This is a genomic window from Oceanobacillus limi, from assembly GCF_900111445.1.
Taxonomy (GTDB): Bacteria; Bacillota; Bacilli; order Bacillales; family Amphibacillaceae; genus Ornithinibacillus; species Ornithinibacillus limi.
This window is the reverse complement of record NZ_FOHE01000002.1, coordinates 230,685-288,355: the sequence shown is the minus strand read 5'-3', so window position 1 is coordinate 288,355 and position 57,671 is coordinate 230,685. Positions and strand designations below refer to the sequence as shown.

Sequence of the window (57,671 nt, the reverse complement as noted above, 5' to 3'; positions counted from 1 at the left end):
CCTGCAAGTATGACAAAAATAATGACTCTTTTATTAATTATGGAAGAAATAGAAAAAGGGAATTTGAAAAAAGATGAAATGGTACGTATAAGTGAAAATGCTGCATCCATGGGTGGCTCTCAAATATTTTTAGAAGCTGGAGAGGAGATGTCAGTAAATGACCTTCTTAAAGGAATTGCCATTGCATCTGGTAATGATGCTAGCGTTGCATTAGCAGAGCGAATTGCTGGTAGTGAAGAAGCGTTTGTTGATCGTATGAATGACAAGGTCAAAGAATTGCAGTTAAAAGATACACAGTTTAGAAATGTATCTGGATTACCTGCAGATGATCATTATAGCACAGCGCACGATATGGCAGTTATAGCTAAAGAGTTACTAAAATTTGAGTCCATTACACAATATACTTCTATTTATGAAGATTATTTGCGCAAAGGGAAAGAAAACGAATTTTGGCTAGTAAATACGAATAAGTTAGTTCGTTTCTATCCTGGAGTAGATGGATTGAAAACTGGTTTTACAAATGAGGCAAAATATTGCCTAACTGCAACTGCAAAGAAAAACGATATGCGTGTCATTGCTGTTGCTATGGGTGTAGACTCACCTAAAAAACGCAATGCTACCATCTCAAATATGTTGGATTATGCATTTAACCATTATGAGACGAAAAAACTATTTGAAAAAGGGGAAGTAATATCCACAAAGGATTTGTTAAAATCGGAACAAAAGACCATTGATATTGTTGCTTCTCAATCCATTAGTACAATCTTTCAAAAGGGAGAATCGGTAGATAATATAACCACCTCTGTTGATTTACAAGACGAAATAGAAGCACCTTTACAAAAAGGGGAGCAGGTAGGAAAGCTTATCGTCAAAAACGATGGAAAAACATTATCTGAAACCCCTCTAATCGTAGGTGATGATGTTGACAAAGCATCTTTCATGACCTTATTTAAGCGGTCTTTGCAGCATTTGTCGAAATTTGAGTAAGTTTAACTATTGCGATCGAATTCCTTCTACTTTTGTCTAGAGGCAGGAATTTGCCCAGTCAATCAAGAAACTTTACTTACAGTGAATTGTAAGGAGGAAATGATATGGGCTTAAATTATACGTTTAGCGTTAAAGAAGATGTGCTAATTGTACGTTTAGCTGGTGAAATAGATCACCATGAATCAGAAAACTTACGAGATGTTTGGAAAGAAACGATGTATGCGAATTCCGTTAAGCATGTCATATTAAATATGGAATCTGTATCCTTTATGGATAGCTCTGGATTAGGGGTTGTTCTTGGAAGATATAAGGAAGTATTACAGCTAGGGGGCGAAATGGTCGTATGTTCGGTTTCTCCTTCCATTAAACGATTGTTTGAAATGTCCGGATTATTTAAAATCGTCCGATTAGAGGAGAGCGAGGAGTATGCTTTAGAAACGTTGGGGGTGGCTTCATGAAAAATGAAATGTTTATCGAGTTCTCAAGTGTAAGTGAAAATGAATCTTTTGCTAGGGTTACAGTTGCAGCGTTTGTCGCACAATTGGATCCAACAATGGATGAACTAACGGAGATTAAAACGGTAGTATCTGAAGCAGTTACAAATGCAATTATTCACGGGTACAATAACGAGCCCAACCATAAGATTGAGATATCTTGTGTTCTAAACGATGGTGAAATTGATTTAGTTATTAAGGATTTTGGGATAGGAATTGAAGATGTAAATGAAGCTAGACAGCCATTATACACATCCAAACCAGATTTAGAAAGATCTGGGATGGGTTTTACGATCATCGAAAATTTTATGGATTCCGTCGAGGTAATCTCAAAGCCAGAAGTTGGTACAACAGTCCATATGAAGAAGCAGCTAACCAACAGTAAAACGGTTTATAATTAGGAGCTGCTGCCTATGGATGTTAATGTAAAGCAAGAAAAACAAAAAGAGTCCTTAACCGATGATCAGGTGAAAGAATATATTGCTAGAAGCCAACAAGGAGACAAGCATGCAAGAGACATTCTAGTAGAAAAAAACATTCGTTTAGTATGGTCTGTTGTTCAACGCTTTATGAATAGAGGATATGATCCAGATGATCTGTTTCAAATTGGTAGCATTGGCTTGATAAAATCGATTGATAAGTTTGATTTATCCTATGATGTACGGTTTTCTACGTATGCTGTACCGATGATCATTGGAGAGATTCAACGATTTTTACGGGACGATGGTAGTGTGAAAGTTAGTCGATCCTTAAAAGAAGTCGGTAATAAGATTCGCAAAAAGAAAGATGAGTTAACCAAGCAATACGGTCGCTCACCAACGGTTAATGAAATAGCAGAAGCATTAGAAATTTCACCTGAAGAAGTAGTACATGCCCAAGAGGCATCCAAAGCACCGCACTCAATTCATGAAACTGTTTTTGAAAATGATGGAGATCCGATCACATTGTTAGATCAAATTGCGGATCAGGACTCTAGTTGGTTTGATAAATTATCACTTCAAGAAGCGATAAGAGGCTTGAATGAACGTGAGCGTTTAATTTTATTTCTGAGGTATTATAAGGATAAAACTCAGTCAGAAGTTGCGGAAAGGTTAGGCATATCACAAGTACAAGTCTCGCGATTAGAAAAGAAAATATTATTTGATATGAAAGATAAAATGGATCTTTAAAAAATCATCACTTCGGTGATGATTTTTTTATTATAATAATAAGCTTTTCTACTCATACTAAATAGTATCGAATAGATAAAGGTGGAATAAGCTGTGGCTGAAATTGTTTACTTAAGAATGAAAAAAAATCTTGAATTAGATCGTATGCAAGAGCTTCAGTTAAAGGATATCGCCTTCTTAACAACACAATATAACGCAAAAAAAAATCTAGAAAGTATGAGGATTTATCGGATTACTGAAAAAGATCAAGACCTAGTCGTAATTGACAGTTTTTTAATCATTGAACATTTAAACAAAGTGTATCCAAATTTAGAAATACAAGTTATCGGACCGACACATACAATTGTTCGAATACACAAACGAAGAAAATTGCCTTCGACGATTATGAGTAGCTTCGTATGGATTCTTTTGTTCATCGGAACTGCGATGACTATTATGAACTTCCACTATGATGTAAGCATGCAGGAGGTTCAGCAGAAGCTACATTACTTACTAACTGGTGAAGAAAATGACTATCCACTCTGGATTCAAATACCGTATTCAATTGGTTTAGGATTAGGAATGTTACTCTTTTTTAACCATTGGTTTAATAAACGATTTAATGAGGAGCCAAGTCCACTAGAAGTTGAGATTTTCAACTATCAGCAAGCCCTTGATAATTATATTAGCCATCATGAGAATAAATTAAATGATACAGACCATTCTGGTTAATGCTTTGCAAGTTTTGATAGGTTTTTCTGGAGGACTTGCTGTAGGTGGAGGATTTGTTGCCTTTTTAACTGTTTTAGGTATTATTCCTAGGTTAATTCAGCTCACAAAAGGAAATGGCTTAATAAAGGTATTAATTGGTTGTGTGATTGTTGGTTCCATTTTTGGGACATATTTATCCTTTACAGGCGTTGCCTGGGATCAGCCTCTATTTATGTTGCTGATTTGGGGGCTGTTACATGGAGTGTTTAATGGCATGCTTGCCGCAGCATTAACAGAAGTATTAAATGTATTTCCTATTATTACAAAACGAATTCGATTAGAACGGCAATTGTTATGGTTACTTATGGCGGTTGTATTCGGGAAGATTGTTGGTTCACTTTTCCAATGGCTCGTCTTAGTCAGATAGAACGGGATTAGGAACAGGTGTTGAGGAAAGTGTAATTACTGTACCATTGATTGGAGTGTTAACTATGGCTAAGAGTCCCATATCTGCAAAGATAAATGATAATTTAGCATATATGAAGGAACGTGTAGGAGTAGGTACATCCTATGATGTTGGCTTTCGTGAAGTTACCCTTTTAAGGACTAAAATTCAATTGTATTATTTGACAGGGTTAGTGGATAGCCTTATTGTTCAAGAAGTTATAAAGGAATTAGTAAATTTAAATGATCATGAATCAAATAAGCGAAAGGTACCAGAGATTGTAGAGAATCGGCTAATTCATCAACAAGTAGAAAAAGTAAAAACGATGGATGAAGCGGTTGATCAAATTTTATCTGGGCTTATTGTGGTTTTTATTGATGGTGAACGGTATGCACATGTAGTTGATACGAGAAGCTATCCAGGAAGATCGCCGGAGGAACCGGACACTGAGAGGGTTATCAGAGGATCACGAGATGGATTTACGGAAAATATTGTTGAAAATACAGCTTTAACAAGAAGAAGAATTCGTGATACCAGGTTACGGCATGAAATGTTGAAAGTAGGAGAGCGATCCAAAACTGATATTTGCGTTAGTTATGTAAAAGACATCGCTGATCCAGGACTCGTGCAATATATCAAGGATAAGATAAATGAAATAGAAGTTGATGGGATTTCAATGGCTGAGAAAACCGTAGAGGAATTTATTATTAAGCGAAATTGGAATCCCTATCCACTCGTAAGATATACAGAACGACCAGATGTTGCTGCGAGTCATTTGTTAGAGGGTCATGTGCTTATTATGGTGGATACATCACCAAGTGTGATCATTCTTCCTACTACATTTTTTCATCACATCCAGCATGCAGAGGAACATAGACAAGTACCAATGGTAGGAACCTTTATTCGATGGACAAGATTTCTAGCCATTCTTGCTTCGTTATTTTTGTTACCAGTATGGTTATTATTTGTCATGGAACCGTCTTTATTGCCAAAAGCATTATCTTTTATTGGCCCAAATGATGAAGGGAATATACCTATTGTAATCCAAATCATATTAGGTGTAGTCGGTATTGAATTTTTGCGAATGGCTGCGATTCATACACCAACTGCTCTTTCAACTGCAATGGGCTTAATTGCAGCCGTATTAATCGGGCAAATAGCAATTGATGTAGGGATGTTAAGTCCGGAAGTAATACTATATATTTCCATTAGTGCAATAGGCTCATATGTTACGCCGAGTTATGAATTAAGTGTGGCAAATAAAATAGGTAACCTATATATGATACTTGCAACAGCGTTTTTTGGACTGATTGGCTTTTTAATAAGCTTTACGTCATTTATTGTATTTCTTGCAAGTCTTCGCTCGATTCGCACACCGTATCTTTGGCCGTTTATTCCTTTTAATTTGACGGCGATGTTTCATATCTTATTACGGATTCCCGTTCCGTTTACAAAAAGTAGGCCAAGTATTGTCCATCCTAAAAATAACTATCGGCAGCCCATTAACAAGTCTAAATCATAACTATCAAATAACCTCGTTCAACACTGTCTGCGGGGTTATTTCTTTCGTTTTTTAGTACCTTATGATACAGTATGTATGATTTGGACAACACTTGAATAGCAAGATGGAGGAAATAGTAATGAGTGTAAATAATCTACCTTTTCCAGTGAATGGAAAAGGACATTTAGAAATAGGTGGGATGGATACCATCGAACTAGCTGAAAAATATGGAACACCATTATACGTTTATGATGTTTCCATCGTTCGAGAAAACTGTCGGGCATTTATAGATACATTTAAGCAACTTGGGGTAGAGGCACAGGTGGCATACGCTAGTAAGGCGTTTTCTTCAATCGCCATCCTACAAGTGATCAAACAAGAAGGGTTATCTATTGATGTTGTTTCAGAAGGAGAATTGTATACAGCTCTTAAAGCAGGGTTCCCACCGGAGAAGATTCACTTACACGGGAACAATAAGAGCATGGAAGAATTAACCTTGGCTATTGAAAATAATATTGGTTGTATTGTAATTGATAATTTTTATGAAATTGAATTATTAAGCCAATTATTAGAAGAGCAAAAGAAACAAATAGATGTCTTAATCCGAGTAACTCCTGGTATCCAGTCTAAGACGCACCAATATATCATGACAGGAAATGAAGATTCGAAATTTGGATTTAATCTGGCAAATGGACAAGCTGAAAAGGCTTTTGCCCAGTTGCGAAATCATGAATGGATTCGTTTTAAAGGATTGCATTGTCATATTGGATCACAAATTTTTGAAACCGATCGTTTTACAACGGCTGTCGAAATATTATTTAGTGAACTTACAAAATGGCATCAAAAATTTGATTATACTCCAGAAGTATTAAATTTTGGGGGTGGCTTTGGCATTAGATATACGGAAGATGATCGCCCTTTACCATTGAATATATATGTAGAAGAATTAGTTCGATCTATTCGCAGTCATATCAATGAATTGGATTTTCCAATGCCAGAAATATGGATCGAGCCGGGGCGTTCCATTGTCGGTAACGCAGGAATTACGCTGTATACAGTCGGATCGACAAAAGAAATTCCAGGTGTTCGGAATTATATTGCGGTTGACGGTGGGATGACAGATAATTTAAGGCCTGCTCTATACCAAGCGAAATATCATGGTATTATTGCAAACAAAGCAGATAAACCCAATGATACAGAAGTTTCTGTTGCGGGTAAATGTTGTGAATCGGGTGATATGCTGATCTGGGACTTAGCTACCCCAAAAGTAGATAACGGCGATATACTTGCTGTATTTTCAACTGGTGCTTATGGCTATTCGATGGCAAATAATTATAATCGTTTTTCAAGAGCTGCAGTTGTTTTCGTTGAGAACGGACAAGATAAATTGGTCATTAAACGGGAAACGTACGAGGATATTGTGCGAAATGATATATCTTATGAATAACGGAATCGTGTAATGGAGTACAATCTTTTAAATAAGATTTAAACATGATAACATGAATAATGAAGATTAAAGATGATAGGAGATATAAAACAATGACAAAACACGGCTATATTATAATGGAAGATGGAAACAAGATTGAGTTTGAATTATACCCAAACGAAGCACCAAACACGGTTGCAAATTTTGAAAAATTAGCGAATGATCAATTTTATGATGGATTAACTTTTCATCGCGTGATCGATGGATTTGTAAGTCAGGGGGGATGTCCAGTTGGGAATGGAACAGGTTCTGCTGGATATACGATTAAATGTGAAACAGAAGGGAATCCACATAAACATGTAGAAGGTACATTATCCATGGCGCATGCTGGAAAAGATACTGGAAGTTGTCAGTTCTTTATTGTTCACGAACCACAACCACATTTGAACGGTGTACACACTGTATTTGGTCAGGTTACTTCAGGAATGGATCATGTAAAGGCAATGAAAAATGGAGATGTAATGAAGGAAATTAAAGTTCTTTCTGAGTAATAACTACAAGTCTAATGAGGTATACAAATGGATATTTTTATGCTTTTATACCTATTTTTAATAGTAGCTCCGCTTTGCACATTTATACATGAAGTAGGTCATTTGATCGGCGCTAGAATGTTAAAGGCCGATCAAATTTCCATGTCAATAGGTTCTGGTAAAAGCTTGTATACCTTTAAAACCAAAAGAATTCGTATTTCTGTTCAACCTAGTTTATTACTTAGTGGTGCAACAAGTAGTGAGAGGCTACGACCTTATAGTTCATTAGAGATTGCATTTATTACATTGTGTGGTCCATTATGTAATATTCTCTTCTGTATTTTGTTTATGATCTTACATACTTTTTATATGAACGATTATTTGTTTTTGTTCATGTTTTTAAATGGATGGATTGCTATCTTTAATATTATTCCATTTAAAGTCAAAGACAAGCAATCAGACGGTTATATTATAATAAAACAAATTTTCGAAAAATAATCAAAAATGTATGAGAAGCTTCCGTTTGGTTTATACTTGATAAGGATGATTAAAGTGAAACAGCGAAAAAAGAATTTGTTGTTATTTACCATTTTACTCTTAATAAGCATTATATGGGGATTTGTATATTGGTTTGTTATTGTTATGTAAACATTGATTTGACAAATATAGCATAATAAGGCATAAATATATAATATACAATCTCTTACAATTAAGTTGTATCGTAATGAGCTAGTACTACATATTCTATGATAGATAAGTTTATTAATGAGGGATATTTATGCTAACACGCTACAAAAAAAATTTAGAAAAGATTGCAATGGGTTTACTATCTTTTATGCCGGAAGAAAAAGATGTAAAAAAATTGCAGCAAACAATAAAAGAATATGAAACAAACCCAGATTGGCATCTTTATCTTTGGAAGGAAGAAGATGTGCTTGGTGCAATTGGGGTTCGAATAGAGGATGAAATAAATGCTGTTATTCAGCATATTTCAGTAAACCCTTCGCATCGTAACTTAGGCATTGGCAAAAAAATGGTCAACGCAGTTACGAAGTTATACGAAGAGAAATATTCTGTCTGTGCTGATGAAATGACAGAAGGATTTTATAATAAATGTGGAAAAAATACCGATTCAGATGAACAAATATAAATCGAATAATCAGTGGGGAAAGACCACTGATTATTCGATTTTCCGAATTTTAGTATAGATTGTTGCCCCGAAATTACCTTTTAATCAATAACAAGTAATCTCCACTTAAAATGGGATAAATAAAACAGCCCTAAACGGAGAGGGCTGATGCTGTATGCTTTCATTAACATGGGGGGCATTCCCCCCAAGCTAATGAAGATTCACTTTTATGGCCATTTGTAATCGTAGCTACTTATTTATCTATTTATCTTATAACCAAGCAGCACCAACAATGATTAATAGAATGAATAATACTACGATTAACGCAAAGCCTCCACCATAACCATAAGTTGCACCCATGATTGAATTCCTCCTTTTTCTTCTTCCGATAAATGTTTGTGGTAACATTTATCTTACGTTAATAACTTATGTCGATTATCAATTTGTGTATGGGCGTTTATGACAAGTGATATTATTTTTTTAACTTTTTATTTGAACACGGGAAAGGAAGAAGACAATGAATCAAGCATATAAAGTGAAATTAGATACATTTGAAGGGCCGCTTGATTTATTATTACACTTAATTAATCGATATGAAATCGATATTTATGATATTCCAGTAGCTCAGATAACCGAGCAATACATGAATTACATTCATACCATGCAACGATTGGAACTTAATATAGCCAGTGAATATTTAGTCATGGCCGCGACACTTATTGAGATAAAAAGTCAAATGCTATTACCGAAACCAGAGATTACAGATGATACGGAAGAATATATAGAGGATCCAAGAGAAGAATTGATGCAACGCCTCATTGAATATAGAAAATACAAGCATGCAGCAGAGCAATTGAAAGAAAAAGAAGTCGACTCCAGTCAGATATTTACAAGGGCTCCAGTTGCTTTTGATAAGAAGGAATTTGAAAAAGTACCAGTGGTTCAACAAGGGGATATTTCTATCTATGATATGCTGGGTGCATTAGGAAAAATGTTTGAGCGAAAAAAATGGAATGCTCCTTTAGAGACAAGCGTACAACGGACAGGAGTTCCGATTGAGCAGAGAATGGAAGAAATTTTGGATTTAGTAAGAGCATCTTCAGAAGGGGTTTACTTCGATGACATGTTTACTCAAAAAACTCGATCACATATTGTTGTTACATTTATAGCTATTTTAGAATTAATGAAGACAAAAGAAGTGAGTTGTAAACAAGCTAACCATTTTGATTCATTATATGTATATTACATGGGGGATTAATAGTGGAAATGAAAGAACTAAAAGCAGTACTAGAGGGATTGTTATTCGCGTGTGGAGATGAAGGAATTACCATCAAGCAATTATCTAAAGTTATGGATATTAGTGAGGAATCTGTAAAGCATTTACTAGAAGAATTAACTTATGATTATGAGCATGCTACTAGAGGAATGATGATAATGAATTCGCATGAAGTTTATCACTTAACAACAAAACCTGAGCATAGCTCCTATTTTAAAAGGCTTTTAGAGTCCCCACAAACGAGTAGGATGTCTCAAGCAGCACTAGAAACTCTTGCCATTATTGCTTATAAACAGCCAATTACAAGAACGGAAATTGACGAAATCCGGGGTGTGAAAAGCGACCGTCCAATTCAAACGTTAATTGCTAGGTCATTGATCGAAGAAGTAGGTAGGAAAGAAGGGGCAGGTCGGCCAATATTATTTGGTACAAGTAAAGACTTCTTAACTTATTTTGGACTAACTTCTTTGGAGGAACTTCCACCATTAGAGGAAAATGTAGAAACGGATGAAATTGAACAAGAAGCTGACCTGTTTTTTGAACGGTTTAACCAATTAGAAGAAGGTAAATAACTGAAGAAGAATTTCATAATATGATTTCTAATATGATTCCGCATCACTATTGTAGTGGTGCGGGATTTTTCGTTTACTAGTTAGTCTTTCTAATTTCTACGATATCATTTTCTATATTTGATGTATTAACATTTCGTGGGGCTGTTTTACTACGGGTTATTTTATATCAACGATAAACAATCGCTTTTAAAAAATTGCTATTTTTCTGATGAACTATCTGGATTTAATCATATCGCCGTTAGACGAGCATAAACTATATTCAGATACATAAATCTTTGGGAGGAAAATATATGCGGTTCTTTGCAATGCTTTTAATAACTTTACTAATCTTTACACTGTCTTTTCCAGTAATTGGACATGCCAGTCCTAGTGTATCTGCTAATAATGCTATATTAATTGAAAAAGAAACTGGTAGAGTACTATATGAAAAAAAGGCACATGATAAACATCTGATTGCGAGTATTACGAAAATCATGACAGCACTTCTTGCAGTAGAATCAGGGAAGTTAGATGAAATGGTGACTGTAAGTGAGCGTGCGGTGTATACAGAAGGATCTTCGATATATTTAGAGCAAGGGGAAACGATGACATTAGAGGATCTGGTTTATGGGTTAATGCTTCGATCTGGAAACGATGCTGCAGTAGCTATAAGTGAGCATGTGGGGGGGAGTGTAGAGGGGTTTTCCCATCTTATGAATGAGAAGGCTCAGTGGCTAGGGATGACCAACTCAAGTTTTGACAATCCACATGGGCTGGATGCAGAGAACCATTATTCAACTGCCTACGATATGGCATTACTTATGCGCTATGCTATGAAGAACGATAAATTTCAGGAAATAACCAAAGCAAAATCCTACAAGTCAGACAATCGATCGTACAGTTGGAAAAATAAGAATAAGCTTCTAACCATGTTCTATAAATATTGTACAGGTGGTAAAACAGGGTTTACAAGAGAAGCAGGTAGGTCATTAGTCTCTACTGCAAGTAAAGATGGTATGGAATTAATTGCTGTGACGTTAGATGCTCCAGATGATTGGAGAGATCATATGAAACTATTTGATTGGGGGTTTGAAAATTATCAGATGGAATCTATCGCTTCGGCAGGGGAAGTTCAATTAAATTTAGAAGATTCCAATGAGCCAATAAAAGGGTATATTCAATCAGATCAAGTTTATCCATTAACAAGAGAGGAAAAATCAGCTTTAAATAATAAATTATTCTTAATTGAAGACGCCTTAAGTAACAATAAAGAGATCATCGGGAAGTCCGTATACTATTTAGATTCCGAACCAATCACTGAAATACCAATCTTTGCATTAGAACAAACCGAAGAGTCAGAGGATGGAATGTTTACCGAATTTATTACGATTCTTAAAAAGTTTATTAGGTTGAGTTAATATGGTAAATATAATTTGGGCATGTATGGCTATAATTGGTATTTTATATGCCATGATTAACGGGACAATGGATCAGGTTAATGAGGCAATCTTTGAAAGTGCAGATGAGGCAGTTTCATTGACGATTGGACTTATAAGTGTGCTCGTTTTTTGGTTAGGAATTATGAAAATTGCCGAGGAGGCAGGTATTTTACGTGTATTAGCAAAAATATTTAGACCGATCATTATTAAGATATTTCCAGAAATTCCAAAGGATCACCCCGCCATGGGGTATATCCTTTCAAACATTACGGCAAATATATTTGGACTAGGTAACGCAGCAACGCCTATGGGGATCAAAGCAATGGAACAAATGAAGGAATTAAATGGTGGTTCAGACTCGGCATCACGATCAATGATTACCTTCTTAGCCTTAAACACCTCCAGCTTAACACTTATACCTACAACTGTAATTGCAATCCGTATGCAATTTAATTCATTATCTCCTACTGAGATTGTTGGTACGACAATAATTGCAACAACGGTTTCGTCGATTTGTGCCCTTTTGATCGATCGATTCTTTTACTATAAACGCTTGTGGAGGAAATAGCATGAGTATCATAACAGCTGTTAGTACATGGATCATCCCGTGTTTTATATTATTGGTTTTATTAGTAGCAACATGGCGAAAAATACCAGCTTATGAATTATTCGTAGAGGGAGGAAAAGAGGGGGTAAAGATGGCATTTTCTTTACTTCCTTTTTTAGTAGGGATGATTGTCTCTATTTCTATATTAAGAAGCTCTGGAGCTTTAGAGGCATTTATTAACTTAATATCACCATTGTTAACACTCATTGGAATTCCCCCAGATATCGTTCCACTTGCTTTGGTTAGACCAATCTCGGGAAATGCAGCATTGGGAATGACAACGGAATTGATTGAAACTCATGGTCCGGATTCGTTTATTGGGAGGTTAGCGTCTACGATGCAAGGAAGCACGGATACCACACTTTATATCCTCACTGTCTATTTTGGGGCAATAGGGATTAGAAAAATGGGGTATGCACTAAAGGTTGGCCTATTGGCAGACATAGTTGGTATCATCGCATCAATCATTGTTGTTAGCCTAGTATTTGGATGAAAATCACCAAGATTCCTATTTAGTGACAGAACTTATTCTCACTTTTATGGACGCTAGGAAGTAAAGGTTAACACATTCCTTTACACGAATAACTTTAAGCTATCCAATTGGAACGAATTTTCATAAAGATAAAATGAAGCGAATGATATTTTATGGAGAAGGGTTGGTCCCTTCTCTTTATTTTTGTAAATGCCACTGTGAATGGTATAATAACAGACGTCAAGCACGTATGAAGTATAAGTTTATATAAGTGATAAACACAAGGCATATACAAAAGACCTAACATGCTTGATTTATAAGTATTATCGTTAACATTACGTTAAGGCGATTCTATGTAAGGTAATAGTAACAATAAAATTTGAAGATAGTTTGGTGATAGGATGACAAATTCATTAGAAAGATTACAAAAGGTAATTGCACAAAGTGGAGTAACTTCAAGACGGAAAGCAGAACGTTTAATTGAAGAAGGACAAGTTAAAGTTAATGATAAGGTTGTTACAGAGCTAGGTACGAAGGTCTCTCCAAATGATAAAATTGAAGTAAATGGTGTTCAATTAGAAAAGGAGTTACCGGTTTATTACTTGTTATATAAACCGCGAGGAGTGATCTCTAGTGTTAGCGATGATAAAGGTAGAAAAGTTGTTACCGACTTCTTTCCGGAAGTAACAGAACGAATTTTTCCAGTGGGAAGATTAGACTATGATTCTTCAGGCTTGTTATTAATGACGAATGACGGAGAGTTTGCCAATTTATTAATGCATCCAAAACATGGAGTGGAAAAAATTTATGTTGCAAAAATCAAGGGAATACCTAGTAAGGAGGATTTGAAAAAATTACTTAAAGGTGTGAAAGATAAAGGGGATGTCTTGAAGGTAATACGTTATAAAGTCATCTCAACTGATCGACAGAAAAACACCATGATCTTAGAACTGACGTTAAAAGAAGGGAAAAATAGACATGTCAGAAGAATGATGGATCAATTAGGATATCCCGTTACGAAACTGAAAAGGGAACGATATGGGCTGTTAACTTTAGAAGGGATGAATGCTGGAGACGTTCGCCCACTTTCTCCAAAAGAAGTGAAGCAAATGCGTGCCCTTGCAACGAATAATGCTTGAATATAGCATTGGGTGGGATATCTCCCACCCAAATATTATGGATAAATGTAAATTGTTAAATTATAGACATATTTGCAACGTTGTCAAAGTGATATACTGAAGCAAGGAGTGATGTGCATGGGTTTAGAAGAGAGAAAATCTCAAAAAAGAAAGAAAAAGCGAAATCGCCTAATTTTTAGAACGACCATACTTGCAGTATTATTTCTTGCTATTATTTATGCAGTAGTTTCTAATCTAGATAAAGATAATACAATTTATCGTGTAGGTGATCAGGCTCCTGATTTTAAATTAGAACAGATTAATCATAATAACGAAGTGGAAACCATTCGCTTAAGTGATTATGAAGGAAAGGGTATTATGCTTAATTTTTGGGGAACTTGGTGTGGACCATGTGAAGCGGAAATGCCTTATATGCAGGAGTTATATCCTGAGTATAAAGAAAAAGGAATAGAAATAATTGCAGTTGATTTAAATGATACAAGACTTAATGTTGAAAAGTTCGTAGATAAATACGGTTTAACATTTCCAATTCCATATGATAATAAAGGCGTTGTTTCGGATCTGTATAAGATTGGTCCGATGCCAACAACATTCTTTATTAATCCAGAAGGTGAGATTGTTGAAAAAATTGAAGGTGGATTGACACTAGAGAGATTAGAAGGCCATCTAAATGATATCGTTCCGTAGATTGGTTGGTTTTCATATCTTTTACATAGGAAGGATCGTAACTAAACGAATTAACGAAGCAGTGAGGGATTTAAATGAAAAATATAAAATGTGATTGTGGCCACGTTAATCCTGAGGGTACTGTACTTTGTGAATCATGTGGCAAGCCGATTGCAGGAAACCAACACATTGATGGAAATGACCAAAAGAAATTGTTAAATATGCGGTATGATGGTACTGCACGAAGGTCACAAACTTATAATAAAACCATTATTGATAAAATTTGGAGTTTCTTTTCCTCGGTTAAAGTTGGTGTATGGCTTATCGTGATAGCACTTATTGCTTCTGCTGTGGGAACAATATTTCCACAACAACAATACATACCTGCGGATGCCATTTCCCGTGATCCGGCTGTATATTACCCTGAAACGTATGGTATTTTTGGTCGGGTGTACTATCAATTAGGCTTTCATAATCTATTTAGCTCATGGTGGTACTTGATTTTAATAGCGTTAATTGGTGTATCGTTAGTAATATGTAGTCTAGACCGTTTTGTGCCATTATATAGAGCTTTAAAAAGACAAAAAGCAAAACGTCATTATTCATTCCTAAGTCGTCAACGCTTATTTAGTGAAACGGTTGAGGTAACTGCTACTGAAAAGGAAGAAGTTATCAAAAAATTAAAAGCTCAAAGGTATAAGATTACAGAAGAAAACGGCCATGTTTTAGCAGAAAAAGGAAGATTTTCCCGGTGGGGACCTTATGTTAACCATATCGGCTTAATTATTATTCTATTAGCCGCTTTACTTCGAACTACGCCTGTATTCTATACTAATGAGTATGTGTGGGTTAGTGAAGGGGAGCAAACCGTAATTCCAGGGACAAAAAGTGAGTACTATATTGAAAATGAAGCATTTATTTTAGATATATATGATGAAAATGACGAACGGTTTAAGGATGCGATTCAAAAGCAAGGTGTTGTTCCGAGTAATTTCCAAACAAATGCCATTGTTTATAAGGCAAAGGAAGGTGCTTTAGTTGGTTCTGACAGTGAACTAGTTAAAGTTGCTGAAGATGAAATACGGATGAACCACCCATTAGAAGTCGATGGTTATAAGCTGTATCAATCTGGTTATCAGCTAAATGAAGTCAATCAAATGACCTTTACAATACATGAAAAAGATAATTTAGAGGGAGAAGATTTAGGAGAATTCTCCATTGATTTAAATGATCCGAAGTCAGAGTATGAACTAGAGAATGGCTTTACTGTCTCATTGGCGGATTATTTCCCTGATTATTATCTGGATAATACTGGAGAACCTAAAACCGAAACGCAATACCCAAGAAACCCTACCTTTATTTTTAATTTATTCCCTCCTAACATGGAGGAATATGAAACTAGTTTTGTAGGTGACATTAAAGGTGCTGCTGAAGCTATTGGTATTGATACAGAATCTGTTGAGTTGAGTCCAATGTCTAAAGTGATTGGTAAATTTGCAACGAGTCTAGATCCAACAGGGGAAAATGATTATCAAATCGTGATAAAGGACATTGATTTTCAAAGAGTAAGTGGCATTTCCATTCGTAAGGATCACTCACTACCATTCTTTGGAGTTGGAGCACTTATATTTATGATAGGTGTTATTCAAGGCATGTATTGGCAGCATCGTAGAATTTGGATACAACCTACTGAAAATGGTGTTTTACTTGCTGCTCACACAAACAAAAACTGGTTTGCAATTAAAAAAGATATAGAAAAAGCAATTGAAAACACAAATGTTAAAATGGTTAATGATCAGCAAGAGTTGGACGAGTAGTTGATAAAGGAGGATTTAACATGGGAAGTTTATTAAGCCTTAGTAGCACAATGCTATATTCGGCGTTCATACTATATTTAGTTGCAACGTTCTTCTTTGGATTCACAATAAGAGAAAAACATTCAAGTTCGAATAAAAGAAGTATTGCTGCAAACATTGGAATAATTGTAACTATAGTTGGATTTGTTGCACAAGTTGTTTATTTCATAACGAGATGGGTGGCAAGTGGTCATGCGCCAGTAAGTAATTTGTTTGAATTTATGACATTCTTCGGCATGACGATCGTGCTAGCGTTCATTATCATTTATTTTATTTACAGGGTTAGTGTGTTGGGGTTATTTGCATTACCAACGGCATTAATTATTATTGCTTATGCGAGTATGTTCCCGACAGAAATAGCACCCTTAGTTCCATCATTGAAAAGCCACTGGCTATATATTCATGTAACGACTGTTTCGTTAGGACAAGGAATATTAGCTATCAGTTTTGTTACTGGTGTGATCTATTTAATTAAGAAGATCGATCAATCCGTTCCTAGTAAACGGACAACATGGCTAGAAGTTGTTTTATATTCTTTAATTTTATTTGTTGGATTTGTTATTGTGACTACAATATTTAATTTAATGGATTACCAAGCTACATTTGAATATACGGAGAGAAATAAGGCAGTTGAAACAGAGTATCATTTACCTGCGATTGCTGCGCCAAATGGTGGCCAACTAGTTTCGGAAAATGTCATGGAGCCATTGTTTGAAGCGCCAGCTTGGATGCACGGTGCAGATGCTGGAAGAAAGTTCAATACATTACTTTGGTCGTTTATTTCAGGTACGATTCTCTATGGATTACTTCGGTTATTTTTAAGAAAAAGAATTGGTGCAGCACTTCAACCAATATTGAATAATTCCAAATTAGACCTATTAGATGAGATTACGTACCGCTCCGTTGCGATTGGGTTTCCTGTTTTTACATTAGGGGGATTAATTTTTGCAGCGATTTGGGCTCAAGAGGCTTGGGGTAGATTCTGGGGATGGGATCCCAAAGAAGTGTGGGCCTTAATTACATGGTTTTTCTATGCAGCCTTCCTGCATTTGCGACTTTCTCGTGGGTGGCATGGTGAGAAATCAGCTTGGTTAGCTGTAGGAGGATTTGCAATTATCATGTTTAATTTAATTGCAGTAAACTTAATTTTAGCTGGTCTCCATTCATATGCATAATAGAATGAAACATGACATCTTTTTAGTTAATGATGTCGTGTTTTTCTTATACACATGTCGTATTTTGATTTATAATATAGCTAGGATGTCTTAAAGGGGGGATCTTGTATGGATACGAATGCCAAAATTTTGGTTGTAGATGATGAAGAAAGAATTCGTCGATTAATTCGAATGTATTTAGAACGGGAAGACTTTACCATAGAAGAAGCTTCTAATGGTACAGACGCTTTAGAATTAGCACTAAATAATGATTACGATGTCATTTTACTTGATATTATGATGCCTGAGATGGATGGTATTGAAGTATGTCAAGAACTACGAAAAGAAAAAGATACTCCAGTAATTATGCTAACAGCAAAAGGGGAAGAAGCGAACCGAGTACAAGGCTTTGAAGTTGGAACAGATGACTATATTGTAAAGCCTTTTAGCCCAAGGGAAGTTGTTTTACGTGTGAAGGCAATTCTTAGAAGATCTACTGCATCTTCTTATAAGGATACGGATACACAAGCAAGAAATTTGCTCGTATTTCCTCATTTAACCATTGATCACGACGCTCATCGAGTTACAGCTGAAGGGAAAGAGGTAAGTTTAACACCCAAGGAATATGAACTCCTATGTTTCCTGGCCGAAGCACCTGATAAGGTGTTTAATCGAGAGCATTTGTTGAAGGAAGTATGGCAGTATGAATTTTTTGGTGATTTACGCACCGTAGATACTCATGTTAAGCGACTTCGGGAGAAATTAAATAATGTATCAAAAGAAGCTGCAAAAATGATTGTAACTGTATGGGGTGTTGGATATAAATTTGAGGTAGATGATGCCTAATGTTTTGGCGTAGTGTAGTTGGAAAACTAGCAATAACCATACTATTGCTAGTTTCTTTTGTATTATTTATATTAACGATTTTATTACTTGAGTTTTTTGAGAACTTTCATATCCAAGAAGCGGAAGAAGATATGTTACAAACTGCTACCAAGGTTTCCGTAATGGTTGAAAACCATGAAGATAAATCGCTTGTCCATGAGACTACAGAACGGGTTAAGGACCCTGCTAGTAAAGTAGTTATTTTGTTTCCAGATGATACTTTGTGGTTTTCATCTAGTAATGAAACGATATTTAAAAGCCTAAACGAAAATTGGTTACGTGAAGAGGGGTATTTACAACAGGTTGTAACGAATAAGCAAGACATACGAGAATTAATAGATGTACCTAAAAGCGAACAAGGAGCCATTGTTGTTGGGACTCCTATTGAAACGTTAAATGCTGCTGTTTTTGTCTACCAATCCTTAGAAGTAGTAGATCAAACAAAAGCTGAAACGACTAAAATTATTTTTTTGGCTGCAGGAATTGCCATTGTGCTTACAACAATTTTTGCATTTTTCTTATCGACGCGAATTACATCCCCGCTAATAAAAATGCGTGAAGCTGCATTAGATTTAACTCGAGGGGAGTTTAATACGAAGGTTCCAATCTTAACATATGATGAAATTGGAGAGTTGGCGATGTCCTTTAATCGGATGGGTCGACAATTAAAATTTCATATCAATGCCTTGAGGCAAGAGAAGGAACAGTTATCGAGTATTGTTAGTTCGATGGCAGATGGTGTTGTAACACTTAGCAGAAGTGGGGAAATGTTAGTAATAAATCCTCCTGCAGAACGGTTTTTAGAAGATTGGTACTTTGAAAAGAATGTACCAAATGGAAAAGATCGAATGCTTCCTAGTGAATTAAATAATATTTTGCAGGAGGTTATTCAAGGAGAAAGAGAAGTTTTAGAAGAAATTAGTCTTCAAGGAAGAAGTTATGTCATGATTATGACTCCTTTATATGATCAATCCTATGTAAGAGGGGCAGTTGCTGTAATTCGAGATATGACAGAAGAACGTCGCCTTGATAAGCTAAGGAAAGATTTTATTGCCAATGTATCTCATGAATTGAGAACACCCATATCAATGCTTCAAGGCTATAGTGAAGCAATTGTTGATGATATAGCTGAAAGTAAGGAAGAAAAGAATGAATTGGCACAAATCATATATGAAGAATCCTTACGGCTAAGTCGCTTAGTGAATGAATTACTTGACCTCGCTCGTATGGAGGCAGGACATATTCAATTAAATAAAACGACCATTGAAGTAGAACCGTATGTGAATCGGATTATTCGGAAATTTAAAGGAGTTGCAGAAGAAAATAAAGTACAATTAGTACTCCACCAGAGTATCCTTCATCACACATTGTCATGTGATCCTGATCGTGTCGAACAAGTTTTTACTAATCTAATTGATAACGCAATACGTCACACTGAGGAAAGTGGCTATGTGAAAGTAACGGTAGAAAATACGAAAGAAGAATTTAGTGTATCTGTGGAAGATAGTGGGAGTGGAATTCCAGAAGAGGATTTACCTTTTGTATTTGAGAGATTTTATAAGGCAGATAAATCCCGCACTAGAAACAAAAAACAAAAGGGTACGGGACTTGGGTTAGCTATTGCGAAAAATATTATCGATGCCCATCGCGGATCCATAATTGTAAATAGTAAGTTAGGTGTAGGTACAACATTTCTTTTTCGCTTGCCAAATAATGATGAATCGTTTCAATAATTTATATTCATGTTAATTTGTGGTATGATTATATTAGAATTGAATACAATGATAGAATTTGGTGTATTACTTAATAGGGAATCCAGTGAGAATCTGGAGCTGTCCTCGCAACTGTAAGTGATTTACGAAATAAGCGATACCACTATATGGTTATTCATATGGGAAGGGCTTAGAGTAGGATGTAATCACAAGCCAGTAGACCTGCCGATTTCTAGATGTGTCAATGATCCCGAGGATAGGACTATTGAGACAACCGAACAACATAAAATAATAAAAGATTTATGTCTTAGTTTCGTTTGTCTAGCTAACTCTATCGTTGAGTTAGCTTTTTTTGATTAGTGCTTTAATCCTCAAGTTTATAAAGAGGAGGACAACAAATGAAAAGATTTTTTATGCAGTTCTTTACGTTATTATTGGTAGTAGGTATTGTTACGGGGTGTGGCAGTGATACTCCTAAACAGGAGGAATCTTCAAACAATACGAACCAAAATTCAAGTAACTCCGCAGAGGTAGAAGAGGCGATAACTATTGTCATTTCAACGGATGAAGGGGAAGAAGTTATTTCTAATGAATCGATTGCTATTGAAGAAGGCGATATATTGATGGATGTCATGAAAGAAAATTATGATATTGAAGAAGAAGGTGGATTCATTCATTCAATAGATGGTATAGCACCAGAAGAAGGAGAGGAAAAGGCTTGGATGTATTTCGTAAATGACGAGATGGCTTCTGTGGGTGCAGATGAATATGAATTAACACCAGGTGAAGAAATTAATTTTGATTTGCAAGCGTGGTAAGTGGTAGTGAACATTTATAAATTAACCTTATTAGCTTTACTAGCAGCGATTGCAGTTATTGGTCGTTTTGCGTTGTCGTTTATACCAAGCGTTCAACCTGTAACAGCAATGGTTATTATTTGTGGGTTAGTATTAGGTCCATTTGCAGCAATATTACTTGCCCTTGTTAGCACGTTTTTATCAAATATTTTGTTAGGAATGGGGATTTGGACAATTTGGCAAGTAATATCTTGGGCCGTAATTGGTGCGCTTTGTGGAGTAATAGGGAAATGGTTTAACGAAATCCCATTATACTGGATTGTGTTTATGTCAATTGTAAGTGGTTATTTTTATGGCTTTATTATTTCGTTAACACAATACCAGATAACAGGAAAATTTCTCCCTTATTATTTAGCCGGGCTACCGTATGATACGAATCATGCGATTGGCAACGCAATTTTTATTATTTTGTTTTACCCCTTGCTAAATTACTTCTTGAAAAATTATGCAAAAAACAGATTTCAACTACAAAATACCAACTAATGATAGTTGGTATTTTTGTGTTATAATAAAAATAGATTATTCTTCCTCAAATTTAAGTGGATCGCCATTAAATGGGGTATCTGATATTTTGATAGAGTCGCTTGGACAACCTTCAAAAGCATCTAGGACGTCATCTTCAAGGGAGGAGGGAATTATCTGATTTCCTTTATTGTGATCGATGACAACATGAGCAAGGCCTTCGTCATCGTAATCAAATATATCAGGGGCTGTTATGCCACACGCACCACATGCAATACAGGTATCTTTATCGACAATCGTAAACTTTGCTGACAACGAAAAAGCCTCCTATTTAATATTATCCCTCAATTTATTGTATAGCGCTTAACGAAACATTTCAACACATACATGTTAGGAATGTATAGGTTACAATGCCATTTGTTAATGTCAGGAGTTATTAAAAATGTATTTAAACGGTATTATTTTGCAGAGCGTTGCTTCCATAAAAGGACAGCGTACCATATATGGAATATACCACTTGTTAAAAGGAAAAAAATCCATACAAACAATTCATGACAGTAGAATCTATCAAGTAGAAGGATTTTATGGAATTGCGCCAACATTAAATAAGGCGGATTTTGAAAGAGAAATCCGTAAGTTAGAAAGTCAGGAGTTAATCATTGCTAGGAACAAAGGAAGTGAATTTTTCTTTCTGACCCACTCCGGAATGCAATGGATTCATCAGCATGACATTCCATATACCTATTATAAAGGGCTCACTTATAGTGGTGTAGTAGATTTGTTTATGGAGCGTTTAATGCTCTTGATTCAAACATATACAAATAGTAAAAAGAGCAACTTGTCTTTTATTCCAATAGTTGACAATGAGGAAACGTTGAATTGGGTGAAAATGCAGTATCGAAGGACGAAAACGAACGGAATAGAAATTCTACCAATTTTATATGAAGAACTGTATTTTATACTAAGTCAACTTAAAGGGCATGAAGCTGAGATGTTTGTCGATCGTTTAACCGGCTATCATACATACGGCATGAGTACGCATCAACTTGCAGAGAAATATAATATGGTGGAAGCGGATGTGAAAGTATTGATGGTCGGTATCATTCATTTCATTATGAGTAATATAGAGAAATCCCCTGAAAAATTTCAACTTTTACGAGTCTTATTACAAGGGGTAACAAGAAGAAATTTCATAACCAACTCGGCTAAAGTGACAAATGATCTTTTAAAAAAAGGGTATAGCATCGAGAAGGTAGCAAAAGTTCGTAGGTTAAAAGTAAACACCATTCAAGACCACATTGTTGAAATTGCTTTATATAATGTTGACTTTCCGGTTGAAGCATATGTGGATCCTGAAACGGAAAGTGAGATTATTGCAGCGATTCGTAAGACAAACTCCTATAAGTTGAGGGATATTAAGGAAGCTCTTGATAATCAAATAAGCTATTTCCAAATTAGACTTGTTTTATCTCGAAATGATGTTGCAATAAAATAGGTGATAAAAATGATGAAAGATTATAAATTAGAAACCGAATTAAAGAAGCATTTTAACTATCCGTCTTTTCGTACAGGCCAAAAAGAAATCATTCAGGATGTAATGAACAATAAAGATGTATTAGGCGTGTTGCCGACTGGGTCAGGAAAGTCCATCTGTTATCAATTACCGGCAAAACTTCTTCCAGGAGTAACTATTGTTGTATCTCCGCTAATATCGTTAATGGAAGATCAGGTAAAGCAGTTGAAGGCCTCTAACTTTAAGGAGGTAGTTGCGATCAATAGTTTTATTGATCCTATGAAGCGAAATAAAATATACCGTAATTTAAATCAATATAAACTTATATATGTTTCACCAGAAATTCTCCAGCAAGAGAGTTTGGTGAAAGCATTACAAAATATAGCAGTAGATTTATTTGTCATCGATGAGGCCCATTGTATTTCGCAATGGGGACATGAATTTAGACCGGATTATCTAAAATTAAAAGAGATTATTCGGAAATTTAATAATCCAACATTGTTAGCATTAAGTGCTACAGCAACATCAGTAGTTCAAGAAGACATTATCCGTACTTTAGATCGACCGAATTTTACAAAACATATCCATCCAATGGACCGTAATAATATTATGTTAACGGTTAAAGAGGTCAGTGACAATCAAGAAAAGATAGAAGTGATTCTAAATGTTCTTGAAAAGTATCAGGTTCCAACATTAATTTACTTCTCTAGTAGACAAATTACAGAGCAAATTGCAAGTCTATTATCCCAACGATTATCTTCATTACGAGTTTCGTATTACCATGGAGGGATGGATCAAATGGATCGAATTGCCATCCAACAGCAGTTTATGAATGATCAATTAGATGTGATATGTTGCACGAGTGCATTTGGTATGGGGATCAACAAAAATAACATTCGCTTGATTATTCATTACCATTTTCCCCCACAAATTGAAGCATTCATTCAGGAAATCGGTAGAGCTGGTCGTGATGGAGAATCTAGTTTGAGTATGTTGTTATATGCTAAAAGTGATGAATATATCCCATGGAACATGATTCAAAATGAGCTACCTTCTGAACAACAATTACAATCTCTATTCCATATGTTCCACAATGAATACGTGTTTTCGTTGGAGAAAGAGTCAGAGGTAGAACAATTAAAAGAATTACTTGGGTTAGGGGAGACGCAATGGAATTTTATTCACTACCAATTAGAGAAACATGGTATGATTGATGAAAATAATTGCATTAGGCACCGGGTTAATGATGCAAAGGCTGTATTTAATGAAATAAATCAAACGAGGAGAACACGGTCCATTGAGAAAGAAAATAAATTAAGAAAAATGATAACTTGGATGAATACAGATGATTGCCTTCGTGAAGAGTTATATACTAGCTTTCAAAGCTCATTTTCGGAGCCAATAGATCAATGTTGTAGTAATTGCGGTTTTTCTTTTGATGAATGGAAACCTAAACAATTAGGACGATTCGAAAAGGAACATGAAAATTGGCATGAAAAATTAAGAAAACTATTACTAATTGGTGAATAACATGCAACAAAACGAGTTGATGGAACAAATTTCTAATAAGGACTTAAAAAAGTCCTTAATCCTATCTCAAATCTTGTTTATTGGTTTAGCGCTTTTGTTGAGCCTATTTTTATTTTCTTCTTTTACGGATTGGTTTCGGTATGTTGAGTTTGATCTGACAGAAATAATTTATTATGGAATCTTATCTGGATTTTTAGTAGTAATAATCGATCTCATTTTAGTGAAGGCTCTTCCTAGTAAGCATTATGATGATGGAGGAATAAATAAACGAATTTTTTCTAGTCTATCGTATATTGAAATTATTTACGTGACTTTCCTTATAGCAGTTGCAGAAGAACTTCTATTTCGTGGAGTACTTCAAACGGTCTTTGGCTATATGCTTGCAAGTACGATTTTCGCTGTTGTTCATTTCAGATACCTGAATAAACCAGTATTATTCGTTTCTATTGTGGTGTTAAGCTTTTTTATCGGTTATATTTTCGAACTAACAGAGAATTTATTAGTTACAATTACAACTCATTTTCTAATTGATTTTTTATTAGGAGTAGTTATTCGTTATAGGTACGGGGGAGGGAGTTCTCGATGACTGAACAAAGAGATGGTAATTATGATCAAGCTGAACAACTTCGGAATCTCATTTCAGAAGTACAGGGCAAAGAGGATACGATTGTGCAGGAGTTGACTGCTGAAAAGAATGAAAAAGATAGAAAAGATGATCAATATGAAATAGATATTTTGGATTTACCACCTCGAAAAGACATACATAACCATAAGCGGGGCAAAATACAATTTAAAATTAGTAAACCTTTACTTCGGCTTGTTTTCGTAACGCTGTTCATTGTTCTCGTTGTTGCTATATCGATCTGGGGTAGTGAGATCTTTCATCTCATCAACCGATAACAAGAAGAGACCTGAAAGCATAGCCCTCTGTATTACATACAAGTGGGGGTTGGACATTACTAAAACACTCCACTTTTCATAACGTGCGAATAATAGTAAGACTAACTGTCATTCATAAAGATTCGATTTTCATTCGCAGTAGATGTATAATGCGTCATAGCTAAAAATGTATTCAAAAATGAAGCTGATGGTGGAATACGTAATCCGCCAATGGGGGAAGTAGGATTCATCTAACCGTCATTGGATCCAAATAGCGGAACCACGAACCTCAGCGATGGCGAGGTGGAACCTTATTCCGCTAAATGGCCGAAATAAGTTGTTTGGAGCATGGTTATGGTTCCTCATTCCTTTATTCACCTATTTTTAGTGCAATTCACACTGATTGATGCTAATAGAGGAACAAGGATCCTCATACACCAAGTTTTGGCGGTATTTTTGTCATTTAGCGGAACCACGATCCTCATTAATGACGAGTGGAACCTCATTCCTTTATATTTAGGCTCAGGAAATCCGCGGAAAGCGAAGCATTCTGTCGTAGCGGCTATCTAACAATATTTTCATTAGGTGAAACCAAAATTAATGTCGCATTATATACATAACACGCAATATAAGTTTTAGAAGAATCTTATAATAAATCATACTAATTCAAATGGGAAGAAGTTAAATTGTCCTTTTGGTTAGAACTCTTTTGTCCCAAGCGTCAAGTATCTGGTGTATGCAACATGGGGAGATGTATTCAATTTATAAAAAGGGAGACAAACGATGGTATATATCTTCTTAGTGATTCTAAGTTTAATTCTTTTGATAAGTTTTATGGTTTACAAAGCCCATAAAGATTCAATTAATTATCATACTATCAAGGATAAGCGAATTCCACGTGCGTTCCAGAGATTTCGGATATTTTTTATTTCGGACATTCACCGCCGAAGCATAAATGAAGAAACACTCCGCGATATCGATCAAGAAATTGATATCGTAGTAATTGGAGGAGATTTATTAGAAAAAGGTGTTCCTTTCAGTCGAACGAGGGAAAATATACGAAAACTTAAAAGGGTGAGTGAATCCATTTACTTTATATGGGGAAATAATGATTTGGAAGTTAGTATAGATGAGTTAGTGAAGTTATTGGAAGGAGAAGGGGTATGTATTTTGTCGAATTCTTCTATAAATATAATGAAAGAAAATTCTATTCTTAGTTTAGTCGGTCTAGAGTATAATCCTTATGAGGAACCTAATTTCACATTGGCTTCAAACAAGGCTAATGGTGAATATATAATTTTATTAACACACAGACCTGGTGACTTTTATCATCTAGATATAAATTCCAAAGATAAAATACATATGGTTTTGGCAGGTCATACACATGGAGGACAAATTAGGTTTGGACCACTAGGCTTCTATGAAAAAGGTTACCTACAAAAATATCGATCTTCATATGTCCTTGTTAGTGAAGGGTATGGATACACAAAACTTCCTTTTAGACTAGGTACAAAATCGGAGTGCCATGTGATTACAATTGAGAAAGATGTTAAGGTCTAAGAAGAATCTAACTGATAAAAGCGTTTTTTAAAAATAACAAACAACAATTTGCAGATTTGCATATACTATAACAAGATAACAATAAATGAAATCCTTTGTGAAAAAGTACTAGCACGTTGGGAAAGGATAAGCTTTCCTCACATGAATAAATCGAGAATGGCCTATGTTTATAAGTTGCCTAGCCTGCAATGAATATCGTGTCCGTAGCAACCATCAATAGGTCATTTAAAAGGAGGATGCTGTATGCGTATAGAAAGAATGTCGGCAAACCAGTTTACTATTTTTTTAACGTTTGATGATCTTGTGGAACGCGGTTTCACACAAGAGGATTTATGGTATGATGCATCAGGTGTCCGAAATTTATTTAGCGATATGATGTATGAGGCTAGTTCAGAGCTAGGTCTTGAGTTAGAAGGAAGACTTCTTGTAAACGTGCATCTAATGCAAGCACAAGGTCTACATGTTACGGTAACGCAAAAATTTGATAATATAGATTGGGATGAGGACTTCATTGAAATGAAAGTAACGCTTAATGAGAGTAAAGAGTTAATTTTCTCATTTAACGATTTTGAAAATGTCATTCAAGTCTCTGGTGCTTTATTTTCCTTATCCATCCATAACGGGAGATTATTTCATATGAATGATCGATATTATATGTTGTTACAAGAAAGTGAGTTAGGGAGTAATAATAAGGAAGATGTCATAGCTATCTTATCTGAATATGCATCACCTAGTATTATAACAAGTTATCGTTTACTAGAATATGGAAAAGTAATCATGGAGTCGAATGCAGTAAAAAGAGTCACGAATATTTTTAGTAAATAGTAGACATTGACTTGATGAACCCCGACTTTGGGGGTGGATTATGATTGGACAGGGGCTGTTAACGAGTAGGTTTAGTAAACGCTTACATTTTTTAAAAAAATAATACGAAATTAGATTGATTTTTATTGCATATTTATGTTGAACGTGTATACTAATCTCTGAGTACAGCAATAATAAATTATTTATTAGGTATTTTTTAGGAGGTAAATTCATGGTAGCCGATAAAGCAGCAGATTCTACCGAAACCAAGAACAAGAAAATGGATGTATTACATTCAACACAAACTGTTGTAAAAACTGCGTTGGAGAAATTGGGTTACCCTGATGAAGTTTTTGATCTTTTAAAGGAACCAATTCGTATGATGACTGTGAGAATACCAGTTAGAATGGACGATGGTTCGATTAAAATCTTCACTGGATATCGTGCACAGCATAATGATGCGGTTGGGCCCACAAAAGGTGGTGTCCGGTTCCACCCAGATGTCACAGAAACGGAAGTAAAAGCCTTATCTATTTGGATGAGTTTAAAAGCAGGTATTGTTGATCTTCCTTATGGAGGCGGAAAAGGTGGAATCGTTTGTGACCCTAGAGAAATGTCTTTTCGTGAATTGGAGGGACTAAGTAGAGGGTATGTTCGTGCGATTAGTCAAATTGTAGGACCCACAAAGGATATACCTGCGCCTGATGTTTTTACAAACTCACAAATTATGGCTTGGATGATGGATGAATATAGCCGTATTGATGAATTTAATAACCCAGGATTTATCACAGGGAAGCCTTTAGTCCTTGGTGGATCACATGGTAGAGAATCTGCAACTGCAAAAGGTGTCACAATCGCTATTAATGAAGCGGCAAAGAAAAAAGGAATTAATGTAAAAGGGGCAAGAGTAGTTGTACAAGGATTTGGTAATGCTGGAAGCTTCTTATCTAAGTTTTTACATGATGCAGGAGCCAAAGTAGTAGGTATTTCAGATGCCTACGGTGGGTTACATGACCCGGATGGTTTAGATATAGACTACTTATTAGACCGAAGAGATAGTTTTGGTACAGTTACAAAACTCTTTAATAATACGATTAGCAACCAAGAATTATTGGAGTTAGATTGTGATATACTCGTACCGGCTGCAGTAGAAAATCAAATAACCGAACATAATGCAAACAATATAAAAGCTAGTATTGTTGTTGAAGCAGCTAATGGACCTACAACAATGGAAGCAACGAAAATCCTCACCGAAAGAGGAATATTGTTGGTGCCGGATGTTTTAGCATCTGCTGGTGGAGTAACAGTATCTTACTTTGAATGGGTACAAAATAATCAAGGCTTTTACTGGACAGAGGAAGAAATTGAAGAAAAACTACATGCAACCATGACAAAAGCATTTAATACGATTTATCATACTGCTGAAACAAGAAGAATAGATATGCGCCTAGCTGCTTACATCGTTGGTGTAAGAAAAATGGCTGAAGCATCAAGATTCCGTGGTTGGGTGTAAATTTATTTAAAAATTTAAATATATGACGAAAAAACTCTTATCATGTATAGTTTAGATAAGAGTTTTTTTATGTAACAGTTTCGAATAAAGGAAGTGCATGGAATGAATAGAGAGAAAGTAATTATTGTAGGTGGGGGACCATGTGGGATGTCCTGTGCGATCGAACTACAAAATAAAGGAATAGACCCACTTATTATTGAGAAGGAAAATTTAGTAAATACAATTTATAACTTCCCAACCCATCAAACTTTTTTTAGTTCTAGTGAAAAGCTAGAAATAGGAGATATACCTTTTATTACGGAAAAACAAAAACCGGTAAGAAATCAAGCTTTAGCATATTATCGATCAGTAGCTAACAGAAAAAAACTACGGGTACACTCCTATGAAAAAGTAACTGAAGTCAAAAAAGATGGTGAGATATTTAAGTTGTCGACCGAAAGTGAAAAGAACGGAACAACTGGATATATTGCTGAAAATGTTGTTATTGCAACAGGTTATTACGATCAACCAAACAAAATGGGTGTAAAAGGAGAAGAATTACCGAAAGTGATGCACTATTTTAAGGAGGCGCATCCTTACCATAATAAAAATGTAGTAATCATTGGAGGAAAAAACTCAGCAGTCGATGCAGCTTTAGAACTTCATAAAGCTGGTGCAAACATAACTGTGTTATATCGTGGAGAAGAATATTCAAAAAGTATAAAACCATGGATTTTGCCTGATTTTGATTCATTAGTTAAAAAAGATATTGTTCGAATGGAATTTAATGCACATGTTCAAAAAATTACCAATAGCTATGTTACCTATATGATAGAAGGAAAAGAGAAAGAAATTGAGAATGATTTTGTATTTGCAATGACTGGATATAAACCAGATGTTGATTTTTTATTAGATAGTGGCATTGAAGTGGATCCATTAAATGGAAAACCCTATTATAACGAGGATACCTATGAAACAAATGTTGATAATTTGTATATCGCTGGGGTAGTAGCTGCAGGTTATAATAATAATAAAATATTCATTGAAAACGGCAGACTTCATGCACATTCAATTGCTAAGGCCATAATAGAAAAGTAAGCTTCAAGATCGTGTGTGGTAACTGTATCCTCATTGGTTGTCTTCATGAATGAGGATACAGTTTCTATTTAACAATCCTTTTTAGGTCTACCCATAAGAATTTATGGAGATTAGAAAGGGAAAAGGCTCTAGCCAGGGCACTGGCTTTTTGATCAATAGAGCTGAACGATAAACCGGATCATATAAATATTAATTTTTCATTTATTAATATTCCTCTTCAAACATTTCGCGAATAGAATTATTTGTTTTTGTTTCCAGACCGATTAATAACTTCATTCGTGCTTTGGGTCCAGTCAAACCGTTGGTAAAGATAAGCCCCATCTCTTTTAATTGTTTGCCACCACCATCATAGCCGTAGGTTGGTTGAACAATTCCTTGATAACAACGGGAAACGAGAACAATTGGTATATCTGCATCCAGAATGCGTTGTAAGGCTGGTAATGTTTCTTTCGGTAAATTCCCTTGTCCTAACCCCTCCACAACAAGGCCATCTGGTTTACCTTCTCTAATGGCATCTAATATTTTTTCGTCCATACCAGCATATGCTTTCAGAAGGAAAACATTTTTACGAATATTTTCTACTGGATAAGAATTTCGTGTTAACAATGTATGATGAAATATAACCGTTTCTTTTGTAAGGATACCAATAGGTCCATAAGGTGGACTTTGAAATGTTGCAACATTACTAGTTGATGTTTTGGTAACATTTCGTGCTGCATGAATTTCATCATTCATGACAACTAACACACCTTTTGAAGCAGCGTCATCATGAATGGCCACACGAATAGAACTAACTAAATTGTAGAGAGCATCTGAACCAATCTCATTACTTGATCGCATTGCTCCCGTGAGGATAACGGGTATATCAACCTCCAAAACTAAATCAAGGAAATATGCTGTCTCTTCTAATGTATCCGTTCCATGTGTTATGATAATGCCGTCGTATTCGAAACGAACTTCATTAATTTTTTTTGCTAAATCCAACATATGTTCTGGTGTTATTTGAGGAGATGGTATTGAAAATTCGATATGTTCTGTGATGTTAGCATATTGATTAAAATGAAAAGATAAGTCTGTTAATGGGTGTTTGTTAGTAGTATGTATTTCCCCCGTTTCTTTATTTTCTAACATTGAAATTGTACCACCAGTATGTATTATTAAAATGTTTTTCATGTTTCATCACCTTTATGCTTCATGATTTAGTACCTAGAGTAAAAAGTTTTCTAGGATTCATTAACTATAGTATTTTCAATTGTAAAGCTTAATGTTACGATTAATGTAACAAATTGGAAAGAGGCTGGCCACTATTATGTTTACAATATTATCTGCTGGAATAGCACCGGGGTTAGCATTGCTGTCATTTTTTTATTTAAAAGATCATATTACCGAGCCCTTAGCTCTTATTGTTCGTACATTTATTTTTGGATGTTTACTTGTATTTCCAATCATGTTCATTCAATATGCATTTGCAACAGATGGTATTGATAATACGTTTTTGCAATCATTTGTCATTGTTGGGTTTTCGGAAGAGTTTTTTAAATGGTTTATTTTTTTATACGTTATTTATCACCATACACAGTTCGATGCTCACTATGATGGTATTGTGTATGCTGTGTCTATTAGTTTAGGATTTGCAACTGTGGAAAACATATTGTACCTATTGAATAATGGCATTGAATATGCTTTTTCTAGGGCTTTGTTCCCAGTGTCATCACATGCTTTATTTGGAGTAATTATGGGATATCATTTTGGCAAAGCAAAAATAAATACACGGTATGTAAGATGGAATATAATTTTAGCTTTAGTTATACCATTTCTCTTACATGGAACGTATAATTATATTTTAAAAGCAATTCCTAAGAATTCGATCCTGATTATCATCCCATTTATGGTTATACTATGGTTTATCGGATTGCGTAGAGTCCGAACCGCCCATCATTCTCAAGTACGTCCAGTCCAACAATTAGATAGAAAAAACGCTTGAAATACACTTGTAAGTTACATATTACAAGTGTATTTTTTTCATTACATATTCTACTCAATTACCAAATTTCATTTTAACTCATCTCCTGTTGTTAAGAAAGTGATTGAGAATTACTAGTCTTTTTACTTATAGATTGATCCCATTTCTTTAGGGGATTTTAAATGGATTTATAAAACATGTATAAAAAGCCTATTTCATCGAAAAATACATATTACTAGATGAGACCAACAGGAGGATTTACTATGACTAAAAAAATGTTCCTATTTACGATAATTATATGTTTTATGTCCATAGGATTACATGTTACGAATCAACCAAAACAGGTTGAAGCTTTTTCTGAACAAGTTATCCAACGTGGAGCCGTTGGTGATGACGTAATCGAATTACAAGCAAGGTTACAATATATAGGTTTTTATCACGGAGAAATTGATGGTGTATTTGGATGGGGAACCTATTGGGCATTACGAAATTTTCAAAAAGAGTTTGAATTAACGAATGTAGACGGTTTAGCTGGAGAGAAGACGAAAGAAATGCTAGAAAGAGCAACTGAATATGATGATGCGTTTGTAAAGGAACAAATTCGAAAGGGAAATCGCTTCACACATTATGGTGGCATGAGTAAAGAGAAGCAAACGGCACCTAAAAAGAAACAAGAGCAGCCAAATCAACAGCAACAAGAACAGCAACAGCCAAATCAACAGCAACAAGAACAGCAACAGCAAGAGCAACAACAAAATAATAACCAAGATCAAAATGCTTCCCCCAAAGAGCAAGGTCAGAATGCGAACGAAGAAAATCCCGGAAATGAAGCAGATGGTCCTGCGAACGAAGGTGGCGAAGCAGATACTGCTGAGGAAGAAGGACGAACAACAGCTGCAGTTAATGTTCCTCAGGGTTTCTCCCAAAATGATATTAACCTAATGGCTAATGCCGTTTATGGTGAAGCAAGGGGGGAGCCATATGAGGGGCAAGTCGCTGTTGCAGCAGTTATTTTAAACCGTGTGGAAAGTCCTACTTTTCCGAACACTGTTTCTGGAGTGATTTTTGAGCCAAGAGCATTTACAGCAGTATCCGATGGTCAAATATGGCTAACACCAAATGATAAAGCACGAGAGGCGGTTCTAGATGCGATAAATGGATGGGATCCTTCAGGAAATGCTATTTACTACTTTAATCCAGATACAGCAACTTCTGGATGGATATGGGGTAGACCACAAATTAAACGAATTGGTAAACATATTTTCTGTAAGTAGAAAGGTGTGGACGTAATTAATGATACGATGGATAGTAATAACAATTTTATCAGTAGGAATAGTAGGAACTGCTGTTTGGGGATATCAGGAGCACCAAGAAAAGAATGCAATTTTAATACAAGCTGAAAACAATTACCAGCGCTCATTTCATGAGCTTTCTTACCATATTGATCTGTTACATGATAAGATTGGTACAGCAAAAGCAATGAATTCAGAAGAGCGTCTGTCTCCTCAATTTGTAGAGATATGGAGGTTAACTTCGGAGGCTTTATCAGATGTTGGCCAACTACCATTAACATTAATGCCATTTAATAAGACAGAAGAATTTCTATCAAACATAGGAGATTTTACGTATCGTACTGCTGTAAGGGATTTAGAAAACGAACCTTTGTCTGATGAGGAAACAGAAACATTAAACAATCTATACGAACAATCAGCGGATATTAAAGATGAATTAAGAAAAGTTCAACATGAAGTAATTGATAATAACTTGCGTTGGATGGATGTTGAAATGGCCCTTGCTACACAAGATGAACAAGCGGATAATACGATTATTGATGGATTTGAAACCGTAGAAAAGAAAGTAGAAGGATTTGCCGAAAGCAATGCTAATTCAGCATTAATTGGCACTTCATCTAATAATCATAAATATCAAAACTTACAGGGTGATGACTATAGTGAAAATGAAGCGATAGATAAAGGAAAAGAGCTATTTAATGTCCAAGATGAAGATAATATTCGGATCACTGAATCGGGGGACGGTGCAGATATACCACTATATAGTCTGTCTTATCGTGATGGGGAAAAAAATGCCTATATGGATATGTCACAAAAAGGTGGACATCCTTTATCACTATTGGTTGATCGACCAGTTGGTGAGAAACAATTAAGTTTAAATGAAGGGCAACAAATTGCTGAAGATTATGTGCGAAATCATGAATTCGAAAACATGGAAATTTTTGAAACTACCGAGTATAATAATACCGGCTTATATTCTTTCTTATATAGCCAAAACGGAGTAAGGGTTTATTCTGATGCAATTGAGGTTAAAGTTGGTTTGGATAATGGAGATATTTTAGGAGTAACTGCAAGAAATTATTATATGAACCATCAAGATAGAGATATTCCTGAACCTGGTATTTCCTCGGAAGAAGCCAAGGATATGGTAAATACGAATGTTGATATTCAGGAAGAATTTCTTGCTGTAATTGACAATGATCTTGGTGAAGAAGTACTTGTATATGAATTTTTAGGAATTCTAGGTAACGACACGTATCGAATCTTTATCAATGCAATGGATGGAACAGAAGAAAAAGTAGAAAGAATGGATGGTAAAGAAATTAATTTTGCAGCAATGTAAAAGGGAATGGTTTATACCTTTCCCTTTTTTCTATTTTCTGTAATAATAGAAATTAATAAAAGGATTTAGGTTAAATAGGATAAGATATATGGGGGAGCAATATGAAGATAGGTACATTTTTAACACTAGAAGCGTCAAAGAATACCGGTGATAAATATCGGTGTAAAATAATAGAAAAGAAAAAAAATTTACTGATCATTGATTACCCAGTTCAAATTCAATCAAAGAAAACAACATTTTTTCCAAAAGGAACGAGGTTTATTGCTTCGTATGTAGGTGACGATAACTCTGTCTATCGCTTTCCTACAGTTGTAAAGGGAAAACAAAAACTGAATGTCCCAGCTATTTCATTGGAAAAACCTGAAAAAGAAAGAATTGAAAGAATTCAACGTAGACAATATGTTCGAGTTGATGCAGCAGTAGACTTAGCAATACATAGTGTAGACCAGTCGTTTCCATCCTTTACAACTGTAACAGCAGATATAAGTGGAGGTGGATTATCATTCATTCTACCAAAAGGACAAGCTATGAATGAAAATGACAAGGTTAACGCTTGGTTGGTTTTACCAATGAATAATGGAGAATATAAGTATACCTCTGTTGAAGGTGAAGTTATTCGCGTGATAACGAATAAGAATAAGGCCGATATTGCATCGTTGAAATTTATCTCTATTTCCCAAGAAACACAACAATTTATTATTAAATATTGTTTTGAAATTCAACGTGAACTTCGTAAAAAGGAATTATATTAATAATTAGATTAGACCCTAAATTTATGGTTATGTTATTATTAGTGAGTATTTTAGTAGGAACCCTATATGGATGCTGAATCTATACTATGCATAACTGTATTTAAGTAGATGTTAGCAGCCTTACATAGGGAAAAGCTTGGCATAGGAAGCCAAGTTTTTTAAATAAGTAACTGTACATGGAGAGGATTGTGGAATTATTTATGAGCAAGAAAAAGATCGCAATTGCAATAGATGGACCTGCAGCTGCTGGGAAAAGTACGGTAGCTAAAATTGTGGCATACGAATTATCTTACATATATATCGATACGGGTGCGATGTATCGTGCCCTTACCTTAAAGGCAACAAATCAATCTTTAGCACTAGAAGATGAAACATCATTAGCAAAGCTTCTTCAAGATACGAAAATAGAACTAAAACAGAGTAATGAAGGACAACGAGTACTACTTGATGGCGAGGATGTAACATTAGAAATACGATCACAGATTGTTACGAATAACGTTTCTTATGTTGCTAAACATAAGGCGATACGAGAAGAAATGGTTGCTAGACAACAATCCCTAGCAAATTATAGGGGAGTTGTAATGGATGGTAGAGATATTGGAACCCATGTATTACCTGATGCGGAAGTTAAAATCTTTCTAATTGCCTCTGTAGAAGAAAGGGCAAAACGTCGTTATGAAGAAAATGTTCAAAAAGGATTTCCGTCGGATTTGGAGGAATTAAAAAAAGAGATTGAGCAACGAGATTTAATCGATTCCAAAAGAGAAGTAGCACCATTACTAAAAGCAGAAGATGCAATCGAAATTGATACGACATCCTTGACGATCGATCAAGTAGCTCAAAAAATTTTAGAGGCTGTATACGACGTCATCGGTAAATGAAATTTCGAAAACAAATGAATCAAATATACTTGACAAATAATTGTAATTATTAGAAGTTATAAAAAGAAGGTTTTTTAGATTAGTCAATTTTGCACTTATAGTTGTGTTAGGTTAAGGAGGAAACCATAATGAGTGAATCAACGAAAGAATTTCCCGAATTAAAAGTTGGAGAAGTTGTAACAGGAACAGTTGTTAAAGTAGAAGAGGATCAAGTTCTAGTTGATATCGGTTTTAAAACGGAAGGTATTGTGCCTTTGAATGAACTTACTAATCTGCACATTGAATCCTCATCTAAAGTGGTAAAAGAAGGAGAGGAGCTTTCATTAGTTATTAAAAAAGTTGATGATGATGAAGTTATCCTTTCTAAAAAAGACGTAGACACAGAAAAAGCTTGGAAAGATTTAGAAGAAAAGTATCAAAATAATGAGGTATTTGAAACAGAAGTCAAAGAAGTTGTAAAAGGCGGTCTCGTTGCTGATGTTGGGTTGCGCGGATTTATTCCGGCTTCTTTGGTAGAAACTTACTTTGTAGATGATTTCTCAGATTATGTTAATAAACGTCTCGATGTAAAAGTGGTGGATCTGGACAAAGAACAAAACAGAATTATCCTTTCTCACCGGGCGGTTGTTGAAGAAGCGGAAACAGCCAAACGAGACAAAGCGTTAAAATCGATTGAAGTAGGACAAGTATTAGAAGGGAAAGTTCAGCGAATAGCAAACTTTGGTGTGTTTGTTGATCTCGGTGGTATTGACGGATTAGTTCATATATCACAATTAGCCCATGAGCATGTAAAAAAGGCTTCTGACGTCGTATCTGAGGGGGATACGATTAAAGTCGAAGTGTTGGCAGTTGACCGAGATAATGAACGTATTTCACTATCTCGTAAAAAGGTTTTACCAGGTCCTTGGGAGAATATTACAAATCGTATTCAACCAGGACAGGTAGTAGAAGGTACTGTGAAGCGTCTTGTTAATTTCGGAGCGTTTGTTGAAGTGCTTCCAAACGTAGAAGGTCTTGTTCATATATCCCAGATAGCTAATCGCCACATTGGTACACCACAAGAAGTATTAGAAGTTGGGCAGAGTGTATCTGTAAAAGTACTAGATGTGAACGAAGAAGAAGAACGTATGTCCTTAAGTATCCGCGAGATTGAGCAAGAAGAAGAGGAAAAAGAATTTAAGCAGTACGAAAAAGAGGAAGACCAATCTAGCTTTCAATTTGGCGATTTAATTGGAGATAAACTAAATAAATTTAAATCATAGAAGAAGTTTAAGGGCTTGTATTTTTCATCCAATTCATTGGGTGGAAGATACAAGCTTTTTTTTTTCTTACTTGGAAATTATGAATGCATATTCCCTTTGTCTTATATGAATGAATGTTTCATATAAACTGCCATCTTGCTCGAGGGTTAATCGATAGTGCTGCATTAGTACACTTTACAGATAGTGAAGCTGGCCTACCGCGCTTTTGTTCCTTTTTACAGGTTTAAAAACAGTATGGAACAGTAATAATAGAAAGTGGTAGGTGGGAACATGAATGATGGACTGTATTTTTACTGGATAAGTTGGATTATTTGGGTAATGGTGACTTTTTTTATGAAAAAAACAAGTCACAGAGCTTATTACGCTACATGGATATTAATTTCGATTATCCTCTCCAATGTATACATTACCTTTAGTAAATATGATATATCTTTAACATTTCTAAGTGTTATTATAGGTGGATTTTTTCTAGTCCCTCAAATTCCTAAGACAACATATCATCTATTTTGTTCATTTACGTTGATGATCGGATATACTAGTATATTGATCTGGGAAGGACAAGCTCCCGTTTGGCTATTTATGCCGCGGTTTATCCTGATTCCTTTGATCTGTATCGTAATGGTCTGTTTCTTAGTTAAGGGACTTATTTCAAGAATAACTGTAACATTAATTGGCATTTGTGCAGGGGAGCTATTATATAGTTACATGCTATCTAATTATTATATATCCAACATTGTTGGTGAAATGGTTTTCTTTGACAGCTTATTCATTATCTTGTTTATTCTCATCTGTTTAGATTTGATCCAGCTACTAAAACGAAAAATTGTATTATTGACACAAAATTATAAACGAACAATGAGGTGGCAGAATGAATGAATATCTTTATCCGATAGTATTTGGTGTTATTGCAGGGACGATAGGTAGGATGTTAATGTTACGAACTGACTATCGCCAATATCCCACATACTTACATGGGAAGGTAATCCATGTAGCATTGGGATTTATTGCAGCAGCACTTGGAGCTGTGGCGGTACCAGCAATTTTAGAAATGGAATTTACGGCAGTAACTTTTTTAACAGTGGCTGCGACGCAGTTTAGGGAAGTTAGAAATATGGAGAGAAATACACTTACAGAAATTGACGGATTTGAATTAGTTCCAAGAGGTAAAACGTACATCGAGGGTATTGCAATTTCATTTGAAAGTAGAAATTATTTAGTGATTTTCACTGGATTTGTTAGCACGTTATTCTATATATTATGGAATGTATATGCTGCAATTGTTGGGGCAATCATTAGTTTACTGATAGCGAAATTTCTCCAAAGTGGTTCAACCATTAAGGATATTGTTGAAATTGAACATCACCCCGTCCATTTTGATGGAGCTGGTCTATATGTTGATAATATTTATATTATGAACATTGGTCTACAAGAACGACAAGAAGAAATCCGGAAATATGGGATGGGATTTGTATTAAAACCCAAAAATATGAATTCTATAACGACAATTGCGAACTTGGGTCAAAGGCAAGCGATACTTCATGATATCTCAATTTCATTAGGTGTCATTCGAGATTCAGGAACACCTGCTTTGACTCCGTTAATAAAACGAGACCTTGATGATGGTCGTATTGGTATTTTTATACTTCCACAGGTAAGAGATGTAGAAAGAGCAAAAAAGATTATAGGTGCTGTACCAGTACTGGAAAATGCAATTCGTATGCCTTCTCAATCAAAGGTTCATAATAAGGAGGCTAATTAATGGAAATCGAAAAAGCGATATTAGCTGTAATAACATTAAATGAATCAAGGATATCAGGTGGTGCACCGATATTTATCTGTGAAAAAACAGAAGAACTAGAGCAAATGGCCGCTAACTTAGAAGCGATTACAGATGGGATCGCACACAAACTTAGTGATGAAATATTTATTATCGTTAAGCATTAAATCAATTGTTAATATCTTTTACTTTTGCTAGAATAAAGTGAAACTTGCTTCGATGGTGATATTTGCCAATGAAAAGCAGGAATAGGATATAGTTATTAAGGATAATAGCTAAGAAAAGTAATGGAGAAAGGATGTTCCTTTCATGAGGAAATCTGTTGTAGCAATTGTCGGGAGACCGAATGTAGGTAAATCAACGATATTTAATCGGTTGGTTGGGGAAAGAATTTCAATTGTAGAAGATATACCAGGTGTAACGAGGGATAGAATATACTCACAAGCGGAGTGGTTAACCAAAACCTTCAACGTAATTGACACTGGTGGAATAGAGATTGGAGATGAACCCTTATTAATACAAATGCGTCAGCAAGCTGAAGTGGCTATTGATGAAGCTGACGTTATTATTTTTATGTTAAATGGTAAAGAAGGAATTACAGCAGCTGATGAAGAAGTTGCTAAGCTTCTATTTAAATCTAATAAACCAGTTGTTTTAGCTGTTAATAAAATTGATAACCCAGAAATGCGCGATGAGATATATGAATATTATTCTTTAGGTTTTGGTCAACCATTCCCAATCTCGGGTGCACATGGATTAGGACTAGGAGATCTATTAGATGAGGTAGTTAAACATTTTCCACAAGAAGAGTTAGAAGAAATTGATGAGGAAACTATTTACTTTAGTCTTATTGGACGACCAAATGTAGGGAAATCTTCACTAGTCAATGCTCTGTTAAATGAAGAAAGAGTTATTGTAAGTGAAATAGAAGGAACAACAAGGGATGCCATCGACACAAAATTACATAAGGATGATCAGGATTATGTAATTATTGATACGGCAGGAATGCGTAAACGTGGTAAGGTTTACGAGGCAACGGAGAAGTATAGTGTGTTACGAGCTTTAAGAGCTATAGAACGATCTGACGTTGTACTGGTATTAATAGATGCAGAGACAGGTATTCGAGAACAGGATAAGAAGATAGCGGGATATGCCCATGACGCTGGTAGGGCTATCGTTATTGTAGTTAATAAGTGGGACACGGTTGAAGCCAATGAGAAGTCGATGAAGGAATTCGAAGAAAAAGTAAGAGCGCATTTTCAATTTCTAGATTATGCACCAGTAGTCTTTTTGTCTGCTAAAACGAAGAAAAGATTACATACATTGCTGCCTTCTGTAAAAGTGGCCAGTGAAAATCATGCAAAACGAATTCCGACTAATGTATTAAATGATGTTATTATGGATGCAATCGCTATGAATCCAACGCCTACGGTAAAAGGAAGAAGATTAAAAGTACTTTATGCAACGCAAGTAGCTGTAAAACCACCTAGCTTTGTGGTCTTCGTTAATGAGCCCGAGTTAATGCATTTTTCTTATCAGCGTTTTCTTGAAAATAAAATAAGAGATGCATTTGGATTTGTAGGAACACCTATAAAAATATTTGCACGAAAGCGTCAATAAGGGGGAATAATAATGTCTAAAGTTGCTGTATTAGGTGCAGGAAGTTGGGGTACTGCACTAAGTATCGTATTAGCTGATAATGGACATGATGTCCGCTTGTGGACACATTCTAAAGACCAGGCAGAAATCATCAATTCGACACATAAAAACGAAAAGTATTTGGAAATTATGATTCCAGAAAAAATAAAAGCGTACCATGTGTTGGAAGAGGCATTGGAGGATGTATCTGATATTATATTAGTTGTACCGACAAAAGCAATTAGGGAAGTTTGTAATGATTTAAATAAAATTGTCAACCACCCAGTGCGTATTACACATGCTTCCAAAGGGATTGAACCTGGGACACTAAAAAGGGTATCACAGCTTATTGATGAAGAAATGGATTCTTATAAATACGAGGATATTGTCGTTTTATCTGGTCCAAGTCATGCAGAAGAGGTAGCAATGCGACAACCTACTACAGTTACGGTAGCTTCAATTAATGAAGAAAACGCGAAAGGAGCACAAGAATTATTTTTTAATGATGCTTTTCGTGTTTACACGAGTAACGATGTCATCGGTATTGAACTGGGCGGAGCTTTAAAGAACATTATTGCTCTAGGTGCCGGTATTTCAGACGGTCTCGGGTACGGAGATAATGCCAAAGCAGCACTTATTACAAGAGGTTTAGCTGAAATAACAAGACTTGGTACATCCCTTGGTGCAAACCCGCTTAGTTTTTTAGGTTTGCCTGGAGTAGGGGACTTAATTGTAACGTGTACGAGTGTTCACAGTAGAAACTGGCGAGCAGGTAACTTGCTAGGTAAAGGAAGAAACCTGAATGAAGTACTTGATCAAATGGGTATGGTAGTTGAAGGAGTACGAACAGCAAAGGCAGCTTATCAATTTGCATCGGAACAAAAAGTTGAAATGCCTATTACGAATGGTATTTATGAAATCTTATTTAACGACAAGAAGCCTAGAGAGGTTGTTGAACAATTAATGAATCGAAATAAACGTGAAGAAATGGATGATTTAGCAACTTTACTACGTAATCGCTATACACGATAACAACCAACGCTTACCTTGCATATACTATTTTGAATTACTATAGCAAGGAGGCGAGCGTGTGAGCAATAAACACAAAAATGTTTTTGATAAATTACAATCAGATGCAAATATTGATCCAAAGGATATTTATAAAGTTGCAGATTCCGTAAAAAACGCAGACTTTTCAGATGAAAAAACCGTTAGAAAATTGGTGCGCCACCTATCGAAAATGGCGAATAAACCAGTTTCAAAAGAAAAGGAAGATAAAATCGTTAAGTCGATAACTAGCAACAAGGTACCAATGGATATGAACAGCTTAAACCAATTATTTAAAAAATAGACGTTTCTGGGCAAGTGAGGATGCAACCTCGTGTCTACTCGCATAAAATGAAACGCACAAGCATTCATAGATAGGGTTGCTTTGGGTATTATTTAGTCGACCGGGATAAAGACGGCCCCTCTTTATCCCGGATTTTTATATTTAGGGATATCAATAAGTTAACATTTTATCAGTTCCCTTGGTAAAGAAAAGCCCATTATTAACATGTGATAAACACTGGGTAGTATTTCTTATGCTCGTCTTTACTTTGTGCGTTCTGCTGCTTAAACGATGTTACCCTGGACATTTTCTATTCTAAAATTATCCTTTTGAATACGCGTTTGCAGACTTTTGCTAAGGAATCAAACTCATTTTAATATTGTACAAGTTATCTTCTGCGTTTTTTGATGCTTGATGTCGAAGGCTTGTGATATAATACCATGTGCAGTGATATAAAGGTTTTTATTAAGGAGTGGAAATATGTCTCAATCGATGTTAAATATGTGGATTTCTTTTGGTGGCATGGGATTATTAATCTTAGCCATAGGACTCATTTTACTTAGCCGATATAAATTAAAAGGAATTTTAGCTGGCTTTATTGCTTTATTGGCTTATGCGTCTTTATTTTTAGGAGCAATTATTATTCTATTTATAGTATTTAGTGGACCAACTGGGTGATACATAGAGGAGGACTATAATGAAACGCACATATAAACATGTCGGTATTTTGTTACTGTTACTATCGTTACTAAGTGGCTGTTTATATCCGGATGATCAAAGGAAGGAAAATCAGCAACCTAATGAAGTACAGTTAGAATCCGTTCAGAACGCGGTAGAACAGTATCAAGAACGAACAAATGGGTTATTACCTATTAAAACTAAATCAAGTGACACTCCAATATTTGAGAAATACTTAATTGATTTTTCAGCAATGAAAGAAGAGAATGTATTAACCGAATTACCAGGGAATTCATTTGAAAATGGTGGAGTGTATCAATATACACTTATCTACCCAGAAGATGATCCACAAGTCAAGTTAATTGATTTACGAGTAACAGAGGAACTGAGAAAAGCTAATGTGCACTTGGATGGTTACCGAAACAAACATATTTATCCACCTTTTGGAGAAGAGATTGCAGAAGGGTTATTTACGATAGATTATCAAACATTAGGTTTTGATGAACCGTTATCTATTATTAGTCCGTATTCTAACGAGCACCTTCCAATTATTATGGATACGGATGGAAAGCTGTATATAGATTATCGAATTGATTTACAAAAGGCACTTGGTGATTTTGATCATGTGTTTGAAGAAGGAGACGATATAAGGTATCTAATAGCAGAAAATACGCCATTTGTTCCTGTTTATTCCTTACCATATACGATTAAAGATGGAGAACCAGTTTTTATGAATGGCCAATAAAGTGAATCATCAATTAGTAGGTGGTTTCTTCAACCCCACTGATCTTTATATGAGCAAATCGGGTCCGCTGATCCCCCATTTAACCGCACTTGTTACCCCGTAGCATTGAAGAGGAGGGTTACGAGGCCCAGGACGTGCTAGTGCCGACGATGCTCAAGAAGTCGCATGTATATCGGGGCCTGCCAGTTTTATGCGTTATAAATTCGATTATTTTATCATATTATTTCCCTTGTAACATATATTGTTGCAAGGGTTTTTTAGGTGGAAAAATAGTATAAATTATCTTCCGCCTACATAAGCATAACTAGAGCTTACTATCATGAGGGTATGATGATAAGCTAGTTTTTCTTATAACCTGTTCTTGATTTGTGGCAAACACCAAATTACGAATGATAATTTTTTCCCATTAATTAATTTCTTTTACACATATTAAGTCATAATTTGATAGGACAACATCATAGAATTGTAATGTCAATTATTCGTAGTTTGTTTATTAATATTGTAGTGAGATCGGGAGGGGATCGTTTGGAGAAGATTGATATTTTTAAAGATATTTCAAAACGGACGGATGGAGATATTTATTTAGGTATTGTAGGAGCTGTCCGCACAGGTAAATCAACATTCATCAAGAAATTCATGGAGTTGGGTGTCCTGCCAAATATTGAGGAAGAGAGTGAGAGAGCGCGTGCACAGGATGAACTACCTCAAAGTGCAGCTGGTAAAACGATCATGACAACAGAACCTAAGTTCATCCCTAATCAAGCAGTAAGTGTAAATGTGGATGAAGGCTTAGACGTAAATATTAGATTAGTAGATTGTGTAGGGTATGCAGTAGAAGGTGCAAAAGGGTTTGAAGATGAGAATGGCCCAAGAATGATTAATACTCCTTGGTATGAAGACCCGATTCCATTCCATGATGCAGCTGAAATCGGAACACGGAAGGTTATTCAAGAACACTCGACAATTGGTGTTGTCGTAACTACAGATGGCTCTATAGGAGAGATTCCTCGAGATGATTACGTGGAAGCAGAAGCGAGGGTAGTAGAAGAACTAAAAGAAGTAGGTAAGCCATTTATTATGGTTGTTAACTCAACGAAGCCTACAAGTCAAGAAACAGAACTGTTAAGACAAGACCTTTCTGAGGAATATGATATTCCAGTATTATCTATGAGCATTGAATCCATGACAGAGCACGATGTATATAATGTTTTACGTGAAGCATTATATGAATTCCCAGTGCTGGAAGTAAATGTGAATCTACCTAGCTGGGTAATGGTGCTTCGTGAAGATCATTGGTTACGAGAAAATTATCAAGAAGCTATTCAATCCACTGTAAAAGATATTAAGCGGTTAAGAGATGTGGACCTAATCGTTGGTCATTTTGCAGACTATGATTATATTGACAAAGCCAACTTAGCTGGAATGGAGATGGGAGAAGGAGTAGCTGAGATTGATTTACATGCTCCAGACTACTTATACGACCAAATCTTGAAAGAAATTGTTGGGGAAGAGATAAGAGGAAAAGACCATCTATTAGAATTAATGCAAGATTTTGCCCATGCGAAACGTGAATATGATCAAGTTGCTGGTGCCCTTCAAATGGTTAAACAAACTGGGTATGGGATTGCAGCTCCCGTTTTAGAAGACATGGAACTAGATGAACCGGAGATCATTCGACAAGGCTCTAGATTTGGCGTTCGTCTAAAAGCAGTAGCTCCTTCTATTCACATGATCAAAGTGGAAGTTGAGTCTGAATTTGCACCTATCATCGGTACAGAAAAGCAAAGTGAAGAGCTTGTTCGTTACTTAATGCAAGACTTTGAAGAAGACCCATTATCTATTTGGGAATCAGATATCTTTGGCCGTTCGCTAAGCTCAATTGTACGAGAAGGCATTCAAGCAAAAATCTCTTTAATGCCTGAAAACGCTAGATACAAATTGAAAGATACGCTTGAGCGAATTATTAATGAAGGCTCTGGGGGATTAATAGCGATAATTCTATAGAAGAATAGAAGTATAGAAGAATGATAAAATAGCAGCCTAGCGCTGCTATTTTTTTATTCACATCGAACTAGAAGTAAGCCTCTGAATAAAAATTCACATTTTGTTAGCATATACTGATATCGTTTGAGGCAAGGTGGGTAGTGGTTGTGTAATAAAATAAGAGTAATTCCAAAACTGTTTTATAACAATTGGTCCGTTAAAGCTAGATAAATAAATTTATAATAAGTTACCGACCCATCCGTGTTGATTGAAAGAATTATTGTTATTAGAAACTCGCTATTTCCTATTTCTAATGCGTTTTTATTAAACTTCGAACTTTATCCCCTACACGTTTCATCGCCAAACAATATTGTCCGGAATTTTATGCATCAAAAGAAGGAATTACACGTTTGGTTGTCGTATAATATATACAAATCCTTGTATTCTTTATTTCTATGATGATAGAAGAGAATAAGGAATAAATCGCAAAAAATCGCTATTTATTGTTGAATTTTGTAGTGAACTCGGTTAATATTAGCCTTGTCACTACCCAAAATTAGTGGCTCTTGGTATAAAAAATGGTAAATTGGTAAACAAATGATGATAGAATTTGTTCCAATGTGACCTAAAACTAATTGGCAGATAAGAAAATAGAACGTTCTTAATCTGTACAACCGCTTTCGCCGTATAGCGAAAGTGAAGTTATCAAGGGAGGAGGTGAATGTCATGAACAAAACAGACTTAGTTAATGCAGTAGCTGAAAAAAGTGAACTATCCAAAAAAGATGCTACAAATGCTGTTGATGCAGTATTCGAAGCTGTCATGGATTCACTTAAAAATGGTGAAAAAGTACAGCTGATCGGGTTTGGTAATTTCGAAGTACGTGAGCGTTCAGCACGTAAAGGACGTAATCCACAAACTGGAGAAGAAATTGAAATTCCTGCAAGCAAAGTTCCTGCTTTCAAACCAGGAAAAGCCCTTAAAGACAGCGTAAAATAATACGTACATAGGGTTAAAGGGTGCGTTTTTCGCACCCTTTTTTCATTAGAATTCCCTTCTTGGATTTGTTCTTGTGGAGGTATTTAATCAACTTATATTATAGAATAGAGTATCAGTCAAACTATATTGTGAACGTATCAAAGGGGAAGACGCTTTTGTTTGGTGAGATGTTCACCAATACGTCTATTCATCTGCTTTACTAGAAAAAAGGAGGATTATTTAAATGGAAAAATCAGTGTCTAAGTCGGATTATTTTGTCATAAAGGCGCTAGAAGATGGAGTAAATGTAATCGGTCTTACAAGGGGATCGGACACACGATTTCATCACTCAGAGAAGTTGGATAAAGGTGAAATTATGATTGCTCAATTTACGGAACATACTTCAGCGGTGAAAGTGAGAGGAAAAGCTGTTATCCAAACGAGTCATGGAGAAATGGAAAACGAATAGTCCTGCAATTGGCAGCAGTTTTAGCAAACGTGAGGCAAGTAGTGGATTTTTTGGTGTGGATTTCATTCCTAATTTCCAAACCGCAATATATTAATTCAAATGGTGGCACCGTCTACAAGTATTATGTCGACCTGCCCGTTACATAAGAAATAAATTGTGCTATAATTACTAATGCAAGAAGGAATGCTTGAAAGGGCTAAGGTGATTACTTTGCAAACTACTACAAATGAATTGCAGCATCTTAAGAAAATGATAGAAGATAAAATTCATCATACATATCTTAAAAAGTATATTCAAAAGCCCGTAATTGATGAAAACAAATTACTCATTTTATATACAATTTTAATGAATACGTCACTATCTTCTCATAAGAAAGAAAAGTACATTTTAACAACAATGCTCGTTCAAATTGCTTTGGATACGCATGAGTTAGTACCAGACCAAACAAGAGAGAAAAGTGAATTCATCCGTCCAATTCAAGGTCAGCTAAATGTTTTAGCTGGAGACTATTATAGTGGCCTTTATTATTCAATTTTATCTGAGATTAATGATGTTGGGATGATTAAAACACTCGCGACAGCGATAAAGGAAATAAATGAGCGAAAGATGAAACTTCATTATGTAGAAGCTCAATCCGTGGATGATTGGTTCACAAACCTAAAGCTGATCGAATCTCTTCTTGTTACAGAAGTGGCAGAATATATAGAACAGCCTGGTCTGAATGTATTTGCGCAAGAGTGGATGTTAATTAATAGAATCAATCAAGAGTTGGGAAAATTAGAAACTGAAAACTCCCTTTTGAACAAATTGATGGATACGAAAATGAATCATTCTATCGATTTAAGTCAATCGGACTTAGAAAAAGCTCTTAAAATGCAAATAGAAAAAGTGAAAGATCTTTTGGCTAAAATCCCTGAATCATATACGGGGTTAAAAGTTTATATTCGAAATACACTTAAGAGTGACACTTAAAAACATGAACTTGGAAGAAGGATTAAAGATGCCTGAACAATCAAAAGAAGAACGCGTACATCATGTGTTCGAAAAAATTTACGATAAATATGACTCCATGAATTCCATTATTTCGTTTCAAAAACATAAGTCATGGAGAAAAGATGTCATGGAACGAATGAACGTTTTCAAGGATGCATCAGCGTTAGATGTTTGCTGTGGGACTGGAGATTGGTCCATTGCATTGGCTGAGGCAGTGGGAGATAACGGGAAAATAGTAGGCCTTGATTTCAGTGAAAATATGTTATCCGTTGCAAAAGAGAAGAATAAAGAGCTAAAATACGAACAGCTTGAGTTTATTCATGGTAATGCGATGGAGCTTCCTTTTGAAGATAACTCATTTGATTACGTAACGATTGGTTTCGGATTACGTAATGTTCCTGACTATATGACAGTATTAAAAGAGATGTATCGCGTTGTTAAACCTAGTGGAAAAGTAGTTTGCCTGGAAACTTCACAACCTACTTTATTTGGGTTTCGGCAATTATATTATTTTTATTTTCGTTTCATAATGCCGTTATTTGGACGATTGTTTGCAAAAAGTTATAAAGAGTATGCATGGCTACACGAATCAGCAAAAAACTTTCCGGATAAAAGTGAATTGAAGCAAATGTTTTTAGAGGCAGGTTTTTCTCAAGTTGAAGTGAAAAGCTATACTGGTGGGGTAGCTGCCATGCACATGGGCTACAAATAAGAAGTAACAATATATAAAGTATTTTAACTCAAAGGTGAATTTCATGAAATTAGCTAAAACATACAGTTATCTAAAAAAGGATTTAGAATTAATCGAGGAAGCATTGGCTGAGGTTATTCAAGCAGAGCATCCAGTATTAAGAGAAGCTTCAACACAGTTGTTAAAGGCGGGAGGAAAACGAATTCGTCCTGTCTTTGTTTTGCTATCTGGTCAATTCGGGGAGAATTATAATATAGAAGATATTAAAACAGTTGCCATTTCATTAGAACTAATCCATATGGCAACATTGGTTCATGATGATGTCATTGACGATGCGGACCTGCGTAGGGGAAAGCCAACTATAAAAAAACGTTATGGAAATCGAGTAGCAATGTATACCGGTGACTATATACTGGCACGAGCTTTAGAAAACATAACAACATTGAAAAAACCTACAATACACCAATCGTTATCTAAAACATTAGTCGAAGTAAGTCTTGGAGAGATCGAACAAATGAAAGAAAAGTTTGATTGGAATCAAAATCTACGGACTTATTTGCGTCGAATTAAACGAAAAACAGCGCTGTTAATTGCTACGAGTTGTAAACTAGGAGCAATAACATCAGGGTTATCGGATAAAGAAATAAACTACCTTTATCAATATGGGTATAATATAGGTATGTCTTATCAAATTATTGATGATATATTGGATTTCACCTCTTCTCAAGAGGCATTAGGGAAGCCTGCTGGTAATGATCTAATTCAGGGGAATGTTACACTTCCAGTTTTATTTGCAATGAATAATCCAACTTTTGCTCAATTTGTCCAAAAAACATTTAATCAATCGGATTCTACTGTTTCGGACCAGGATATGAAAAATGTTATTAATATGCTTAAAAACTCTGGAGCGATCGAAGCCTCGTATAGGGTTAGCGATATGTATTTAGACAAGGCAATGCAGAACTTAAGTAAGTTACCGAACAATAAAGCGAAAGCAACCTTGGAGAACATTGCTAAAATAATTGGAAAAAGAACTTCCTAAGTTTTATTGTTATTTTCTATAAAATTTGATAGAATTTAAACGGTTACAAAAAGAAATATACATACTAAAAAGAGGTGTAATTGTGGAGAAAACATTTTTAATGGTCAAACCAGACGGCGTACAACGCAATCTAGTAGGGGAAATTGTAAATCGTTTTGAAAAAAAGGGCTTTACATTAGTTGGAGCTAAACTAATGCAAATATCAGATGATCTTGCACAAGAACATTATGGTGAGCATAAAGAGCGTCCTTTCTTTGGTGAATTAGTAGATTTCATTACATCCGGACCAGTGTTTGCAATGGTATGGGAAGGAGAAAATGTAATTAAAACAGCTCGTGAGATGATGGGGAAAACAAATCCTGCTGAAGCTGCTCCGGGTACTGTTCGAGGTGATTATGGAGTAACAGTAGGGAAAAATATTATTCATGGATCCGATTCACCAGAAAGTGCTGAAAGAGAAATTAACTTATTCTTTGATTCGAAAGAACTTTTAACCTATACAAAACAAGAAAGTACTTGGATTTACTAGTAAGAAAGCGCCTCCGTTTAAACGGAGGCATTTTATTAGCGATAAGGAATTATTATTCTATTCGATGCAATTCTCTTACGTTTTAGAGTTGCACCTAAAATTTAACAACTAGATAAAGAGGCAGGAAAAATGACGAAAGATTATTATGAATTTATCAAAAGAATTAAATTAAAACTAGGTATTGATCTCACTTTATATAAAGAAGCTCAAATGAAGCGAAGACTTACTTCACTTCGCGATAAGCGTGGTTATGGAGATTTTCTTTCTTACTATGAAACACTTGATAAGGACGACAAGCTGTTAGCAGAATTTGTAGATCGGATTACAATAAATGTTTCCGAATTCTACCGTAACCCAAAGCGCTGGGATGTGTTAATAGATACAATTTTGCCAATGCTTAGTAAGGATAAATCTACGCTTAAAATTTGGAGTGCAGCCTGTTCAACAGGAGAAGAGCCGTATAGTATTGCGTTGATTATGCGAGAGTATTTTCCACAACTTGACACTACAATTATTGCTACAGATATAGATGATAATGTTTTGAAAAAAGCGAAGCAAGGTATTTATCAGACTTCTGCTCTAAAAGATTTACCGTCTTCGATGAAGGATAAGTATTTTAAATTTGAAAATAGTTTATATCATATTAATGACAGCGTAAAACAAGATATCCAATTTAAGAAACATAATTTACTAGAAGATGCTTATCCGAAAAATGTGGACTTAATCATCTGCCGTAACGTTCTTATATACTTCACCGATCAAGCAAAAGATAAAATTTACGCTGACTTTACAAAAGCATTATCACCAGAAGGAGTTTTATTTGTTGGGAGTACAGAGCAAATATTTTCCCCAAGTGCGTATAATCTACATTTAGTAGATACATTCTTCTATCAAAAAGATTAATTTTACTCACTCTTATCCTATTGGGGTAAGAGTATTTTATTTTCCTCTAGAGTTGTGGTAGACCAATAGATTTACGTTTTTGCTACCATTTACATTTAATAGGACGTTGTGTATGGATTAGTTAATTTCGTTTTTATAATATGCTATAGTAAAATTTAGGTGTAAAGAGGAGGTAGATCATGCGTTATTTAACGGCGGGTGAATCCCACGGAAAACAAGTAACAACAATTATTGAAGGTATCCCAGCTCAGATGCCATTGGTAAAGGATACGATAAATGAATCATTGCTACGAAGACAAAAAGGGCATGGGCGAGGGAAGAGAATGCAAATTGAAAAAGATCTCGTTGAAATTACAAGTGGTATTCGACACGGGTATACATTGGGATCACCTATTTCATTAGTAATACACAATGATGATTATAAACATTGGACAGATATTATGGGAGAAGAACCGATTAAGGAAGATACAAAATTAAGAAGAGTGGTAACAAAACCCCGACCTGGACACGCAGACTTGAATGGAGCTTTGAAATACGGTCATCGAGATATGCGTAATGTATTAGAGCGCTCCTCTGCAAGGGAAACTGCTGCTCGGGTTGCGGCAGGGTCAGTTGCAAAAAACATGCTCTCCCAGCTAGGAATTGACATATGTGGTCATGTTAAAGAAATTGCAGGTATACAAGCGTGCGTTACATCAGATATGAAAGTAAAAAGTAAACAAGAGATCTCAGAAGCTTCTCCTGTTCGGACCCTTGATAAAAAGGTTGAACAACAGATGATGGATGCTATAGATCAAGCAAAAAAAGATGGTGATTCGATAGGTGGTGTGGTCGAGGTAAATGTTGAAGGAGTGCCAGCAGGTGTTGGCTCTTATGTTCATTATGACCGAAAACTAGATAGCAGAATTGCGGGCGCAGTAGTTAGTATAAACGCTTTTAAAGGTGTCGAATTTGGTATCGGTTTTGATGCTGCGAGAAAAAATGGGAGTGAGGTTCATGATGAGATTGCTTGGGATGCTCAACGTGGATATTACCGAAAAACGAACCGTTTGGGTGGTTTTGAAGGCGGAATGACAACTGGGATGCCGCTTGTCATAAAGGGTGTAATGAAACCTATCCCAACACTGTACAAACCGCTTCAAAGTGTCGATATCGAAACAAAGGAACCTTTTCAGGCGAGTATTGAACGATCAGATTCCTGTGCTGTTCCAGCAGCTGCGGTTGTAATGGAACATGTTGTTGCATTCGAAATTGCTAAAGCAATTCTTGAGCAATTTCCACACGACCAATTTCCTAAATTAAAGCAGGCTATAGATGAATACCGTGAAGAATTAAGGTGTTTCTAATGAAAGAAATCATAATTAAGTCTAGTTCCCATACCTACCCTATATATATTGGTGAATCCATTCGATTTCAATTGAATGAAGTTTTAAAAGAAGATTACTCTTCTATATTAGTGGTTACCGATGATCACCTCGAGAAGTTGTATTTAAATTCCTTTCTACAATCGCTGAATCATAATAAGGTACATCATGCCACCATTCCTGCTGGTGAATCTTCCAAAAGCATTGAGCAGTTCTATCAACTCCATTCTGCTGCGATAGAATATGGATTGGATCGCTCTTCGTTATTAATTGCATTTGGTGGAGGTGTTGTAGGAGATTTAGCTGGTTTCGTAGCCGCAACCTACATGCGGGGGATTGACTACATTCAGGTGCCGACGACAATATTAGCACATGATAGTAGCGTTGGCGGGAAAGTAGCTATTAACCATGAAAATGGGAAAAATTTAATCGGAAGTTTTTATCCTCCCAAAATGGTAGTTTATGATATTGAAATGCTGGATACATTACCTTTAAAAGAGATACGTTCTGGTTATGCAGAATTGATAAAAGAGGCCTTGTTATCAGATGAAAGCTTTTATGATGAATTACTGAATACCAATCTACAGTTTCTTCGTAATGAACATTTAATCGAACATTTGGAGAAGGGGATAACAACAAAGGCTACGATTGTGGAGGAAGATGAACGGGAATTAGGGAACAGAAAGTATTTAAATCTTGGACATACTTTCGGGCATGCTTTGGAAGCGGAGTTAGGGTATGGAAATTTGACACATGGCGAATCTGTTGCTATTGGATTGTTATTTGCATTAACCATCAGCGAAAAAGAATTCGATATGGATATGAAAGTAAAGCGCTTCTATCAATGGTTAAAAATGAATGATTATCCTTTTCCTGTTGAGCAATTAAATATAAATAAACTATTCTCAAGAATGAAAGTTGATAAGAAAACCGTTAGCCAATCAATTCAAATGGTGCTGCTAAAGGACATAGGGGTTCCCGTTATGGTTGAATTAGGTAACGAAAAAATTAATGAATATTTATTTTTATTTTTGGAGCAGCTTCGACAACGGGAAAACTGGGAATGAAGAAAAAGGAAAGGTGATGGAATGGGAGAATTATTCTTACCTATTAATGTCCCACTAGATGGAGAAATTGAAGTTCCTGGAGATAAGTCGATCTCACACCGAGCAGTGATTTTTGCATCACTTGCAAAAGGGACTAGTAATATTACACACTTTCTTGATGGAGAAGATTGTATGCGAACAGTAGACGTCTTTCGATCAATGGGAGTGGTTATCGAAAAACAAGATAATCAGTTAATTGTTGAAGGAAAGGGTCTAGGCAGTCTGAAAGAGCCCAATCAACCACTATATTTCGGAAATTCAGGAACAACTGCTCGATTAATGTGTGGATTATTAGCGGGGTTACCGTTCTTTTCTGTCGTCTATGGTGATGTCTCCTTGACACAACGGCCGATGGATCGCATAGTCATCCCACTAAAGCAAATGAATGCTCAGATAGAAGGACGCAACGAAGGGAAAAACTTACCATTGTCAATTAGAGGTAGGAAACTAAAAGGAATGACATATGAATTACCGGTCAAGAGTGCCCAAGTAAAATCTGCACTTCTGTTTGCTGGTTTAAACGCGGATGGACCAACTACAATTATTGAAAAAACTCCAACTAGAAACCATACCGAAAATATGCTACAAGCATTTGGTGCCAATTTAGAAATTGAAGGCGATCGAATGACGATTCAACCAGGAAAAGATTTTACTGCACAGGACATTTTTATTCCTGGCGACATATCATCAGCGGCATTTTTTATGGTTGCTGCAGCTATAATTCCAAACAGTCAAGTTACTTTGAAAAACGTCGGCTTAAATAAAACACGTACAGGTATTCTTGAGGTCCTAACGCAAATGGGCGGGAAACTAATCATTGAAAATGAAACAAGTAATAGCGGTGAGCCTATGGGTGATATTACAGTAATGCAGTCTACTTTAAAAGGGATTATAATTGAGGGAGAAATTATCCCAAGGTTAATTGATGAGATACCAATAATCGCTCTGTTAGCTACTCAGGCAGATGGTAAGACCATTATTCGTAATGCAAAAGAACTTAGGGTTAAAGAAACAGATCGAATTAAAGCGATTGTAGAAGTGTTACAGACAATGGGAGCCTCAATTGAATCTACAGATGATGGGATGATTATACACGGTAAAACGACTTTAACTGGTGGAAAAGTATCTTCATATGGTGACCACCGAATTGCTATGATGTGTGTTGTTGCGTCGTTAATCGTTCGAGGAGAAATAGAACTGGATGAATCACAATCAATAGCCATTTCTTATCCTAATTTTTTCGATGATCTAAAAAAGCTAACTTCATCCGAATAATTTCAGGGAATCTCTGTATGAGGTTCTCTTATTTTACATCAGTAGAGTGAACGTTTAAAATTTACATATTACCGTGTATAAAGGATGATTATTTTATGGATACAATAATGAGAGCGTTAGGCTTAATGGAGAATAATCAGAATGAAGAGGCCATAGAGCTATTAGAGCAATATATACCAACTGCGAATGAAGAAGAAAAATACACAATAGCAGAGTTATTTATTCAATGGGGACTTCTAAACGAAGCAAAGGAAATTTTACAAGATTTACTACAAAACTACCCGGATGAAAGCGACCTTAAAATCATGCTAGCTGACATTTATATTGAACAGGAAAATGATGAGGAAGCTATTAATCTGTTGGGTAATATTGCAGAAGACGATGAGGCCTATACGCAAGCATTAATCCAGTTAGCAGATTTATATCAAGCCCAAGGACTACATGAGGTGGCAGAGCAAAAACTATTGCTAGCTAAGAATAAAAACCCAAATGAAATTATTATTGATTTTGCTCTTGGAGAGCTATATTTCTTTATTGGAGAAAGCAATAAGTCAATTACGCACTACGAGAAAGTGGCACAACAAACAAATGAAGTTGCTTCAATCTCTATATATGAGCGGCTAGCAGAAGCATATGCCAGTGTAGGCGAATATGAAGCTGCACTAAACTACTACCAAAAAGAAGATCATGAGAATGTTGATACATTATTCAAATATGGTATAACTGCTTTTCAAGCAAACCGAAAAGATATTGCAATTCATGTATGGGAAAAAGTGATTGAACAAGATTCCTACTATCATACAGCTTATTTTCAGTTAGCCAAAGCATATGAAGAAGAAGAATTGATTCAAGAAGCATTTGATACCTCCCAAAAGGGTATAAAAGTAGACGAGTTTAATAAAGAGCTTTATTTTTATACAGGGAAACTAGCCCATAAATTAGGGCATGACGTAGAAAGTGAATCGTTTGTACGTCAAGCAATTGCACTTGATGTAGATTATAAAGAAGCTGTGTTATTTCTAATAGAATTACTCAAAGAGAAAGAAAAACATGAAGAAATTGTTGAATTGGTACTCGAAACGAAAAGAACAGGGGCAGATGATCCTATATATGAATGGGAAGTTGCACGAGCATACAATGAAATAGAATCGTTTAAGGATGCATTAAACCACTATAAGGAAGCATATAATAGCTTACAACATGATAGTGACTTCTTAAAAGAATATGGATATTTTCTTGTTGAAGAAGGGAGGAAGAAAGAAGCAACTCAAGTATTTGATGAATACTTAGCTTTACAACCTCTAGATGAAACGATACGTGAATATGTCGAACGATTAAGACAGTTATAATGAATAACAGGTGTTGGTTTTTAGGAATTCCTTCACTTTGGAAAAGGATGATGAAGGAGGTAATCGTCCAAGGTGCAAACTCCTATTTCTGTTAAAGATAAAAAAAGTTTTATCCAATGGTTTCTTAATAACTATCAGCTAAAAAAGAGAGAAAGTGTTTGGATTTTGAACTATTTAATCAATCATCAGGAATTATTATCCAATGTTCATTTTGTACGTGATGCAAAATTTTGCCCTAGAAGCATCATTATTTCCAGTCATTGCTCAAAAGAAGTACCGTTTCGGTTTTACAAAGATCATTTAGTTACGACGGATCCTGAAAAATCATTTCATGATATCCGCCTAAATCAAAAGGATCCTCTTTATATCCAGCTAAACTTCAAAAAAGCGCATCAAAACACGTTATATGCTGCTGTTTTAGAGGATAATCCATTTGTACCAGATGAATACTTTATTACCCGAAAAGATAAGGATCTTGCACAGCGATTATTGGATTACTCATTACGTAGCTTTAAGGAAAAAGATTTATTGAAAAAAATCGATCTCGCCCTTGATGAAAAAAGGGAGGAAGAGTTTCATAAATTAGTAAAAGAACTAAAAAGTCTCGAAAAGAATTCATTTTATCAACCTTAATTGTAATTGCAATAGGTTGATTTTTTTTGTTTAATTGAGATAAAATTTAGAAGAAATATTATAAAATATTGGTGACAGTTAACAATAATAGAAGGGTGAGTTCTCATGAAGTGGAATGAACAAGACATTGAAAAATACCTAAGTGCAAAAGAATATATAGATACGGTAATTTTTCCTTTAATACCATTTGAGTTATCACAAGATTCAACTGCTGGTAAAAATGCTTTTGCATCCGAGGTACTTGCTATTTTTTCGAGTGAAATAGAAAAAGAGCTCACCGGAAGGGTTTTACTAATTCCAGGTTATAATTATTTGAAATCTACTGATAAAGAACAAGAGGTGGAGAGAATTAATAATTGGGTTAATGATATAA

Annotated in this window: 63 protein-coding genes and 1 riboswitch (2 of these 64 cut by a window edge); of the genes, 60 read left to right on the top strand and 3 right to left on the bottom strand. The window is 35.5% G+C overall.

The features are described from left to right. The 11 genes from BMX40_RS03810 to BMX40_RS03760 form a co-directional block, all read left to right on the top strand. Window positions 1–987 carry the 3' portion of a D-alanyl-D-alanine carboxypeptidase family protein gene (locus BMX40_RS03810; protein ID WP_090867000.1) on the top strand. It extends 198 nt beyond the left edge of the window, so the window shows 987 of its 1,185 coding nt (coding positions 199–1,185); its start codon lies off the left edge, out of view; its stop codon occupies window positions 985–987. Window positions 988–1,091: 104 nt separating this feature from the next. Next, window positions 1,092–1,445 carry an anti-sigma F factor antagonist gene (gene spoIIAA / locus BMX40_RS03805; RefSeq protein WP_090866998.1) on the top strand — a complete coding sequence of 118 codons (354 nt, stop codon included), beginning with the start codon at window positions 1,092–1,094 and terminating at the stop codon, window positions 1,443–1,445. Next, a complete protein-coding gene (gene spoIIAB, locus BMX40_RS03800; protein WP_090866996.1) occupies window positions 1,442–1,882 on the top strand; it encodes an anti-sigma F factor in 441 nt (146 codons plus the stop codon). The genes spoIIAA and spoIIAB overlap by 4 nt, the downstream gene beginning before the upstream one ends. Before the next feature lie 12 nt (window positions 1,883–1,894). Beyond that, window positions 1,895–2,650 (top strand): RNA polymerase sporulation sigma factor SigF, encoded by a 756-nt coding sequence (gene sigF / locus BMX40_RS03795; protein WP_090866994.1) that lies wholly within the window; start codon window positions 1,895–1,897, stop codon window positions 2,648–2,650. 93 nt (window positions 2,651–2,743) lie between these two features. Continuing rightward, window positions 2,744–3,361, top strand: coding sequence for a stage V sporulation protein AA (locus BMX40_RS03790; RefSeq protein WP_090866993.1), 618 nt, complete (start codon window positions 2,744–2,746; stop codon window positions 3,359–3,361). Continuing rightward, window positions 3,339–3,767 carry a stage V sporulation protein AB gene (locus BMX40_RS03785; protein ID WP_090866992.1) on the top strand — a complete coding sequence of 143 codons (429 nt, stop codon included), beginning with the start codon at window positions 3,339–3,341 and terminating at the stop codon, window positions 3,765–3,767. The genes BMX40_RS03790 and BMX40_RS03785 overlap by 23 nt, the downstream gene beginning before the upstream one ends. A gap of 64 nt (window positions 3,768–3,831) precedes the next feature. Further along, entirely contained in the window at window positions 3,832–5,307 is a 1,476-nt protein-coding gene (locus BMX40_RS03780) for a spore germination protein (protein ID WP_139177905.1), read from the top strand. Between the two features lie 118 nt (window positions 5,308–5,425). Next, window positions 5,426–6,733 carry a diaminopimelate decarboxylase gene (gene lysA / locus BMX40_RS03775; RefSeq protein WP_090866990.1) on the top strand — a complete coding sequence of 436 codons (1,308 nt, stop codon included), beginning with the start codon at window positions 5,426–5,428 and terminating at the stop codon, window positions 6,731–6,733. A 92-nt stretch (window positions 6,734–6,825) separates the two neighbouring features. Beyond that, window positions 6,826–7,263 carry a peptidylprolyl isomerase gene (locus BMX40_RS03770; RefSeq protein WP_090866987.1) on the top strand — a complete coding sequence of 146 codons (438 nt, stop codon included), beginning with the start codon at window positions 6,826–6,828 and terminating at the stop codon, window positions 7,261–7,263. Window positions 7,264–7,290: 27 nt separating this feature from the next. After that, window positions 7,291–7,740, top strand: a complete 450-nt coding sequence (locus BMX40_RS03765) for a site-2 protease family protein (protein ID WP_090866985.1) — start codon at window positions 7,291–7,293, stop codon at window positions 7,738–7,740. A 280-nt stretch (window positions 7,741–8,020) separates the two neighbouring features. Then, window positions 8,021–8,392 carry a GNAT family N-acetyltransferase gene (locus tag BMX40_RS03760; protein WP_090866983.1) on the top strand — a complete coding sequence of 124 codons (372 nt, stop codon included), beginning with the start codon at window positions 8,021–8,023 and terminating at the stop codon, window positions 8,390–8,392. 249 nt (window positions 8,393–8,641) lie between these two features. Here BMX40_RS03760 and BMX40_RS03755 read toward each other — a convergent pair whose 3' ends face one another. Next, window positions 8,642–8,731 (bottom strand): YjcZ family sporulation protein, encoded by a 90-nt coding sequence (locus tag BMX40_RS03755; RefSeq protein WP_090866981.1) that lies wholly within the window; start codon window positions 8,729–8,731, stop codon window positions 8,642–8,644. Window positions 8,732–8,888: 157 nt separating this feature from the next. Between BMX40_RS03755 and BMX40_RS03750 the strand changes: the two genes are divergently transcribed. From BMX40_RS03750 to BMX40_RS03690, 13 genes are all read left to right on the top strand, one after another. Next, window positions 8,889–9,629: a segregation/condensation protein A gene (locus BMX40_RS03750; RefSeq protein ID WP_090866979.1), complete on the top strand. Its 741-nt coding sequence runs from the start codon at window positions 8,889–8,891 to the stop codon at window positions 9,627–9,629. Between the two features lie 2 nt (window positions 9,630–9,631). Continuing rightward, a complete protein-coding gene (scpB, locus tag BMX40_RS03745) occupies window positions 9,632–10,219 on the top strand; it encodes an SMC-Scp complex subunit ScpB (RefSeq protein WP_090866977.1) in 588 nt (195 codons plus the stop codon). A 290-nt stretch (window positions 10,220–10,509) separates the two neighbouring features. Beyond that, window positions 10,510–11,616 carry a D-alanyl-D-alanine carboxypeptidase family protein gene (locus BMX40_RS03740; protein WP_090866975.1) on the top strand — a complete coding sequence of 369 codons (1,107 nt, stop codon included), beginning with the start codon at window positions 10,510–10,512 and terminating at the stop codon, window positions 11,614–11,616. A 1-nt stretch (window position 11,617) separates the two neighbouring features. Continuing rightward, a complete protein-coding gene (locus BMX40_RS03735) occupies window positions 11,618–12,205 on the top strand; it encodes a nucleoside recognition domain-containing protein (protein WP_090866973.1) in 588 nt (195 codons plus the stop codon). A gap of 1 nt (window position 12,206) precedes the next feature. Next, on the top strand, window positions 12,207–12,737 hold the full coding sequence (locus tag BMX40_RS03730) for a spore maturation protein (protein WP_090866971.1): 531 nt from the start codon (window positions 12,207–12,209) through the stop codon (window positions 12,735–12,737). Between the two features lie 380 nt (window positions 12,738–13,117). Next, window positions 13,118–13,855 carry a pseudouridine synthase gene (locus BMX40_RS03725; RefSeq protein ID WP_090866969.1) on the top strand — a complete coding sequence of 246 codons (738 nt, stop codon included), beginning with the start codon at window positions 13,118–13,120 and terminating at the stop codon, window positions 13,853–13,855. A gap of 117 nt (window positions 13,856–13,972) precedes the next feature. Then, complete coding sequence (gene resA, locus BMX40_RS03720; RefSeq protein ID WP_090866967.1) at window positions 13,973–14,542, top strand: thiol-disulfide oxidoreductase ResA; 570 nt, start codon at window positions 13,973–13,975, stop codon at window positions 14,540–14,542. 74 nt (window positions 14,543–14,616) lie between these two features. After that, on the top strand, window positions 14,617–16,338 hold the full coding sequence (gene resB, locus BMX40_RS03715) for a cytochrome c biogenesis protein ResB (RefSeq protein WP_090866966.1): 1,722 nt from the start codon (window positions 14,617–14,619) through the stop codon (window positions 16,336–16,338). A gap of 20 nt (window positions 16,339–16,358) precedes the next feature. Further along, window positions 16,359–17,552: a c-type cytochrome biogenesis protein CcsB gene (gene ccsB, locus BMX40_RS03710; protein WP_090866964.1), complete on the top strand. Its 1,194-nt coding sequence runs from the start codon at window positions 16,359–16,361 to the stop codon at window positions 17,550–17,552. Between the two features lie 108 nt (window positions 17,553–17,660). Further along, window positions 17,661–18,377: a response regulator transcription factor gene (locus BMX40_RS03705; protein WP_090866962.1), complete on the top strand. Its 717-nt coding sequence runs from the start codon at window positions 17,661–17,663 to the stop codon at window positions 18,375–18,377. Then, entirely contained in the window at window positions 18,377–20,149 is a 1,773-nt protein-coding gene (locus BMX40_RS03700) for an ATP-binding protein (RefSeq protein WP_090866960.1), read from the top strand. Before BMX40_RS03705 ends, BMX40_RS03700 begins: the two co-directional genes overlap by 1 nt. A 42-nt stretch (window positions 20,150–20,191) precedes the next feature. Then, window positions 20,192–20,372: riboswitch (cobalamin riboswitch) on the top strand. 154 nt (window positions 20,373–20,526) lie between these two features. Further along, window positions 20,527–20,946, top strand: coding sequence for a DUF4430 domain-containing protein (locus BMX40_RS03695; RefSeq protein ID WP_090866958.1), 420 nt, complete (start codon window positions 20,527–20,529; stop codon window positions 20,944–20,946). Between the two features lie 6 nt (window positions 20,947–20,952). Continuing rightward, the gene (locus BMX40_RS03690) at window positions 20,953–21,468 is read left to right on the top strand and encodes an ECF transporter S component (RefSeq protein WP_090867205.1); all 516 of its coding nucleotides are present in this window, start codon (window positions 20,953–20,955) and stop codon (window positions 21,466–21,468) included. Window positions 21,469–21,504: 36 nt separating this feature from the next. On the opposite strand, the gene BMX40_RS03685 is transcribed toward BMX40_RS03690, so the two are convergent. After that, window positions 21,505–21,762, bottom strand: a complete 258-nt coding sequence (locus tag BMX40_RS03685; protein WP_090866956.1) for a ferredoxin — start codon at window positions 21,760–21,762, stop codon at window positions 21,505–21,507. 127 nt (window positions 21,763–21,889) lie between these two features. On the opposite strand from BMX40_RS03685, the gene BMX40_RS03680 reads away from it, so the two are divergent. The 8 genes from BMX40_RS03680 (at window position 21,890) to BMX40_RS03645 (ending at window position 30,323) form a co-directional block, all read left to right on the top strand. Further along, complete coding sequence (locus tag BMX40_RS03680) at window positions 21,890–22,942, top strand: YpbB family protein (protein ID WP_090866954.1); 1,053 nt, start codon at window positions 21,890–21,892, stop codon at window positions 22,940–22,942. 12 nt (window positions 22,943–22,954) lie between these two features. Continuing rightward, on the top strand, window positions 22,955–24,490 hold the full coding sequence (locus BMX40_RS03675) for a RecQ family ATP-dependent DNA helicase (protein WP_244513334.1): 1,536 nt from the start codon (window positions 22,955–22,957) through the stop codon (window positions 24,488–24,490). Window position 24,491: 1 nt separating this feature from the next. Beyond that, window positions 24,492–25,076: a CPBP family intramembrane glutamic endopeptidase gene (locus tag BMX40_RS03670; RefSeq protein ID WP_090866951.1), complete on the top strand. Its 585-nt coding sequence runs from the start codon at window positions 24,492–24,494 to the stop codon at window positions 25,074–25,076. Continuing rightward, window positions 25,073–25,390, top strand: coding sequence for a hypothetical protein (locus BMX40_RS03665; protein WP_090866949.1), 318 nt, complete (start codon window positions 25,073–25,075; stop codon window positions 25,388–25,390). Before BMX40_RS03670 ends, BMX40_RS03665 begins: the two co-directional genes overlap by 4 nt. 762 nt (window positions 25,391–26,152) lie before the next feature. Then, window positions 26,153–26,929 (top strand): metallophosphoesterase, encoded by a 777-nt coding sequence (locus tag BMX40_RS03660; protein ID WP_090866947.1) that lies wholly within the window; start codon window positions 26,153–26,155, stop codon window positions 26,927–26,929. 243 nt (window positions 26,930–27,172) lie between these two features. Further along, window positions 27,173–27,754, top strand: coding sequence for a genetic competence negative regulator (locus BMX40_RS03655; protein WP_090866945.1), 582 nt, complete (start codon window positions 27,173–27,175; stop codon window positions 27,752–27,754). A gap of 211 nt (window positions 27,755–27,965) precedes the next feature. Next, complete coding sequence (locus tag BMX40_RS03650; protein ID WP_090866943.1) at window positions 27,966–29,246, top strand: Glu/Leu/Phe/Val family dehydrogenase; 1,281 nt, start codon at window positions 27,966–27,968, stop codon at window positions 29,244–29,246. A gap of 102 nt (window positions 29,247–29,348) precedes the next feature. Further along, complete coding sequence (locus tag BMX40_RS03645; RefSeq protein WP_090866941.1) at window positions 29,349–30,323, top strand: YpdA family putative bacillithiol disulfide reductase; 975 nt, start codon at window positions 29,349–29,351, stop codon at window positions 30,321–30,323. Window positions 30,324–30,527: 204 nt separating this feature from the next. On the opposite strand, the gene BMX40_RS03640 is transcribed toward BMX40_RS03645, so the two are convergent. Continuing rightward, a complete protein-coding gene (locus BMX40_RS03640) occupies window positions 30,528–31,496 on the bottom strand; it encodes an asparaginase (protein ID WP_090866939.1) in 969 nt (322 codons plus the stop codon). Between the two features lie 136 nt (window positions 31,497–31,632). Here BMX40_RS03640 and prsW point away from each other — a divergent pair, with 136 nt between their 5' ends. The 28 genes from prsW to BMX40_RS03500 all read left to right on the top strand — a co-directional run. Continuing rightward, window positions 31,633–32,307: a glutamic-type intramembrane protease PrsW gene (gene prsW, locus BMX40_RS03635; RefSeq protein ID WP_090866938.1), complete on the top strand. Its 675-nt coding sequence runs from the start codon at window positions 31,633–31,635 to the stop codon at window positions 32,305–32,307. 242 nt (window positions 32,308–32,549) lie between these two features. Then, window positions 32,550–33,560, top strand: a complete 1,011-nt coding sequence (gene sleB, locus BMX40_RS03630; RefSeq protein ID WP_090866936.1) for a spore cortex-lytic enzyme — start codon at window positions 32,550–32,552, stop codon at window positions 33,558–33,560. Window positions 33,561–33,579: 19 nt separating this feature from the next. Then, window positions 33,580–34,920 (top strand): germination protein YpeB, encoded by a 1,341-nt coding sequence (gene ypeB, locus BMX40_RS03625; protein WP_090866934.1) that lies wholly within the window; start codon window positions 33,580–33,582, stop codon window positions 34,918–34,920. Window positions 34,921–35,021: 101 nt separating this feature from the next. Continuing rightward, a complete protein-coding gene (locus BMX40_RS03620; RefSeq protein WP_090866932.1) occupies window positions 35,022–35,672 on the top strand; it encodes a flagellar brake protein in 651 nt (216 codons plus the stop codon). A 200-nt stretch (window positions 35,673–35,872) separates the two neighbouring features. Beyond that, window positions 35,873–36,553 (top strand): (d)CMP kinase, encoded by a 681-nt coding sequence (cmk, locus tag BMX40_RS03615; protein ID WP_090867203.1) that lies wholly within the window; start codon window positions 35,873–35,875, stop codon window positions 36,551–36,553. A gap of 128 nt (window positions 36,554–36,681) precedes the next feature. Then, a complete protein-coding gene (gene rpsA, locus BMX40_RS03610) occupies window positions 36,682–37,815 on the top strand; it encodes a 30S ribosomal protein S1 (protein WP_090866929.1) in 1,134 nt (377 codons plus the stop codon). A 270-nt stretch (window positions 37,816–38,085) separates the two neighbouring features. Continuing rightward, window positions 38,086–38,691, top strand: a complete 606-nt coding sequence (locus BMX40_RS20885; protein ID WP_090866927.1) for a YphA family membrane protein — start codon at window positions 38,086–38,088, stop codon at window positions 38,689–38,691. Next, window positions 38,684–39,574 carry a YIEGIA family protein gene (locus BMX40_RS03600; protein WP_090866924.1) on the top strand — a complete coding sequence of 297 codons (891 nt, stop codon included), beginning with the start codon at window positions 38,684–38,686 and terminating at the stop codon, window positions 39,572–39,574. The genes BMX40_RS20885 and BMX40_RS03600 overlap by 8 nt, the downstream gene beginning before the upstream one ends. Continuing rightward, complete coding sequence (locus tag BMX40_RS03595) at window positions 39,574–39,759, top strand: capping complex subunit for YIEGIA (RefSeq protein WP_090866922.1); 186 nt, start codon at window positions 39,574–39,576, stop codon at window positions 39,757–39,759. The genes BMX40_RS03600 and BMX40_RS03595 overlap by 1 nt, the downstream gene beginning before the upstream one ends. 142 nt (window positions 39,760–39,901) lie before the next feature. Further along, window positions 39,902–41,212, top strand: a complete 1,311-nt coding sequence (der, locus tag BMX40_RS03590) for a ribosome biogenesis GTPase Der (protein ID WP_090866920.1) — start codon at window positions 39,902–39,904, stop codon at window positions 41,210–41,212. A gap of 12 nt (window positions 41,213–41,224) precedes the next feature. Beyond that, on the top strand, window positions 41,225–42,262 hold the full coding sequence (locus BMX40_RS03585; RefSeq protein WP_090866918.1) for an NAD(P)H-dependent glycerol-3-phosphate dehydrogenase: 1,038 nt from the start codon (window positions 41,225–41,227) through the stop codon (window positions 42,260–42,262). Between the two features lie 58 nt (window positions 42,263–42,320). Then, entirely contained in the window at window positions 42,321–42,581 is a 261-nt protein-coding gene (locus BMX40_RS03580; RefSeq protein ID WP_090866916.1) for a stage VI sporulation protein F, read from the top strand. A gap of 459 nt (window positions 42,582–43,040) precedes the next feature. Then, the gene (locus BMX40_RS03575) at window positions 43,041–43,238 is read left to right on the top strand and encodes a DUF2768 domain-containing protein (RefSeq protein ID WP_090866914.1); all 198 of its coding nucleotides are present in this window, start codon (window positions 43,041–43,043) and stop codon (window positions 43,236–43,238) included. 19 nt (window positions 43,239–43,257) lie between these two features. Then, on the top strand, window positions 43,258–43,983 hold the full coding sequence (locus BMX40_RS03570; protein ID WP_090866912.1) for a hypothetical protein: 726 nt from the start codon (window positions 43,258–43,260) through the stop codon (window positions 43,981–43,983). Between the two features lie 525 nt (window positions 43,984–44,508). Beyond that, entirely contained in the window at window positions 44,509–45,987 is a 1,479-nt protein-coding gene (gene spoIVA, locus BMX40_RS03565; RefSeq protein ID WP_090866910.1) for a stage IV sporulation protein A, read from the top strand. Between the two features lie 705 nt (window positions 45,988–46,692). Then, window positions 46,693–46,965, top strand: a complete 273-nt coding sequence (locus BMX40_RS03560; RefSeq protein ID WP_090866908.1) for an HU family DNA-binding protein — start codon at window positions 46,693–46,695, stop codon at window positions 46,963–46,965. Window positions 46,966–47,188: 223 nt separating this feature from the next. After that, entirely contained in the window at window positions 47,189–47,413 is a 225-nt protein-coding gene (gene mtrB / locus BMX40_RS03555) for a trp RNA-binding attenuation protein MtrB (RefSeq protein ID WP_090866906.1), read from the top strand. Window positions 47,414–47,584: 171 nt separating this feature from the next. Beyond that, window positions 47,585–48,385 (top strand): heptaprenyl diphosphate synthase component 1, encoded by an 801-nt coding sequence (locus BMX40_RS03550; protein ID WP_090866904.1) that lies wholly within the window; start codon window positions 47,585–47,587, stop codon window positions 48,383–48,385. A gap of 28 nt (window positions 48,386–48,413) precedes the next feature. Continuing rightward, window positions 48,414–49,118 carry a demethylmenaquinone methyltransferase gene (gene menG / locus BMX40_RS03545; RefSeq protein WP_090866902.1) on the top strand — a complete coding sequence of 235 codons (705 nt, stop codon included), beginning with the start codon at window positions 48,414–48,416 and terminating at the stop codon, window positions 49,116–49,118. A gap of 43 nt (window positions 49,119–49,161) precedes the next feature. Then, window positions 49,162–50,139 (top strand): heptaprenyl diphosphate synthase component II, encoded by a 978-nt coding sequence (gene hepT / locus BMX40_RS03540; protein WP_090866900.1) that lies wholly within the window; start codon window positions 49,162–49,164, stop codon window positions 50,137–50,139. Window positions 50,140–50,221: 82 nt separating this feature from the next. Then, on the top strand, window positions 50,222–50,668 hold the full coding sequence (gene ndk, locus BMX40_RS03535; protein WP_090866899.1) for a nucleoside-diphosphate kinase: 447 nt from the start codon (window positions 50,222–50,224) through the stop codon (window positions 50,666–50,668). 129 nt (window positions 50,669–50,797) lie between these two features. After that, complete coding sequence (locus tag BMX40_RS03530; protein ID WP_090866897.1) at window positions 50,798–51,571, top strand: CheR family methyltransferase; 774 nt, start codon at window positions 50,798–50,800, stop codon at window positions 51,569–51,571. A 179-nt stretch (window positions 51,572–51,750) separates the two neighbouring features. Then, window positions 51,751–52,917: a chorismate synthase gene (gene aroC / locus BMX40_RS03525; protein WP_090866896.1), complete on the top strand. Its 1,167-nt coding sequence runs from the start codon at window positions 51,751–51,753 to the stop codon at window positions 52,915–52,917. Further along, window positions 52,917–54,002, top strand: a complete 1,086-nt coding sequence (aroB, locus tag BMX40_RS03520; protein ID WP_090866894.1) for a 3-dehydroquinate synthase — start codon at window positions 52,917–52,919, stop codon at window positions 54,000–54,002. Before aroC ends, aroB begins: the two co-directional genes overlap by 1 nt. A gap of 21 nt (window positions 54,003–54,023) precedes the next feature. Further along, complete coding sequence (aroA, locus tag BMX40_RS03515) at window positions 54,024–55,316, top strand: 3-phosphoshikimate 1-carboxyvinyltransferase (protein WP_090866892.1); 1,293 nt, start codon at window positions 54,024–54,026, stop codon at window positions 55,314–55,316. 95 nt (window positions 55,317–55,411) lie between these two features. Continuing rightward, on the top strand, window positions 55,412–56,665 hold the full coding sequence (locus BMX40_RS03510; protein ID WP_090866890.1) for a tetratricopeptide repeat protein: 1,254 nt from the start codon (window positions 55,412–55,414) through the stop codon (window positions 56,663–56,665). A 72-nt stretch (window positions 56,666–56,737) separates the two neighbouring features. After that, the gene (locus BMX40_RS03505; RefSeq protein WP_090866888.1) at window positions 56,738–57,298 is read left to right on the top strand and encodes a ReoY family proteolytic degradation factor; all 561 of its coding nucleotides are present in this window, start codon (window positions 56,738–56,740) and stop codon (window positions 57,296–57,298) included. Between the two features lie 105 nt (window positions 57,299–57,403). Next, window positions 57,404–57,671, top strand: the 5' portion of a protein-coding gene (locus BMX40_RS03500) for a YpiF family protein (protein WP_090866886.1). The gene runs 191 nt beyond the window's last position; the window shows 268 of its 459 coding nt (coding positions 1–268); it begins with the start codon at window positions 57,404–57,406; the stop codon falls past the right edge of the window.

Coding starts and splice junctions, on each gene's coding strand:
- BMX40_RS03780 (WP_139177905.1), top strand. CDS start 3,832: ATGGCTAAGAGTCCCATATCTGCAAAGATAAATGATAATTTAGCATAT.
- sleB (WP_090866936.1), top strand. CDS start 32,550: ATGACTAAAAAAATGTTCCTATTTACGATAATTATATGTTTTATGTCC.
- der (WP_090866920.1), top strand. CDS start 39,902: ATGAGGAAATCTGTTGTAGCAATTGTCGGGAGACCGAATGTAGGTAAA.
- BMX40_RS03570 (WP_090866912.1), top strand. CDS start 43,258: ATGAAACGCACATATAAACATGTCGGTATTTTGTTACTGTTACTATCG.
- BMX40_RS03660 (WP_090866947.1), top strand. CDS start 26,153: ATGGTATATATCTTCTTAGTGATTCTAAGTTTAATTCTTTTGATAAGT.
- BMX40_RS03765 (WP_090866985.1), top strand. CDS start 7,291: ATGGATATTTTTATGCTTTTATACCTATTTTTAATAGTAGCTCCGCTT.
- BMX40_RS03655 (WP_090866945.1), top strand. CDS start 27,173: ATGCGTATAGAAAGAATGTCGGCAAACCAGTTTACTATTTTTTTAACG.
- BMX40_RS03675 (WP_244513334.1), top strand. CDS start 22,955: ATGAAAGATTATAAATTAGAAACCGAATTAAAGAAGCATTTTAACTAT.
- hepT (WP_090866900.1), top strand. CDS start 49,162: ATGAAATTAGCTAAAACATACAGTTATCTAAAAAAGGATTTAGAATTA.
- BMX40_RS03760 (WP_090866983.1), top strand. CDS start 8,021: ATGCTAACACGCTACAAAAAAAATTTAGAAAAGATTGCAATGGGTTTA.
- spoIIAA (WP_090866998.1), top strand. CDS start 1,092: ATGGGCTTAAATTATACGTTTAGCGTTAAAGAAGATGTGCTAATTGTA.
- BMX40_RS03650 (WP_090866943.1), top strand. CDS start 27,966: ATGGTAGCCGATAAAGCAGCAGATTCTACCGAAACCAAGAACAAGAAA.
- spoIIAB (WP_090866996.1), top strand. CDS start 1,442: ATGAAAAATGAAATGTTTATCGAGTTCTCAAGTGTAAGTGAAAATGAA.
- BMX40_RS03645 (WP_090866941.1), top strand. CDS start 29,349: ATGAATAGAGAGAAAGTAATTATTGTAGGTGGGGGACCATGTGGGATG.
- ypeB (WP_090866934.1), top strand. CDS start 33,580: ATGATACGATGGATAGTAATAACAATTTTATCAGTAGGAATAGTAGGA.
- resB (WP_090866966.1), top strand. CDS start 14,617: ATGAAAAATATAAAATGTGATTGTGGCCACGTTAATCCTGAGGGTACT.
- BMX40_RS03620 (WP_090866932.1), top strand. CDS start 35,022: ATGAAGATAGGTACATTTTTAACACTAGAAGCGTCAAAGAATACCGGT.
- rpsA (WP_090866929.1), top strand. CDS start 36,682: ATGAGTGAATCAACGAAAGAATTTCCCGAATTAAAAGTTGGAGAAGTT.
- BMX40_RS03785 (WP_090866992.1), top strand. CDS start 3,339: ATGATACAGACCATTCTGGTTAATGCTTTGCAAGTTTTGATAGGTTTT.
- BMX40_RS03670 (WP_090866951.1), top strand. CDS start 24,492: ATGCAACAAAACGAGTTGATGGAACAAATTTCTAATAAGGACTTAAAA.
- BMX40_RS03700 (WP_090866960.1), top strand. CDS start 18,377: ATGTTTTGGCGTAGTGTAGTTGGAAAACTAGCAATAACCATACTATTG.
- menG (WP_090866902.1), top strand. CDS start 48,414: ATGCCTGAACAATCAAAAGAAGAACGCGTACATCATGTGTTCGAAAAA.
- BMX40_RS03595 (WP_090866922.1), top strand. CDS start 39,574: ATGGAAATCGAAAAAGCGATATTAGCTGTAATAACATTAAATGAATCA.
- BMX40_RS03585 (WP_090866918.1), top strand. CDS start 41,225: ATGTCTAAAGTTGCTGTATTAGGTGCAGGAAGTTGGGGTACTGCACTA.
- BMX40_RS03740 (WP_090866975.1), top strand. CDS start 10,510: ATGCGGTTCTTTGCAATGCTTTTAATAACTTTACTAATCTTTACACTG.
- BMX40_RS03560 (WP_090866908.1), top strand. CDS start 46,693: ATGAACAAAACAGACTTAGTTAATGCAGTAGCTGAAAAAAGTGAACTA.
- sigF (WP_090866994.1), top strand. CDS start 1,895: ATGGATGTTAATGTAAAGCAAGAAAAACAAAAAGAGTCCTTAACCGAT.
- aroB (WP_090866894.1), top strand. CDS start 52,917: ATGAAAGAAATCATAATTAAGTCTAGTTCCCATACCTACCCTATATAT.
- BMX40_RS03510 (WP_090866890.1), top strand. CDS start 55,412: ATGGATACAATAATGAGAGCGTTAGGCTTAATGGAGAATAATCAGAAT.
- aroA (WP_090866892.1), top strand. CDS start 54,024: ATGGGAGAATTATTCTTACCTATTAATGTCCCACTAGATGGAGAAATT.
- prsW (WP_090866938.1), top strand. CDS start 31,633: ATGTTTACAATATTATCTGCTGGAATAGCACCGGGGTTAGCATTGCTG.
- mtrB (WP_090866906.1), top strand. CDS start 47,189: ATGGAAAAATCAGTGTCTAAGTCGGATTATTTTGTCATAAAGGCGCTA.
- BMX40_RS03665 (WP_090866949.1), top strand. CDS start 25,073: ATGACTGAACAAAGAGATGGTAATTATGATCAAGCTGAACAACTTCGG.
- ccsB (WP_090866964.1), top strand. CDS start 16,359: ATGGGAAGTTTATTAAGCCTTAGTAGCACAATGCTATATTCGGCGTTC.
- BMX40_RS03695 (WP_090866958.1), top strand. CDS start 20,527: ATGAAAAGATTTTTTATGCAGTTCTTTACGTTATTATTGGTAGTAGGT.
- resA (WP_090866967.1), top strand. CDS start 13,973: ATGGGTTTAGAAGAGAGAAAATCTCAAAAAAGAAAGAAAAAGCGAAAT.
- BMX40_RS03680 (WP_090866954.1), top strand. CDS start 21,890: ATGTATTTAAACGGTATTATTTTGCAGAGCGTTGCTTCCATAAAAGGA.
- lysA (WP_090866990.1), top strand. CDS start 5,426: ATGAGTGTAAATAATCTACCTTTTCCAGTGAATGGAAAAGGACATTTA.
- BMX40_RS03755 (WP_090866981.1), bottom strand. CDS start 8,731: ATGGGTGCAACTTATGGTTATGGTGGAGGCTTTGCGTTAATCGTAGTA.
- BMX40_RS03770 (WP_090866987.1), top strand. CDS start 6,826: ATGACAAAACACGGCTATATTATAATGGAAGATGGAAACAAGATTGAG.
- BMX40_RS03530 (WP_090866897.1), top strand. CDS start 50,798: ATGACGAAAGATTATTATGAATTTATCAAAAGAATTAAATTAAAACTA.
- BMX40_RS03705 (WP_090866962.1), top strand. CDS start 17,661: ATGGATACGAATGCCAAAATTTTGGTTGTAGATGATGAAGAAAGAATT.
- BMX40_RS03725 (WP_090866969.1), top strand. CDS start 13,118: ATGACAAATTCATTAGAAAGATTACAAAAGGTAATTGCACAAAGTGGA.
- BMX40_RS03730 (WP_090866971.1), top strand. CDS start 12,207: ATGAGTATCATAACAGCTGTTAGTACATGGATCATCCCGTGTTTTATA.
- BMX40_RS03550 (WP_090866904.1), top strand. CDS start 47,585: ATGCAAGAAGGAATGCTTGAAAGGGCTAAGGTGATTACTTTGCAAACT.
- BMX40_RS03575 (WP_090866914.1), top strand. CDS start 43,041: ATGTCTCAATCGATGTTAAATATGTGGATTTCTTTTGGTGGCATGGGA.
- aroC (WP_090866896.1), top strand. CDS start 51,751: ATGCGTTATTTAACGGCGGGTGAATCCCACGGAAAACAAGTAACAACA.
- BMX40_RS03735 (WP_090866973.1), top strand. CDS start 11,618: ATGGTAAATATAATTTGGGCATGTATGGCTATAATTGGTATTTTATAT.
- BMX40_RS20885 (WP_090866927.1), top strand. CDS start 38,086: ATGAATGATGGACTGTATTTTTACTGGATAAGTTGGATTATTTGGGTA.
- BMX40_RS03600 (WP_090866924.1), top strand. CDS start 38,684: ATGAATGAATATCTTTATCCGATAGTATTTGGTGTTATTGCAGGGACG.
- cmk (WP_090867203.1), top strand. CDS start 35,873: ATGAGCAAGAAAAAGATCGCAATTGCAATAGATGGACCTGCAGCTGCT.
- BMX40_RS03750 (WP_090866979.1), top strand. CDS start 8,889: ATGAATCAAGCATATAAAGTGAAATTAGATACATTTGAAGGGCCGCTT.
- BMX40_RS03640 (WP_090866939.1), bottom strand. CDS start 31,496: ATGAAAAACATTTTAATAATACATACTGGTGGTACAATTTCAATGTTA.